Origin of the sequence: Desulfofustis glycolicus DSM 9705, from assembly GCF_900130015.1 — a bacterium.
In the GTDB taxonomy this organism is placed as follows: domain Bacteria; phylum Desulfobacterota; class Desulfobulbia; order Desulfobulbales; family Desulfocapsaceae; genus Desulfofustis; species Desulfofustis glycolicus.
On record NZ_FQXS01000029.1, the window covers coordinates 1 to 54,909 of the forward strand.

At 54.9% G+C, this 54,909-nt stretch carries 47 protein-coding genes, 1 tRNA gene and 2 pseudogenes; 36 read left to right on the forward strand and 14 right to left on the reverse strand.

The annotated features are described in order from the left end of the window. Together BUC26_RS22750 and BUC26_RS18280 are read right to left on the reverse strand one after the other, a co-directional pair. Positions 1-254: transposase family protein (locus BUC26_RS22750; RefSeq protein WP_143166070.1), on the reverse strand; the 254-nt coding region annotated here is incomplete at its 3' end. Positions 255-363: 109 nt separating this feature from the next. Beyond that, a complete protein-coding gene (locus BUC26_RS18280) occupies positions 364-1,248 on the reverse strand; it encodes a hypothetical protein (protein WP_073378386.1) in 885 nt (294 codons plus the stop codon). 568 nt (positions 1,249-1,816) lie between these two features. On the opposite strand from BUC26_RS18280, the gene BUC26_RS18285 reads away from it, so the two are divergent. The 6 genes from BUC26_RS18285 to BUC26_RS18310 all read left to right on the forward strand — a co-directional run bounded on the left by BUC26_RS18285 (position 1,817) and on the right by BUC26_RS18310 (position 13,405). Beyond that, positions 1,817-5,566: an AMP-binding protein gene (locus tag BUC26_RS18285; protein WP_073378387.1), complete on the forward strand. Its 3,750-nt coding sequence runs from the start codon at positions 1,817-1,819 to the stop codon at positions 5,564-5,566. 274 nt (positions 5,567-5,840) lie between these two features. Further along, on the forward strand, positions 5,841-6,770 hold the full coding sequence (locus BUC26_RS18290; RefSeq protein ID WP_073378389.1) for a class I SAM-dependent methyltransferase: 930 nt from the start codon (positions 5,841-5,843) through the stop codon (positions 6,768-6,770). Between the two features lie 42 nt (positions 6,771-6,812). Beyond that, entirely contained in the window at positions 6,813-7,811 is a 999-nt protein-coding gene (locus BUC26_RS18295) for an ABC transporter substrate-binding protein (protein WP_073378391.1), read from the forward strand. Between the two features lie 2 nt (positions 7,812-7,813). Continuing rightward, on the forward strand, positions 7,814-11,377 hold the full coding sequence (locus BUC26_RS18300; RefSeq protein WP_073378393.1) for an LpxL/LpxP family acyltransferase: 3,564 nt from the start codon (positions 7,814-7,816) through the stop codon (positions 11,375-11,377). 466 nt (positions 11,378-11,843) lie between these two features. Next, complete coding sequence (locus BUC26_RS18305) at positions 11,844-12,629, forward strand: ABC transporter ATP-binding protein (protein WP_073378459.1); 786 nt, start codon at positions 11,844-11,846, stop codon at positions 12,627-12,629. After that, positions 12,626-13,405 carry an ABC transporter permease gene (locus tag BUC26_RS18310; RefSeq protein ID WP_073378395.1) on the forward strand — a complete coding sequence of 260 codons (780 nt, stop codon included), beginning with the start codon at positions 12,626-12,628 and terminating at the stop codon, positions 13,403-13,405. The genes BUC26_RS18305 and BUC26_RS18310 overlap by 4 nt, the downstream gene beginning before the upstream one ends. A gap of 295 nt (positions 13,406-13,700) precedes the next feature. Here the strand turns inward: BUC26_RS18310 and BUC26_RS18315 are convergent, their stop codons facing one another. From BUC26_RS18315 to BUC26_RS18325, 3 genes are all read right to left on the reverse strand, one after another. Then, entirely contained in the window at positions 13,701-14,579 is an 879-nt protein-coding gene (locus tag BUC26_RS18315) for a DUF6625 family protein (protein ID WP_073378397.1), read from the reverse strand. 11 nt (positions 14,580-14,590) lie between these two features. Next, positions 14,591-15,151: a sulfotransferase family 2 domain-containing protein gene (locus BUC26_RS18320; protein ID WP_161949879.1), complete on the reverse strand. Its 561-nt coding sequence runs from the start codon at positions 15,149-15,151 to the stop codon at positions 14,591-14,593. 250 nt (positions 15,152-15,401) lie between these two features. Continuing rightward, positions 15,402-16,019: a sulfotransferase family protein gene (locus BUC26_RS18325; protein ID WP_073378399.1), complete on the reverse strand. Its 618-nt coding sequence runs from the start codon at positions 16,017-16,019 to the stop codon at positions 15,402-15,404. A gap of 336 nt (positions 16,020-16,355) precedes the next feature. Between BUC26_RS18325 and BUC26_RS18330 the strand changes: the two genes are divergently transcribed. The 9 genes from BUC26_RS18330 (at position 16,356) to galE (ending at position 28,122) form a co-directional block, all read left to right on the forward strand. Then, on the forward strand, positions 16,356-17,447 hold the full coding sequence (locus BUC26_RS18330) for a Gfo/Idh/MocA family protein (RefSeq protein ID WP_073378401.1): 1,092 nt from the start codon (positions 16,356-16,358) through the stop codon (positions 17,445-17,447). Positions 17,448-17,457: 10 nt separating this feature from the next. After that, a complete protein-coding gene (locus BUC26_RS18335) occupies positions 17,458-18,990 on the forward strand; it encodes an N-acetylneuraminate synthase family protein (protein ID WP_073378403.1) in 1,533 nt (510 codons plus the stop codon). After that, positions 18,971-19,651 (forward strand): HAD family hydrolase, encoded by a 681-nt coding sequence (locus BUC26_RS18340; RefSeq protein WP_073378405.1) that lies wholly within the window; start codon positions 18,971-18,973, stop codon positions 19,649-19,651. Before BUC26_RS18335 ends, BUC26_RS18340 begins: the two co-directional genes overlap by 20 nt. 65 nt (positions 19,652-19,716) lie before the next feature. Next, positions 19,717-20,400 (forward strand): acylneuraminate cytidylyltransferase family protein, encoded by a 684-nt coding sequence (locus BUC26_RS18345; RefSeq protein WP_161949880.1) that lies wholly within the window; start codon positions 19,717-19,719, stop codon positions 20,398-20,400. After that, on the forward strand, positions 20,397-21,872 hold the full coding sequence (locus BUC26_RS18350; protein ID WP_073378408.1) for a surface carbohydrate biosynthesis protein: 1,476 nt from the start codon (positions 20,397-20,399) through the stop codon (positions 21,870-21,872). Before BUC26_RS18345 ends, BUC26_RS18350 begins: the two co-directional genes overlap by 4 nt. A 31-nt stretch (positions 21,873-21,903) precedes the next feature. Continuing rightward, complete coding sequence (locus BUC26_RS18355; protein WP_161949882.1) at positions 21,904-22,830, forward strand: sulfotransferase family protein; 927 nt, start codon at positions 21,904-21,906, stop codon at positions 22,828-22,830. 58 nt (positions 22,831-22,888) lie between these two features. Further along, complete coding sequence (locus BUC26_RS18360) at positions 22,889-24,040, forward strand: glycosyltransferase (protein ID WP_073378412.1); 1,152 nt, start codon at positions 22,889-22,891, stop codon at positions 24,038-24,040. Between the two features lie 472 nt (positions 24,041-24,512). After that, positions 24,513-26,846 carry a hypothetical protein gene (locus BUC26_RS18365; protein ID WP_143166071.1) on the forward strand — a complete coding sequence of 778 codons (2,334 nt, stop codon included), beginning with the start codon at positions 24,513-24,515 and terminating at the stop codon, positions 26,844-26,846. 286 nt (positions 26,847-27,132) lie between these two features. Next, positions 27,133-28,122, forward strand: coding sequence for a UDP-glucose 4-epimerase GalE (galE, locus tag BUC26_RS18370; RefSeq protein WP_073378416.1), 990 nt, complete (start codon positions 27,133-27,135; stop codon positions 28,120-28,122). 125 nt (positions 28,123-28,247) lie between these two features. Here the strand turns inward: galE and BUC26_RS18375 are convergent, their stop codons facing one another. The 6 genes from BUC26_RS18375 to lptA all read right to left on the reverse strand — a co-directional run bounded on the left by BUC26_RS18375 (position 28,248) and on the right by lptA (position 34,755). Then, positions 28,248-28,958 carry a glycosyltransferase family 2 protein gene (locus BUC26_RS18375; protein WP_073378462.1) on the reverse strand — a complete coding sequence of 237 codons (711 nt, stop codon included), beginning with the start codon at positions 28,956-28,958 and terminating at the stop codon, positions 28,248-28,250. A gap of 198 nt (positions 28,959-29,156) precedes the next feature. Beyond that, positions 29,157-30,830 (reverse strand): IS1634 family transposase, encoded by a 1,674-nt coding sequence (locus tag BUC26_RS18380; protein ID WP_073378418.1) that lies wholly within the window; start codon positions 30,828-30,830, stop codon positions 29,157-29,159. Between the two features lie 200 nt (positions 30,831-31,030). Beyond that, complete coding sequence (locus BUC26_RS18385; protein WP_073378420.1) at positions 31,031-31,963, reverse strand: helix-turn-helix transcriptional regulator; 933 nt, start codon at positions 31,961-31,963, stop codon at positions 31,031-31,033. Between the two features lie 27 nt (positions 31,964-31,990). Next, on the reverse strand, positions 31,991-33,454 hold the full coding sequence (rpoN, locus tag BUC26_RS18390) for an RNA polymerase factor sigma-54 (RefSeq protein ID WP_073378421.1): 1,464 nt from the start codon (positions 33,452-33,454) through the stop codon (positions 31,991-31,993). A gap of 17 nt (positions 33,455-33,471) precedes the next feature. After that, on the reverse strand, positions 33,472-34,194 hold the full coding sequence (gene lptB / locus BUC26_RS18395; RefSeq protein WP_073378423.1) for an LPS export ABC transporter ATP-binding protein: 723 nt from the start codon (positions 34,192-34,194) through the stop codon (positions 33,472-33,474). A gap of 9 nt (positions 34,195-34,203) precedes the next feature. Further along, on the reverse strand, positions 34,204-34,755 hold the full coding sequence (gene lptA, locus BUC26_RS18400; protein ID WP_073378425.1) for a lipopolysaccharide transport periplasmic protein LptA: 552 nt from the start codon (positions 34,753-34,755) through the stop codon (positions 34,204-34,206). 288 nt (positions 34,756-35,043) lie between these two features. Between lptA and argB the strand changes: the two genes are divergently transcribed. The 14 genes from argB to pgsA all read left to right on the forward strand — a co-directional run bounded on the left by argB (position 35,044) and on the right by pgsA (position 47,571). Further along, a complete protein-coding gene (argB, locus tag BUC26_RS18405; protein WP_073378427.1) occupies positions 35,044-35,934 on the forward strand; it encodes an acetylglutamate kinase in 891 nt (296 codons plus the stop codon). Continuing rightward, positions 35,934-37,136 (forward strand): aspartate aminotransferase family protein, encoded by a 1,203-nt coding sequence (locus BUC26_RS18410; protein ID WP_073378428.1) that lies wholly within the window; start codon positions 35,934-35,936, stop codon positions 37,134-37,136. Before argB ends, BUC26_RS18410 begins: the two co-directional genes overlap by 1 nt. A 182-nt stretch (positions 37,137-37,318) precedes the next feature. Continuing rightward, positions 37,319-38,239, forward strand: coding sequence for an ornithine carbamoyltransferase (gene argF / locus BUC26_RS18415; RefSeq protein ID WP_073378430.1), 921 nt, complete (start codon positions 37,319-37,321; stop codon positions 38,237-38,239). 89 nt (positions 38,240-38,328) lie between these two features. Beyond that, positions 38,329-39,531, forward strand: a complete 1,203-nt coding sequence (locus tag BUC26_RS18420; RefSeq protein WP_073378432.1) for an argininosuccinate synthase — start codon at positions 38,329-38,331, stop codon at positions 39,529-39,531. Next, the gene (gene argH / locus BUC26_RS18425) at positions 39,528-40,925 is read left to right on the forward strand and encodes an argininosuccinate lyase (RefSeq protein ID WP_073378434.1); all 1,398 of its coding nucleotides are present in this window, start codon (positions 39,528-39,530) and stop codon (positions 40,923-40,925) included. Before BUC26_RS18420 ends, argH begins: the two co-directional genes overlap by 4 nt. Beyond that, a complete protein-coding gene (locus tag BUC26_RS18430) occupies positions 40,922-41,983 on the forward strand; it encodes a fibronectin type III domain-containing protein (protein WP_073378436.1) in 1,062 nt (353 codons plus the stop codon). Before argH ends, BUC26_RS18430 begins: the two co-directional genes overlap by 4 nt. A gap of 32 nt (positions 41,984-42,015) precedes the next feature. Continuing rightward, complete coding sequence (gene dapF, locus BUC26_RS18435; RefSeq protein ID WP_073378438.1) at positions 42,016-42,852, forward strand: diaminopimelate epimerase; 837 nt, start codon at positions 42,016-42,018, stop codon at positions 42,850-42,852. 50 nt (positions 42,853-42,902) lie between these two features. Then, a complete protein-coding gene (gene dapA, locus BUC26_RS18440) occupies positions 42,903-43,784 on the forward strand; it encodes a 4-hydroxy-tetrahydrodipicolinate synthase (protein ID WP_073378440.1) in 882 nt (293 codons plus the stop codon). A 28-nt stretch (positions 43,785-43,812) separates the two neighbouring features. Continuing rightward, positions 43,813-44,622 carry a 4-hydroxy-tetrahydrodipicolinate reductase gene (gene dapB / locus BUC26_RS18445; RefSeq protein WP_073378442.1) on the forward strand — a complete coding sequence of 270 codons (810 nt, stop codon included), beginning with the start codon at positions 43,813-43,815 and terminating at the stop codon, positions 44,620-44,622. A gap of 44 nt (positions 44,623-44,666) precedes the next feature. Continuing rightward, positions 44,667-45,233 (forward strand): 2-amino-4-hydroxy-6-hydroxymethyldihydropteridine diphosphokinase, encoded by a 567-nt coding sequence (gene folK / locus BUC26_RS18450; protein ID WP_073378444.1) that lies wholly within the window; start codon positions 44,667-44,669, stop codon positions 45,231-45,233. Between the two features lie 128 nt (positions 45,234-45,361). Further along, on the forward strand, positions 45,362-45,643 hold the full coding sequence (locus BUC26_RS18455; RefSeq protein ID WP_073378446.1) for a YHS domain-containing protein: 282 nt from the start codon (positions 45,362-45,364) through the stop codon (positions 45,641-45,643). Further along, positions 45,640-46,284 carry a fructose-6-phosphate aldolase gene (gene fsa, locus BUC26_RS18460; RefSeq protein WP_073378448.1) on the forward strand — a complete coding sequence of 215 codons (645 nt, stop codon included), beginning with the start codon at positions 45,640-45,642 and terminating at the stop codon, positions 46,282-46,284. The genes BUC26_RS18455 and fsa overlap by 4 nt, the downstream gene beginning before the upstream one ends. Continuing rightward, positions 46,281-47,000, forward strand: a complete 720-nt coding sequence (locus tag BUC26_RS18465; protein WP_073378450.1) for a lytic transglycosylase domain-containing protein — start codon at positions 46,281-46,283, stop codon at positions 46,998-47,000. Before fsa ends, BUC26_RS18465 begins: the two co-directional genes overlap by 4 nt. A 4-nt stretch (positions 47,001-47,004) precedes the next feature. Beyond that, positions 47,005-47,571, forward strand: coding sequence for a CDP-diacylglycerol--glycerol-3-phosphate 3-phosphatidyltransferase (gene pgsA, locus BUC26_RS18470; RefSeq protein WP_073378452.1), 567 nt, complete (start codon positions 47,005-47,007; stop codon positions 47,569-47,571). A 20-nt stretch (positions 47,572-47,591) separates the two neighbouring features. Here the strand turns inward: pgsA and BUC26_RS18475 are convergent, their stop codons facing one another. Further along, positions 47,592-48,392 carry a putative hydro-lyase gene (locus tag BUC26_RS18475; RefSeq protein ID WP_073378464.1) on the reverse strand — a complete coding sequence of 267 codons (801 nt, stop codon included), beginning with the start codon at positions 48,390-48,392 and terminating at the stop codon, positions 47,592-47,594. A gap of 120 nt (positions 48,393-48,512) precedes the next feature. Here BUC26_RS18475 and BUC26_RS18480 point away from each other — a divergent pair, with 120 nt between their 5' ends. The 7 genes from BUC26_RS18480 (at position 48,513) to BUC26_RS18510 (ending at position 54,015) form a co-directional block, all read left to right on the forward strand. Further along, complete coding sequence (locus tag BUC26_RS18480; RefSeq protein ID WP_073378453.1) at positions 48,513-49,196, forward strand: GntR family transcriptional regulator; 684 nt, start codon at positions 48,513-48,515, stop codon at positions 49,194-49,196. A gap of 17 nt (positions 49,197-49,213) precedes the next feature. Further along, complete coding sequence (locus BUC26_RS18485; protein ID WP_073378455.1) at positions 49,214-50,248, forward strand: TRAP transporter substrate-binding protein; 1,035 nt, start codon at positions 49,214-49,216, stop codon at positions 50,246-50,248. 178 nt (positions 50,249-50,426) lie between these two features. Further along, complete coding sequence (locus BUC26_RS18490) at positions 50,427-51,029, forward strand: TRAP transporter small permease subunit (protein ID WP_161949883.1); 603 nt, start codon at positions 50,427-50,429, stop codon at positions 51,027-51,029. A 2-nt stretch (positions 51,030-51,031) separates the two neighbouring features. Then, positions 51,032-52,315 carry a TRAP transporter large permease gene (locus BUC26_RS18495; protein WP_073378465.1) on the forward strand — a complete coding sequence of 428 codons (1,284 nt, stop codon included), beginning with the start codon at positions 51,032-51,034 and terminating at the stop codon, positions 52,313-52,315. A gap of 26 nt (positions 52,316-52,341) precedes the next feature. Next, entirely contained in the window at positions 52,342-53,022 is a 681-nt protein-coding gene (locus BUC26_RS18500) for a DUF2848 family protein (protein ID WP_073378458.1), read from the forward strand. A gap of 35 nt (positions 53,023-53,057) precedes the next feature. Further along, positions 53,058-53,855: a carbon-nitrogen hydrolase family protein gene (locus BUC26_RS18505; protein ID WP_084540761.1), complete on the forward strand. Its 798-nt coding sequence runs from the start codon at positions 53,058-53,060 to the stop codon at positions 53,853-53,855. Positions 53,856-53,928: 73 nt separating this feature from the next. Continuing rightward, positions 53,929-54,015, forward strand: a tRNA-Leu gene (locus tag BUC26_RS18510). A gap of 429 nt (positions 54,016-54,444) precedes the next feature. Here the strand turns inward: BUC26_RS18510 and BUC26_RS24445 are convergent. Together BUC26_RS24445 and BUC26_RS22760 are read right to left on the reverse strand one after the other, a co-directional pair. Further along, positions 54,445-54,612, reverse strand: a pseudogene (locus BUC26_RS24445) (type I restriction-modification system subunit M N-terminal domain-containing protein); the annotation flags it as partial. A gap of 128 nt (positions 54,613-54,740) precedes the next feature. Next, positions 54,741-54,909, reverse strand: a pseudogene (locus BUC26_RS22760) (integrase core domain-containing protein); the annotation flags it as partial.

A 54,909-nucleotide genomic window follows, 5' to 3' on the forward strand; every position in this document is an offset into this window, starting at 1 on the left:
CACTTGATTCGTGGCACGTCGGCAGTGATATAGCAATGGTGCTGGAAGAAGTTGAGATGCCGCCAGGTCATTTCCTTGAAGTCATGGGCCTTACACAGCTCTCCGCACTCAGGACAAGGGAAACTGCTTCCCCGTGGAGCGGACAGGGTGATCCGCAGTTCGTGGGGCGTGCACTCGGTGTTCAGAGATTGGCCGGTGATTTCCCAGGGTCTCTCTAATCCAAGTCCTAATGCTATGATATCGTTGCCATTCATACGTTTCTCCTCGCTATTTCGTGTGGATTTGATCTTATGATATCAAATCCACACGAAATGACGAGGAGCCAAATAATCTCACTTGCTAAGAGGAGCCCGTGTGTTTAGCTCATCGTAAACCGGGTACATACTGTTTTATCCTCATCTGCCAGTTTAGGACTTGGAACAAGCGTTTAACCCTCTTGTCTTCCGCCTTGCCGTTTCTTAGCCAGGCTATGTATGTATCGTAGTGAAGAAATAGCATCTTGGTCATGACGTCTCTCGCTAAACGGTTACGATTTCGTATCGGTTTGAGATTTGAAAGGTGCCTTTCGTCCCATAATTTGAATGAGTTCCGAGATCCAGCCCCATGGTGATAAATGGTGTCCCCGTAAATACCCCCGAGAAGACGATGGTAGTTATTCTTGTTACTGCGCCGCAATTTGAATATAGTTCTCTCGTCGGCTCTTGCTTGGTCAGTAAAGTGAGAGAGGGTATCGCTGGCATCAAATTCTCCATTTTGAATGGTATCGAAACGAAGATCCCGACTCTTAATATAGTCCACCGAAATGCATAACCCGCTCGGGTGTACATATGGTTTTATGCCCTTTTTCAGCTCATCTCTCCATACACCCGCGAGAACGGTTTTTTCGTTGAGCTGTGAGGTGATATAGGGGAGCCAACCGGTTTTGATGGGGAAACTATCATTGTCTAATGTAAAAACATAATCCTCGTTACCCAGTCCTTCTCTCAGGGCACATTGATATAACCGCTGTAATGGCTCTCGATGGAAGTGAGTAAGTTTTTGTGATTGCTCGTATTGTACAAGGGTAAGGTTGCGGTAGCCCTGCAAGCGTTTTGTCAGCTCAATATCGTGAGTGTTGTTGTTCCAAAGGAAAACATGATGACCTGCAGGATCCGTGTATTGAACGATTTTACTGAGACACATCTCAATCCACGTGCCGTACGGTGTATCACTTGGTCCATTTACTATGAGTATCGCTGTTTTCGACATCGTACCGTTGCTGCTCCTCTTGTGTTTGACTTGATCAATCCGGTTCAGAGTAGGTCCCTGGAACCGCTGGCGCCATCGGGTTGTCCTGTCTGACGTTTCTCTTCTCAAAAAAATTTGGAAAACACACAGCCATGTCCAATTTTCCCGGTGTCCACTCGCGGTTCTTGGCAATCCAGGAGAGCGTCCTGATTTCTCTGATTTTCTTTAAGGCTGCCTTCGCCGCGAATATCGGAGGCTGCTCGTGTCCTGGCCGATTTATAATTCATCACGTTCTAGGTTGAGAAATAATAAACATCTTACTATATCTTTGTTTTTCGTCCAGATCATTGGGAGTCACCCCTGCCTTGCCACCTTGACAGCTCCTGCAACAGGAGTCAAGCGACCACATACAGCTTCAAACGTGCGGTCAGTACATGATGACTTTATGCATGGATCGTTTTAAATATCAAAATATTGAGACTGGAAGGACAATCGCTTATCCTTCTCTAGCGTCCTGCCGGAAAAGGAAAGACGGACGAAGGATCAACAGCGATTCGTGCCTGATAGAGAAACAGATTCAGGTAGTGCCATGAACAACCAACCGAATGCCCAAGACCTCTGTCGAGCGCCTCTTGAAAAATTCGCAGCGGACAGCAAACTCCTGATTGGAAAGGTTGCTCAGGAGCGCCGAAATTGGAATACGACTGTCTCGGCTGATGCTGTACGCCACTTCGTCCTAGGAACGAGTGACGAGAATCCCCTCTGGTTTGACCCGGATCCTGCCGGGAGTGTCACCGGAATGACGGCTCAGGTCCCTCCCGCGTTTCCGTTGTCTGTGGGTTATCCAGTGCTCCATGGTGCTCCTGCAGAGCTTCCCCTGGAAGACTGGATCACTCGGATTTCGTGCCGCTGGCATCACCCGATGAAGTTGGGAGACAGGCTCAGAAGCGAGGCAAAGCTTCTGCGCGTTTCTCTTGTCGAGGATGTGCAAGGAGGGCTGCCCAAGTCACTTCTCGTAACCGGTACCGACTATTCCAACCAGCATGGTGAACGAGTCGCGTCAATGGAAGTGAATTTGTTCCGCACTTCCAGGTCTGGCGAATCGGACCGCATTCAAAGAGAATGTCATCGTTATGAGGACGGTGAACTTCTGTCGATTAAACATTCGGTAGAATCCGAATCTCGCCGCGGCGATCGGCTGTTTCAGGATCGTGACCTGGCTCCAGGTGCGAAACTTCCAGCCAAGGTCCGTGGCCCCCTCAATATCGGCGACTTGGTGGCCTGGAATGCCGCGGTGGGGCCTGCAGCGGCGTCAGGGTCTTGGGCCTGGCGGGATAGCTTGAAATCACCGGCCAGAAGTTTCGTACATCCGGTAACCGGGGCGCTTGTGAGTGCTAGCCTGCAGCATGAGGACACAATTTTGTGCCATCAGCGGGGAATGCCACTTCCCTTTGACAATGGGCTGATGAGGTTTGCCTGGATTCTTCCGTTGCTGACCGATTGGATGGGAGATCACGGCCGTTTGCAGTACGTTGCCATAGATATCATGCGTCCCAATCTTTATGGCGACACGACATGGTACGGAGGCTTTATCGTCGATTGTCAACAGGATGGTGCTGATTTTATCGTCAAGATATCGATTTTCGGGACGAATCAGCTCGGTGAGAAAACAGTACGGGGCGAGGCCTCTGTTCTGATACCTGAGAAGGCGAGAAAGTCGGGCGGCAGCAGTGAACGAGCCAGTTCTGATGGACGGCCGCAGCGGTCTGAGGAAGACGAGGTCAGTCTGCTCGATCGTATCCTGAACCATGCAGCTGAGTTTCCAGACAATAATGCAGTCTCTGATTGCTCGGGCACTACAGTTTCATATGGGAACCTTGTACGCCGCATTGCCGTGTTGGCTGATTGGCTGCAGGACAGTGGCATACGACCTGGAAGCCGGGTTGCGGTTGCCTGTTCCCGTACGGTGGAAGCGCTCATCTGGCCCTTGGCAATCCTGCGTGCAGGCGGGACGTGGATCGGCTGTGATCCGGAATGGCCCGAAAAGCGGCTCCAGGCGGTTTTTCAGGACGCTTCACCTGCGATGGTACTTGGTGACCAGGAATCCGCCCCGCATCTTCCGCAGGGGCCGTGGCAGGTAGTTTCTCTCGAATCCGTTTCGTTGTCAGCGGTGGAAGGATCCAAAGCAATGCCAGTCGTCTCCGGTACGGTACCTGCCTACATCTGCTATACATCCGGGTCGTCCGGGAGGCCGGCCGGCGCTGTTGTATCCCGCACCAGTTTTTCCCGTTATCTCGCGGACCTGGAATCTGTGTTCCCCATGACGGCCAAGGATGTTTTTGCGCACACCGCTTCCTTTGCCTTTTCGGCATCTGTGCGCCAGCTTTTTCTCCCCCTGATGCTTGGCGCGCACCTGGTGATAGCAGGATCGGAGCAGCGAAAGGATACAAAACAGATCATCGCGTGGATGAAACAACGCCGAATAACGGTTTGGGATACCGTCCCCAGTGTGTGGAAGACGGTCATCGACGTCCATCGCATTGGCAGCAACGCTGAGGGAATTCAGTCTCCTCCACCGGAGTTGCATTACATCCTATTGACCGGCGAACCCCTGCCCTGGCAGACGGTGCAGAGCTGGTGGCGGGAATGGGGCGGGAAGCAGCGCATTTACAATCTCTATTCACAGACCGAAACCGCAGGGACCGTGGCAGTGCTCGAGGTTGCTCCCGACCCGGAACAGAATGATCAGTTTGTTTCCATCGGTTACCCGTTTCCGGGGGTCAGTCTGCACCTTGTCGATGAAAAGCTTGAAGATGTCCCTGACGGAGATAGTGGCAGGATTCTCGTTTCCAGTGATCGACTGGCCGACGGGTACCTGAACGGGGATCGGGATAAATCCGGCTTTCTTCACGAGAAGGGTGCCGTTCGGCAACGGTTTTTGACGGGTGATCTGGCCTACCGGGATGGTCGGGGCACGATTTCCGTGGTCGGTCGGGAGGATCGCCGAATCAAGCGACGGGGGTTTCGGATAGATCTGGTTGAGATAGAAAATCAGCTCCTGGAGCATCCTCTTGTCAAGAGTGCCGCCGTGGTGGAAAACAGGCAGTCAGCCGGTGGGCGGCTGGTGGCCCATGTGGAGTCCGATTCCCTGACAGCTGATCAGGTAAAACTCTACGTACAACGGCACCTCCCGGATTACATGGTTCCAAACGGTTTCGTCCTTCATGACCGGTTGCCCCGAACGGCGAGTGACAAGATCGCCTATCAACAACTCCTCGACGTGGCTGAAACAGACGGTGATCAAACGGGGCAACCGGAAACGACCGTGGAAATCGCTCTGGCCCGGTTATGGAAAAAAGTGCTGAACATCGAAGAGGTGCACACGGGCGACAATTTTTTCGATCTTGGCGGGGACTCTCTGTTGGCAACGGTTCTGATGGCGGAGATGGAAAAAGAGTTTGGCGAGATCAAGGATTCGGGCATTGTGTATCAGTTTCCTTGTCTGCATGACATGGCCGGCTGCTTGGCATCAGGGGGCAAGATAAATGAAGCGATAAAAGTCAAGGAAGGGACCCTTCCGGCACTGTTCAGCTTTCCACTCCGCAGCGGCAACTCATTTTACCTTCGCCACCTGTTACCGTGCGTGCAGAGCCCTGCCGCCGTCCATTGCTTACAACCTGATATAGCTGATTTGCAGTCGAGCAAAGGTGACGATTTTAGCGAAGTGGCGCGTCGTTGTGTCGCGGCCATGCGCAGGATTCAGCCGACCGGGCCGTACCTCTTGCTCGGTTACTCGTTCGCCGGTTTGCTCGCTTTTGAGGCAGCCTGCTATCTGCACGACGAAGGCGAGCGTGTTGACGCCTTGATCATGATCGATACTGCCACCCCGGAACTTATCGAATTTCGCAAAACAGTCCGCTTCCGCTTACGCAAGCTTCTTAACTTATTGCGTTATCCCGGTCAGATGCAAATTCTCGGATTTGGCAACCGTCAAGTGCAGAAGCTATTGAAAAGACTTGGGAGACCGGTTCAGACCCCTAGCCGTTTCGAAGCGGTGCCGAGAATTCAGGGGAAATATAAAGATTTCTTTACCGCCGCCATTAATGAGCATAACTTCAGGCACGTGCCATTTGATATCGAACTGATTCAAGCGTCCAGATTCCGTCCTTTCGATATCGAGCCGACGGCTAACGGCTGGCCGGCATTATGTGAAAATGTTCAGGTCTATCCGGTCGACACGACCCATGGCGCTCTCTTGAAAATCGAAAATGCCGCGTCCACCGCCGGGATTGTGGACCGCGTGCTCATGGAGGCGGCACGCTCTGCCCATCTCAACTGAAGGAAGATGGCAGAAGGTGCTGGCCGTTTTCATTCATAATAAAAGGAGCGTTGAAAAATTGTCATTTTGGCCAATATCATCGTTGCCCAATCACATTGTATCCTCGGGATTTCATGTGTATGCCTGCGGTAAAATTTCCTTGCGCGACTCGATCTTGAACGAAATTCTGACTTGTTCAAGCTCCCCTGAAGTTTTGCTTCATGTCCAAAGCCAGGGGGACTGTATATCCTGAACGATGTTTCGTTAACTCGCCAACAGATTCTGCGGAGAAGATATGGTTGATATTACCGTCGGTAAAGAAGACATAGATCGAGTATTTTCCCCGTATGTCAAGAAAAGGCAACGTGCAACCAGCCCAGGTTCGATTGCGCTGTTGACAAAGCTGTATTGTCGCTGGCTGGTGAAGCGACTCCAGAAAGCAGTAGCCAGAAAGTTGTTGCAGCAGATGCGAACAACGGATCGGGTCCGAAGCGGTTACGAGGAAAAATGGAGTGCATTTGATTATTCGCTCTATACACCCGAAAGTCCCCGGTCGGAATTGATGGAATGGAGAGGTGTCCACTATTTTGCCAACCCGTACGTCAAGGGGCGGATCCAACTGCTGTATCTGGAACGGATAATCAGCGAGTTTCGACCGTGCACCGTGTTAGAGGTCGGCTGCGGGCGGGGGAGTATGATTGTCCCGCTGGGAAGGAGATTTCCGGAGGTGCGATTCTGTGGCCTGGAGCTGACCGCCGCCGGCGTAGGTGATGCCAGAAGACTCTGTTTTCAGCGTGAGTTGCCGAGGGAAATGAATGAGTATGTCCCGTTTCCCATTCCGTTTGCGGAGAATCCGCAGATGGGCTTTGTTCAGGCTTCAGGTGAGTGCATCCCCTTTCGCGATGGCAGTTTTGATCTTGTTTATACCAACCAGGCGCTCGAGCAGATGGATCACATCAAAGCGGACGTCTTGTCTGAAATTGCTAGGGTTGCCAGAAAAACAGCAGTTTTTTCCGAGCCGTTCCGCGACTGGAATGCGCGGGGCATCAGAAGAAACAGGGTCCTGGCCACGCAATATTTCTCGGCCTCGATTGCCGACTTGAAGTCGTACGGGTTAACGCCGATTTTTGTGACTGAAGACATGCCAAGCAAGGTCATTCTGCACACGGGTATTGTCGTTGCCGAGAAAAACGATGATGCCCTTATCAATAACCATAACTCTTGACGTGGGGTTGCAATGAAAACAGTATCTCGAAGCAGGATTTTAATGGCTATGTCAGTCATGCTAATCATGACTCTAGTAGATATTGAGAATAGCTCTGTATTCGCTGTAGAAAGGCAGCTCAAAACCCTTTCTGTGCGAGTATCCCCTTTTTTGTCGTGGGGCCCGTTCTACATTGCCAAGGAAGAGGGGTATTTCGAGAAACAAGGCCTCGACATCCGGTTCATTCAGTTCAACAACAACAGCGAATCGATGACGGCGCTGCTCACCGGGGATCTCGATGTGGATGCGATCCTGACGGTTGGGCTGCTCAACGTGATAGCGCGCGGGCAATCTGTAAAGATCGTTGCGAATAAGGGGTTTGCCGCTACGGATGAATGCCCGGCGGACGGATTTGTGGTGCGGAGTGGCTTGGTGGAGAAGATGCAGAATCCGGCTCCGGAGATGTTGCAAGATCTCAAGTTCCACGTCATGCCGACCTGGGTAGACAGATATTTTCTGGATCAGGTGCTCAGTAAGTGGGGGCTCGGCATTTCAAAAATAATGACGACACCAGTCACGAACTCTGCAGCACGGCTTGCTGCGCTCAACAGCGCTAATCTGGATGTGGCATTCTTCAGTGAACCGTGGATTACCCGCTTGCGGGAAAGCGGCGCCGGAGATTTATGGCTGCCGTTATCGGCTATTATTCCGAACTTCCCGATGGGAGTGATCACCTTCGGCCCGAATCTTTTGGAGAAAGACCAGAGCGGCGATCTGGGCGTTCGCTTCCTCCATGCCTATCTCCAGGGTATCGCCCAGTTCAAGGAGGGCAAGACGCCCCGCAATATCGAGATCCTGGCGGCAGCGACCAAGCTGGAGCCGGCGCTGCTGGCGCGGGTCTGCTGGCCGAGCTTTGCCGACAATGGACAGAGCGATGCAGAGTTGCTCAGTCGTTATTCGGAGTGGGCTACCGAACAGGGAATGGTGGATCGAGCCTTACGCCCGGAAGAGCTGTATGAGCCGCGTTTTATTGAGCAGGCTGCCACAGAACTCGGCAGATAACAATGAATCAGCACCTTTCGGCCGAACCGGGATCATCAGATTTCGGTGAGTTCGCCGTGGAGTACCAATTTTGGGTGGAGCACCAGAACGTGGAGCAGCTGCTGACTAGTGCCCGAAAGTTGATCCCCCCGGGGGCAACGGTACTCGACGCCGGTTGCGGGGAGGGGTTCCTGGCCGCCGGCCTGGCCACAGCTGCCGCCAGGGTCGTCGCTCTTGACCTGTCCCAGGAGATGCTGGCCCTGGCTCGTCGCAAGGCCGCGGCCGCCGGGGCGGCGAACGTCAGCTTCGTGCGTGGTGATATCGGCGTGCCGGCGCTGCGGGGTGAAGCGTTTGATCTGGTGGTCAGCAGCTTTGCCTTGCACCACACCGACGTGGAGCGGACCCTGCCGCTGCTGGCCGGGATGGTGAAACCGGGAGGGTGGCTGCTGGTGCAGGAGCCGACGTGTCCGGTCGCCGGAGCGGGCCGGGAAATGTGGTATCGCTGGCATGGCCTTGTAAAAGCGTTGAAAACCTGGCGTGAACATGGCTCGACTGCAGCCTGGCGGATCGGCAGGTTTCTTCAGAGCCGCGCCTTCATCGGCCATCAACTGGCCGACCGTCACTGGCCCGAGGAGCAGTGGCGAGTAGTGGTGCAGCGAATTATGCCGGACGGGTTGTATCGGCATGACAAGAAGCGTTCGCAGGTGGTGCTTCTCTGGCAATGTCCGGAGAAGAAAGAGATTTCTTCCGCTGAGCCTGAAGGAACACTTGGTAACACCCCGTTCATGACGCCTGGAGGCGTAACGAGGGTGAAACGGAGGTATACCGGTAGATGTCCGGATGACTATGAACCGTTCCCCCGCAAGGCATTGTCTGGTTCGGTAATCAGCCGATTCGAGTCGATCGTTGAACGCTTTGAAGGAAAAACCGCCCTGCGCACCAAAGCGCAGCAGATGAGCTATGGAGAGCTGAACGCGGTTGCCAATCAGGTCGCGACCCGGTTGTTGCAGAGCAGCCGAACTGCCGGAGCACCGGTTGTGGTGTTGATGGATCAGGATGACCCGTCGGTTCCGGCGATGCTGGGCGTGTTGAAAGCGGGCAAGGCATACGCCGTCCTCGATCCGAATGACACGCCGGAGCGGTTGCGGCTGGTCATGCAGCTGGTTGGTGCGGAAACCGTTCTGACTACTGGAATCCACTGGAAGAAGCTAGAGGGAGCCCTGGGGAGGCAGGCCGGGAATTGCCTGCTCTGGGAAGAACTGGCCGGGGGCATGATCGATAACCCCGGGGTGCAGCCAACGCCGGAACAACCGGCGGCTCTTTTCTTTACGTCCGGTTCGACAGGGCAGCCGAAAGGGGTGGTTCGCGACCATCAGCAGTTGCTGCACTCGACCTGGGTGAATACCAACAGCTATTACGTTGCTCCCAGCGACCGGCGAACGAGTCTCAATTTCCCCGGTTTTTCTGCTTCAGTGCCTAATGTCTATGACACTCTGCTCAATGGCGCGACTATTTGCTCGCTAAATCCGCGCCATGTCTCCCCTGCAGAATTGGTTTCCTGGTTGATCAGTGAACGCGTCACTATCGCCGCCCTGCCGGTCGGCTTGTGGCGAGAGATTCTTCACGCTGCTGTCCCAGAGACACCATGGCAAGACCTACGCTTGGTAACACTGGCGGGTCAATCGCTCTACGGTGACGATGTTCGTCATTTTCTCACATTTTTCGGACCGTCAGTTACGCTGCTGCACCGTTTGGCGATGACCGAGGCCGGAACAGTTGCCCAGGGCTTCATTGATGGACGCGTTGCCGTTTCAGACGGTCTGGTGCCCGTTGGCTACCCTGTTGAAGACAAGGAGATTGCCATTCTCGACGAGACCGGAACTGCGGTCGGAGTCGGTTCTGTCGGTCTGTTGGCTGTTGCCAGCATGTATCTCAGTGTGGGGTATTGGGGGGACGAGGCGCGAACTCAAGCCACCTTCCGTCCCGCAGCAGACGGTTCGGGCAAGCGCGTGTTTATTACCAGCGACCGCGCCTGTCTGCGGCCGGACGGATGCCTGGAGTATTACGGCCGGGAAGATTCGATTGTCAAAGTTCGCGGGTACCGGGTCGATATGGCGGCCATCGAGGTGATACTCAACAGTTGCTCACGGGTTCGGCAAGCTGCAGTTATAGCCAGGATGCGGCACCATGATGAGCCTTCGATCATTGCTTATCTCGTCGGTGACAGCGATCAGCGTCCTTCAGTCGAGGAACTACGCGCTCTGCTCCGTCGCTCACTGCCGCACTACATGGTTCCCGGACGGTTCAGCTGGTTGGAAGAAATGCCGCTGACAACAAGTGGCAAAATTGACCGTCAGGCACTCTCTCGCCGGGAAATGGCGCGTCCGGAACTGAGCACCGCCTACGTTCTACCCGGTGCTGAACTGGAGCGGCGGATTGCACGTATCTGGTCGGAACTGCTTGATATCGATCAGGTGGGAATGGATGACGATTTTTTCGAGTTGGGAGGCGATTCTCTGACGGCGATGCGCCTGATGCACGAAGTCGAACAAGTTCTCGGACATCAACTCCCCTCGGAGTTCCTGCATGTGCGTACCATTCGCGGCCTGCTCAATCTCGTGACCGAAAAGCCGGTTGAGCAGGGACCGTGCTATGCTGACGAAAAGACAACGGTTCGGGCTACGCCTCAGAGCAAACGAAAGAAGCCACTTCTCAAGGGGGTCCGTCGGATGGTCAAAACCGGGCCGGTCTGGGGGAAACGAGTGCTTCCCTTTCCCGTCGGAACCGTCCTCCAGCGTGTCCTAGTCAGTCAACTCTGGCTGCATCGCTCTCTCTTTTCTGGTCAGTTGAACATGGTGCTCAAGTGGCAGGAGGAGATAGGCGTACATCAGAAGAAACAGGCTTTGAAGCGCAGCCTCGTCGCCAATCTCTGGTCACCGTGGCGAAGCCGGGCGTTGATGACAGAACCGGCGTTCCGCCGGTGGGTGACTATCGCCGGGGAGGGGAAAAATCTTCTGGATTCGCCGGATCGATCGGGCGGGGTACTGCTGGTCGTTTCCCATGCCGGGTGGATGATTCCTCCTTTTCACCAGTATCTGGAACGCCGGGGCATCAAGACCGCCTCAGTTGTCAACGATCAGGCAATCGATGGTGAAGTTGACGATTTTCCGGTGCGGCAGATGATATCGAGGACAGAGCAACTGCAGCGGGCAGAACGGGTTTTGCAGCAAAACGGCGCCGTATTCATTGCCGGGGACGGTTTGCAGGGAAGGCGATCGGTGGATATTCCCTTTTTCGGCCGGTGGCGGCCGTTTCAGACCGGTCCGGCGTGGCTCGCGGTGACGAGCAGCGCCCATTTTGTCCCGGTGTTTGTACGATACGATGAGATTCGGAACGTTCAGATCGAAATAGCCAAGCCGTTGACCGCGCCGCCCGGCTCCGAACAGGAACAGGTGGAAGCGCTCAGTCGGGCGTATGGCCGGTTGTATGTTGAGCGGTGGCGGCAGAATTACACCTCGATTCGCTGGCATCATCTGAAATTCAATTATGAATTGCCCCGATCTTCCGGCGAAGCGCGCAGAGGGTGAACGTGATGTCGATTGCATTGGGATAATGAAACAAGATGGTTTTCCCACGGTTGATGCTTCTCCGGTGCGGGTGCAGTTACGACAAGGGCTGTCCGGCTCATCGGTGCGCCTCCCTGTCTGTAAGAGTCTGTCCGTCGGAAATGACTTGATGGTCAAGGTCCCTTCTGGGCATCAGTGGCGATGTGCGGCAAGAGGAGGAGGCGGCGTCAGCATGAACGATGTCCCCGACTGTTTTTCCCCTTGGTCCATTGAAGAAAGCAAGTGGTTGTATTTCCTAAGTAGATCAGTTAGGGTGACGCCATTTAGCGACAAGGGGGACGGCGGGTTCTGATCGTGAACCGTGCATTTCTCCCCGACAATTCGAGGCGTCGGCCAAGCGGCTTCTCGATGAGCGGGGGAAACAGGTGACGCATGTGGCAAACATGAGGTGACTATTGCTGGCTTCGGAGCTGTATATTTGAAATATATGAAGCAGTTGCACGTAATTGGCGTGTCAAAGCGCTATAGCTCGAAGCGGGGGTCGGTGAAGGCTCTGGCGTCGGTTTCCTGTTCCGTGCAACAGGGAGAGTTTGTCGCGCTGCTCGGTCCCAGCGGGTGCGGAAAATCCACATTGCTCCGGTTGGTTGCCGGCCTGTCGCAGCCGGATGATGGCCAGATCGAATTTCGAGAATGGGTGCAGATGCCGAAAGCCCGTCTGGTTTTCCAGGACAGCGCCCTTTTTCCGTGGATGTCGGTGTGGGAAAATGTGGCCTTTGGGCTGGAAATGGAAGCCATGCCGGTGGCGGAAAGACGGGAACGTGCCGTCGCTTTGCTCGCTACGATGGGGATGGCTGATTTTCACCAACACTACCCCCATGAACTGTCGGGTGGAATGCGCCAGCGGGTGGCCATTGCCAGAGCTTTTGCAACGGAGCCGGATATCCTGTTGATGGATGAGCCGCTCCGTGCCCTGGACGCCCAGATGCGCCTCGTGGTCCAGGAAGAGTTGTTGGCGCTGTGGAACCGGCAGAAACCGATGGTTCTCTACGTTACTCATGATATCGAAGAGGCGCTGTTGCTCGCCGACCGGGTTCTCGTGATGAGCGGCAAACCGGGGAAAATACGGGAAGAGGTGATTTCAGGATTCCACAGACCGCGGGATCTGACCGGTCGTGATCATAAAAATCTCGAGGAATTAAAGTGGCATATATGGAAACTGTTGGAGAGCGACGTTCGCGGACAATTACAGAGCGGAACGGCAAACACAGTTTGACCGGCACTAAACGTAATGCATTTTTTCATCCTGAACGCTGGGTGACGGTCGTTTTTTTCGGTTTCTGCCTTCTTGTTTGGGAGGTTGCCGCGCAGTCAACCTGGATTTCCACGCTCTTTTTCCCCGCCCCGTCGACGATTGTGAAAACACTGACAGCGATGACCGGGACCGGCCTGTTCTGGCTGACGTTGGGAACAACCCTCTACCGCCTGCTGCTGGGAGTCGTTGCTGGTGCGGGCGCAGGGCTTGTTGTCGGCTGGGGCATGGGGGCCAGCCGAAAAGCCAGAGCCGTGCTGGATCCGGTTGTAGCAGCTTTGCACCCCATGCCAAAATTAGCTATTTTCCCAATATTTCTCGTTATTCTGGGAATTGGCGAAGCATCGAAGATAGCACTGATTGCTCTTGCCGCTTTTTTTCCGATGCTGCTCAACACGCTGGCCGGAGTTCAGCATATCGAGCAGTGTTATTGGGAGGCCGCCAGCAACTATGGGGCCAGGGGTATGACACTGCTCCGTCGGGTGATCATGCCGGGCAGTCTCCCGATGGCGATGACCGGACTGCGTCTGGCGTTCAATAATGCGCTGGTGGTAACCATAGCGATCGAGATGCTCTCGGCGCAGGACGGCCTGGGTGCACAGATCTGGATGTCCTGGCAGACGTTGCGGACCGAGGAACTGTATGCCACCCTCATCGTTATCGGGGTAGTGGGGATGCTGAGCAATGCCGTATTGGGGCGGTTGGTCGTCTGGTTGTTGCCATGGCACACAAAAGCGTAAATTTTTTCTGGGAGGGTTTTTCCATGGGGCAGCGGCGTTCATGCACGTATCTGCAGGGGTTTCTGTTCCTGGTGGTCATCGGCTGGTGTTCTCTGGCTTCGACAGGTCCCTTGCGGGTGGCGGTTCTCCCTTATCTCTCGTTTGCCCCCTTGTACATTGGATTTAAAAGGGATTGAAATAAAGTATCTCTTTGTGCGTCTTGAGGGTATCTGCGGCGCTGACTGTTCAAAACGATAAAATGTTACCCAATTATCATTGGGTTAATAGGTGCGCTCCCGACAATCATGGCAGCCGCCTATTCAGCCGGGACCTGAGCATATCCTTGATTCACATGGTGAATCCCTGTGTGGTTTATATGAAACCGACTAGGGCTGTCGGTATAAGAAAAATTTGTTGATTTCATCGTGTTCTTCATCTTGTGGAAGTGGAGGTACATGAATTCCTCCCCGTAAAACCCGTACACTCTCCCGTTGTCCCATTTCATGGAAGAATCTTTCGCCGGGATTTGTCGTTGATAGCCGCCACTTGTGGTAAGAATACGGTCCCAGTACACTCTAGGGGAACGGGGAGGTCTTTTCCTGCCGAGGAAATAGAGTGCCTGCCTGATGTCACTCGAAGTGCTCAAAGCCTTGATCAGCCTGCTCATGTGCTTTTCATCGACGTTGAAATGCCGACCATTGCCGACAAGCCGGTTAAAGCCGAGGATCGAGCGGTACAGCGAATTGATCGGTGCACTATTGCGGTAGAGAGTAAAAGAACCAGAGAGTAGTTTGTAGCGTGACGTTATAATGTCGTAGGAATCGAGCATTGACGGAGTGATAAAGGAGGAAATATTTCCCCAGACGACATCGATGTCGCAATGCCCCCAAAAACGGTAGTCATGCAGAAGATCTTGAAAAACGATGCCGAACGCCGGGCGGAAATCACATACTTTGATTAGATTCGACTGCGTGAGGGGCGGTTGTATTTTGAGCTGCGTCGAAATGAGTTCCTTGAATTGGTCAAGGGTCATATGATGGAAGAAAACGTTGACCGGTCTTTCTGTGGGCTGCGGATTGTCCGAGAGAATATGCCAGTCGATTCCCGGGTTATCTCTGCATGAGAGTAGGAATGCCGGCATCCAGAACGGCAATGGCCCGAAATAGGGACTCAGCAGGGCGATAGTCGAACTCATGGCGCGGGGGGTTAGAGCGCTGGACGGTTCTTCACGTAAGAGCTGTCCCGCGCTATCAGTTGTTGTTCGGTCAGGGTTTGCAAGGGCTGATAACCGAACAATTCGATGTCCCTGCCGTAAAGCTCGCTGACAATCCTGCGCGATATTTCCGAGTACGCTTCTAGAAAGGACTCGTGCTCGGTGGAGGATGTTTTGTTTCTGTGCTCGAGCGGAATGGTCTGCCCATAGATGCGATTACTGATATATTTGAAATCTTGCGTTAAGTTTTCAAAAAAACCGAGATAATCAAGGTGCGGCTCGGTTTCACCGGGGAGGCAGATAAACTCGAATTGCGGCCGGAAGTGAATGTATCGGCGCACTTCCTTGCGGTGCAATCCATTGCTGACGAAATCGTTGAAATCGCGATAGGGAGTCAGGTGTTTCATCGCCCACTCTCTATTGTAACCCTGATATCCGCCTTGCAGTAAGAAATGGTAGGCTGAGAATACTTTATCCCAGGGGTTGCGGACAAATGAGAACTTGAAGAAAAGATCGAACTCCTCTTCGGTGAAAATTACCTGATAGTCTTTCAAACGATTGTGTCCTCCGCCGAGGTGGGAAAAAAGACTTGTGCAGACGGAAATCCCTGCCGCTTTTGGGATATGAATAAAAAGACATTTCAGGTCAAGAAAGGATCGATACGTGTACCTCCGGGATGTTTCAGTTCGTAAAACCTGGTATTTCCGGTTTTTACGGGGATGAAGAAGGGCAAAAAGATTTTTCCGCCAGGAGTAGGGAAGGGCCTGATAGGCGAGGTCTGACAGCATTTCTGGGTAATTCTCTTTAATACCGGAGCGCGCACAGGAGCCGGTTGATCAAAAGTCGATGTGTTTTTGGCGGTGCTTTTTTCACCGAAGCATTGACGTGGGGAAAAGGAACCGGCGGGATGTCCTTGTCAAGAAATCGACACAACCGTTCCCAGCCGTCCCCATTCTCCCAGCACACCTCCAGGAAATCGTCTGGCCGACCAGCGAAATACGTCCGGACCTCATCGTTGTGCCTGAGGTAGCAGGAAATGAATTCGTCCCGATGATATCTTGGGTAGTTGTGGCCATAGGCCAGTTTCCGGGCGTGCCTGAAAGGATGTGTTCGCATCGAGAATTTTTCCAGGCTGTTGAGCCAGGCAAATTCGTTTTTCCGGGTGGTAAGAATGAAATGGCTATCGGGAAACAGCCGATCAAGATCTTGGTATATCAACGGCCAAGGGAAATCCTCAAACATGTCATGGTCTTCGACAACTTTGATTGCTGGACCGAAGTCATTCTTCTTTTTGACGTCGAACAGGAGCTGGTAGGAGTAACCAAAGCGGCAGTAACCTAACAAATCACAGCAATCGCCAAGGGTGGTGGTTCCGGTTTTATTAAGTCCGATACCAAAAATCTTACGGTTTACGCGGTTCATCGTTGTATGTTGTGATGGTATATGCTTGCCTGACACTACAACCAAGGAGCGCGAAACACAAGGGAGAACGGAGAAGAAACGACTTTGTTTCCCGGCGAGGTTCCCATGGAAACAGTCGTCTAGATGCGTCACATGATGGCGGCGAAAAACTTTGAATAAGCGGAACATATGCACGGGATGCTCCAAAGATCAAAGACAGGCGGCTTTTATTGAGTTTTGGGCAAATAGATGATAAAAAGCCACACTTGGATAGAAATTCAGCATGTTATCGTGACACTCCTCTGCGAACTTATTTGGGGGGAGGTTTGTAATTTCTCAAAATAAGGAGCTTTTACTATGGTTTCCGTGAGAATATTCGGCGCCGGTTCAATCGGCAATCATCTTAGTTTCGCCTGTCGCCAGAAAGGGTGGCAGGTCGAGATGTGCGACCGAGACAAAACTGCGCTCGAGAGGACGCAAAAGGACATCTATCCGGGGCGTTACGGAAAATGGGACGCAGATATCCAGCTGCAATTGGTCGAGGACCTGGCAGACGAGTACAGAGATGTTGTCATTATCGGGACACCGCCGGAATACCATATACCGGTGGCCCTGGACCAGATCAGACGCATTTCGCCGAAGATCGTTTTGATCGAAAAACCGCTTTGTCCTCCAAGCCTTGATGGTGTTGGAGAACTGCTTGAAACGGCACGGGAGCACAAGTGTCTCGTACTGGTCGGCTACAATCATACATTGACGCGCAATACCCGGGTTGCGGAGCAATTGCTGGCCGACAGAGTTGTTGGAGAGATCGTTACGATTGATGCCGGTTTTCGTGAGTACTGGGGGGGCATTTTTGCCGCTCATCCCTGGCTTGACGGCCCAAAGGACAGTTACCTGGGATATCTCTCCAAGGGCGGGGGGGCAACTGGAGAACACTCGCATGCTATTAACATCTGGCAGCATTTCGCTCACATAACCGGAAACGGCCGTACCACCAAGGTCGCCGCCATGCATCAGATCATTCGGAGCGACGGTGTCGAGTACGATCAACTCGGGCAGATGATCGTGGAGACGGAATCGGGACTGATTGGCAACATCGTTCAGGACGTGGTTACCGAGCCACCGGAAAAGAAGGTTAAAATTATCGGTAAATCAGGGTATATCGAATGGCAGGTGAATGCAACTTCAGATTGTGATGCCGTGCGGTACAAGACGGGTGACATACCGGTGCAGGAGCAGCTTTTCAAAAAGACACGGCCTGATGACTTTGCCGGTGAAATCGACCATCTTGCGGACTTGCTGGCTGATCCTGACCAGGATTCGCCGATTTCGCTGACCCGGGGCCTGGAGACAATGCTGATCATTGAGGCGGCCTATAAGTCGAGCAAAGAAAGCCGGTTCGTCACTGTCGACTATTCCCGTTTTCCGTTCGCTTTTTTTTCCTGAGAGGGTAAGGATGAAACCGTTTACATTCGAAAACTTGTTTGTTCTTGACCTGGCAAATAATCACCAGGGCGAAATTGAACACGGGCTGGCTGTCATTGAAAAGCATGGCGAAGTAGTCAGAAAGTGCGAAGTGCGTGCCGGTCTTAAATTTCAGTTCCGGCAATTGGATACCTTTATTCATCCGGATTTCAAGGAAAGAAAGGATATCAAACATATCCCCCGGTTCATGGAAACAGCCTTGCCTGTCGATGCCTATGGGGAGTTGGTCGATGCCGTGCATAGGCAGGGGATGGTCAGTATTTGCACCCCATTCGATGAGGAGTCGGTTGATATCATTCTTGAGATGGGCATTGAAGTTATCAAGGTGGCCAGTTGTTCGGCTTCGGATTGGCCGTTGCTCAAGAAAATAGCACAGACCAATCGGCCGGTCATTATTTCCACGGCAGGGTTGTCTATGAGCAAGATCGATCGTTTGGTGAGCTACTTCGAATACGAGAAAGCGCACTTCGCTCTGATGCATTGTGTTGCTCTTTACCCGACACCTCCGGAAAAAACCGAACTGAATCAAATAGATTTGCTGAAAAATCGGTTCCCCGCTCTCACTGTCGGCTTTTCGACACATGAACACCCCGATAATACTATAAATATCGGGATAGCATATGGAAAAGGAGCGAGAATTTTCGAGCGTCATGTCGGCTTTGAGACGGGTAGGCATAAACTGAACAAGTATTCGTCCACACCTGAACAAATCGAGCAATGGATCACAGCCTGGAAGCAGGCAGTGGCCACGTGCGGAGGCGATTATCGGGCGCCGGCAGACCCTGACGAAACAGCTTCGCTGAGATCGCTGATGCGCGGTGTCTATGCAAAGAAGAAGATTTCTGCCGGAGAGGCGATTGAGCAAAGTCATGTGTTCTTCTCGATGCCCCTTCAGGACGATCAGCTGGCAAGCGGTGACTTCGTTCCCGGCATTGTTGCCAATCGCGACTACGCAGCAGGCACTCCCCTGGACGGCTCCATGGCAAATCTCGAGCCAAGCAGGAAAGACAGGATCTTCCAGATAATGTTGCAGGTGAAAGGGATTCTCAATCAGGCGCGTATCTTCATCGGTAAGGAGAGTGCCATTGAAATCTCGCATCATTATGGACTGGAGCATTTCCGTGAATTCGGAGCGGTCATCATCACCTGTATCAACCGCAGTTACTGCAAAAAGCTCATTGTCATGCTGCCCCGCCAGAAACATCCCTATCATTTTCACGAGAAGAAGGAAGAAACGTTTCAGCTTCTCTGGGGGGATGTGGAGATCGAACTGGCCGGGAACAGGACCAAGCTGGAACAGGGCGACATATTTACCGTTCTGGGAAGAGAGTGGCACAAGTTCCATACCCTGGACGGTTGCGTGTTCGAGGAGGTTTCGACGACTCATTTCGATAACGATTCCTTCTACGAAGACGAACGAATAGCCAGGCTGCCGCGGGAACAGAGGAAGACCCAGCTGGACAATTGGGAGTCGGCGACCCGAGATGTTATTCGTTCGAGATAAAAACTGCGTGACCGGGGTCGAGGAGAATGCCTCCGGAGAAGTCAACGTCATCATATTCGATTTCGACGGGACACTTGTTCAGTCGAACCGGATAAAGCTGCAGGCCTGGTATGATCTCTTTGCTGGAGATGACACCAAGCGTGCACTGTTGCCAGGAGTCCTAGAACGTCATGGGGAGGCTTCGCGCTACGCCATCATTAGGAAGTTTTTTGAACGCGCCGGAGATGAGCAGCTCAGCGAGGATCAACTGTCTGAGGTCATAGCCGATTACGCCCGGCGGTACAATAAGTTGGTCCTGGAAGGTGTTAAAACGTGTCCCGAAATGCCGAGCGCCTCAGATGTCCTTGATGAGTTGTTCACCAAAGTGCCGCTCTACTGCAGCTCGCATACGCCGGAGACAGAGTTGCTGGACATCCTGCATTTCCGTGGCTGGAGTCGGTATTTCAAAGGGATATTCGGGTACCCCCGGGTTAAAAGCGAAACGGTAAAATATATCGTCGCTACCGAACAGGTATTTCCCGATGAGGTGCTTGTTGTCGGGGACGGGCTATCAGACCGGGAAGCCGCCGAAACTACGGGGGCCCGCTTCTTCTCGATATCTGGCTGCAGTGATGTGCGGAGTCTGTTGCAATGCTGCCATTTCGAAAGATCGGCCATATAATCAACCAGGAGACAAAGGGGTAAAATTTCCCGTCAGCTATGTTGTTACAACATAAAGTTCTTGCAGTGGTCCCCGCACGAGGTGGCAGTAAAGGCATCAAGCTCAAAAATCTTCGCGAAGTCGGTGGGGTGCCGCTGGTCGCTATTGTTGGCCGGCTGCTCAACGGTCTGCCGGAAATTGACCGGGCTGTTGTTTCAACCGATCATGAGCTTATCAGGGATGTTGCCGTGGCATCGGGGCTTGAAGCTCCATTCCTGAGACCGGAAAATCTTTCCGGCGACAGGATCGGAGATCTTGAAGTGCTCACCCATGCATTGCTCGCCGCGGAGGACGATGATGGGCAGCACTATGACGTGGTCGTAATGGTGCAGCCGACCTGTCCGCTGCGCAAAAAAGGGCACATTCTGGACCCGGTCGAGAAGCTGATCCGGGGGGGCTATGATGCTGTCTGGACCGTCAGCCCGACAGATTCCAAGGCCCATCCATTGAAGCAACTCGTTTACCGGGACGATCGATTGGACTATTACGATCATCGCGGTGCATCGATCATCGCCCGGCAACAGCTGGAACCATTGTACCATCGCAATGGCGCTGCGTATGCGATAAGTCGTACATGCCTGCTGGAGAAGAAATCGATCAAAGGGGGGAATACTTCGGCTATTGTCATTGAAGAGTTTTTGCCCAACATCGATACGGAACTTGACCTGCAATTCGCCGATTTCTACCTGAACAGATTGCCGAAACCGTGACACCTCCATTCTCCTCGTTGAGATCACTTCATCCTCTCCATTGGCTCATCATTCCCATCGAAACAAAAGTCAGGGAGTTTGACGCGAAGCTCCTGCTCAGCTGTGCTGCAGCCGAGGCGGGTTACGGGGTCATCCTCGGACATCAGCACGTGATTCAACGCACGTGGAGGAAGATGCCCCGAAGCACCGTTTTCGACAAAAGCGTCGTAAAGGCAAACGAGAAAAAATTCAGGGCATATAAACGGCAGGGAAACGGGGTAATCGCCTGGTGTGAGGAAGGCCTGCTGCTGGCAGACGAGCAGGACTATGCGAACAGAAAGCTCAATCCGGCAACCTTGGAACACGTTGACCTGTTCTGCTCCTGGGGCGCCAATCAGACACGGGTTGTCCTTGGCAACGTTCCAGAAGTAGAGAATAAATTGCAGGCCGTCGGCAATCCGAGAATGGATTTGCTGCGGCCGGAAGTCCGCGGCTATTTTTCCCGGGGAGCGGCAGAGATCAAAAATGCCTTTGGTCCGTTTTTGCTCATTAACACTAATTTCGCTGCTTACAACAACATCCGCGGGGCCGAGACATCACTTGAAATTCAGAAACGCAGTGGCAAGATTCGTTCTCCGCAAGGAGAAAAACTCTTTCGTGAATTTGTAGGATTCAAGGAGAGAATGTATCATGCGTTCACCTCCCTGGTGGAAACACTTGCCAGAAATTTCCCTGATTACACGATTGTTGTCCGCCCCCACCCTGCCGAAAATCATGAGGTATGGCGAAAAACGGTTTCATCTTGGCCGAATGTCAGGATCGTTCACGAAGGAAACGTGATCAATTGGCTGCTTGCGGCGGAAGTAACCATCCAGAATGGGTGTACGACAGGGATTGAATCGTTCTTGTTGGACCGGCCGACTGTCTCCTATCAACCCTTTGCCTCGACGATTTATGAGAATTATCTGCCCGATGTTTTGGGTATAGCGGCCAGAAACGAAAAAGGTCTCGTTGATCTGGTGAAAACTATCTGTTGCGGAACGCTTGGTGAGAGCGAGCAGGAACAGGCGGAAAAGCGGGAATTGGCCGGACACTTTATACAGAACGTCGATGGGGAGTTGTGCGTCGATCGAATTGTTGCACAACTCCCGTCTTTCAGGAGGAAAAAAGATCAGATAATCGGCAACAGGTTCCTCCAGGCTGCACGGCAGGTGAGAAACTGGCAGACGACATGTCGATATCTGGCCCGTTCCGTTAAGGACCGGTTTGTTGATGGGCGGAGTATGAACCTGAAAAAGGGGGGGCGGGAAAGTCTGGCGAACGTGCAGAAGAAGGTTGTCAAGCAGGTTTTCCCGGGACTTACCTGGGATGAAGTCAACACTGGTGTTCAAACTTTTCAACAGGTCATGCAACGGTTTGACGGCATCGAGGTATTTCCGTACGCACGGAATTGTTTCGTCATTGCACCACCCCATTCACGTGACAACGGGTAATGGCATGGATGGGGGCGAGAGCAAGCCGTGCATGGTCTTTTTGTTGTATATGAACCGGTCCGGTTCGACGCTGCTTGCCCATCTGTTGGATCAATATCGGGATATTGGCGTGACGCCGGAAGCTGATATTCCTGATGGGCTTCTCCTCTCCACGGCGGACATCCGCGAAGAGATCGATATTTTATCGTATCTCGATAAACTCTATCGAAACCGGAAATTCAGTGCCTGGAACGTCGACCGGGATCGACTCGAGAGAGCGTTACGGGGCATGATCCCCCCGTACGGCTTCGAGCATATCCTTCTAGAAATCCTGAGCCTCTATTTTTCCTCTTCTCACGCCAGGGTATATATTTACAAGCGGGGGCATTATATCAACCATGTGCCGGAATTGCGCCGACTGTTCCCCGGCTGCAGATTCCTCTTTATAGAACGCGATCCCAGGGCGATTTTCGAATCCCAGAAGAGAAGCGTCGACAGCGTGAGCGGTCGGGTAATGGCGGTCAACGCAGTGGAACGGGCGATTAAATACGTACGGACCATGAAGTTGGTTGAGAGATACTCGTCTGACGGAGACTTTTTTTCTCTGCGTTTCGAAGACCTGGTTTCCGACCCCGATCGCGCCATCTGTCCGGTTCTTGATTTTCTCGGCGTGGATAACAGGGAAACCGTGCGATCACGCTATTTTCAAAAAATTCCCGAGAGTCAGCATCATTTGCACCGGGGTATCCTGGCAAAGCCCGCCCTCAAGAAGATCGACGAATGGCAGAAGGTATTGCGCCACGAGGAAATCGACGCGATGCAATGGATAGCGGGCCGGACCATTCGATCGCGAGGTTATGAATTGTTCCCGACCAGTACGGGGTGCCTGAGATCAGGGTTCTTTTTGCTATGGGCAGTGGGTCATCTGCTGTTTCGTCATGCACCGGCCGAGGTGCTTCGGCGGACAATAAAGCGATGAGACTCGGGGTCCATTCGCTCCTTAATCGTATCAGCAGTGCTCATCGGTCTCTTTGTCTATGAAACAGGATGGTGCCAGATTACAGCATGCGAGGCCGTCGAGGATATTCCCTCCCGGTGGTCATGATACCACCATCAGGGTCGCGATCATAGCCGATGGGATGCCATCCGGGGGGACTGAACGACAAATCGTCGCTCTGCTGAAGGGATTGCGCCAGTCCTGCAGATCAATCGAAACCCTGTTCGGTGTCCTGGTGAAAGGCGGTGCCCGCGAACATGAGGCAATGCTCTGGGCAAACGAGGTTTTACCGATACGGCAGCAGCATCAGTTAGATATCACTCTTGCATGGTCGGTCGTCAGGCTTGTCAGACGCTATCGGGTTGATGTCGTGCACACGTTCGGGAGTATTGCAGATCTTGCGGGATGTGCGGCCTCCAGGATGGCTGGTGCAAAGTTTGTCAACGGGTCGATACGGTCGGCACGGAGAAAGCTTTCAAAGCGCGACCGTCTCAGCAAATTGACGATGCCTTTTGCAGACCTGATCGTGGCCAATTCGAGGGCCGGTCTGCGGGCTTTCGGGATGGACAAGCTGGGTACGGCACGGGTGATTTATAACGGTATGGACCTGGCGTCACTTTCTGGTGTGGGCAAGATTGATTTTCCAGCCCCCTTTATTTGCATGGTAGGGAATTTTACCGCAAAAAAAGACCAGAAGGCACTTATTGAAGCATTTCCCCTGGTGCTGAAACAGCATCCGGATTATCGCCTCGTTCTCATTGGGAGGGGAGATCGAGAGACTCACTGCCGGCAGGTGATCGACCGGTTGGGTTTGATTGATCGAGTCGTTATCGTCAACGATTGTGATGAGCCAGCTCCATGGATCGAGGGTGCGACCGTCTGTGTCCTCTTGAGTCCGGATGGAGAGGGGCTCTCCAATGTTATCATGGAGTATTGCGCTCACGGAAAACCGGTTGTAGCCACCGATCTTGGCGGCAACGATGAAATAATTGAAGATGGAGCATCGGGAGTGCTGCTGCAGTCACATGATTCCGATACAGTCGGTTCAGCACTGTTGGCTCTTTTAAACGATAAAGAGAAAATGGAGCGAATCGGCCGACGAGCCGGAGAGATTATACAGGAGCGCTTTCATCTCCAACGGATGATCGATGACTATGTGGAACTTTATTTTTACGTGGTAAAGAAAAAGTAAGACCAAGTGCAATGATAGGCAGTCCCCATGATCAGTCGGATGAACCATTATTATCGTCCGCATCAAACCCTAGAGGTGGACCCAAGGATTAGGATCACGAGCTAAGTTATAGTAAGAAGTTCATAGCTTCTCAACCCAAGATCATGAGGAATTATGAAACGGCAACGACGAAAACACACACCGGAATTCAAAGCCAGGATTGCTTTGAAGGCGATCAAAGTGATTAAGACGATCAGCCAGATTGCCAAAAGAAGAAGGACCAACTTGTTCAGCAAACCCTATAATTCTTTGCGGGTTGGTTGGGCGGTTATATTGTGAGAAAATCGTTGATCTTTCCTGAAAAGTCCTCTGGAGAATGGGTAAAATGATCTGTCGATTATACAAGTGTCGGACCATTTTTTCTATTCTTTATTTGACTGGAGTCGTACTAACATCATTGTGGTTTTTCTTCGGTTCAAGATCGCTCGACACTTTGATCCAGATTGAATATGGTATGCCACTGCCTCAGAAAGGGGTCGGGCAGTTGTTTTGGAGTGATGGTAGTGACGGCTATCGTGAAGATTTGTCTGTCCGTTTTCCATTGACTACCGAGCAAGCTTATTATGCGGTTCAGATACCCGCACTTATCAAGCTAGATTCTGTTCGATTGGATCCAATTGACGGTGACGAAATTGTTTTTATAAATAGCATTACAATACAAGAGAAATCCTCATCACCACAGCGATTCACTACAACGGATCAGCTTTTGAAAGTTTTGCTACCGTTTAATGGAACGATTAAAATAGGTCTTGCTGATCACGGTTTGTACCTGTTGCCATTGACAAATGATCCGCAACTACTTGTAAATCTCGCTGTCCTTGATAAAAATCCTTTGCTACCAAGTTCTTTGTTAGCAAAGTTGGTTATTACCTGCAGTCTTGGGGTGATAAGCTTGCTTTTTGTGACCATTGTTTTCAAATATATTTTTCACGCTCAAAAAGGAACTACATTCTCACGTTTTATCCTAGTGGTCGAGGTGATCTGCAGCATTCTGGTGACGATTTTCGTTCTCACTTACTTAGGAACGTGGATCGCGAAGATGTCGACAAGTTCTTTGTGGACTGATGAGATCTATACCATTGAAAAGTTTTCCTCACAAGAACCGGTATCTTCTTTGACGGATTACCATGCCGCCAACAACCATATTCTCTTCAACGTCTTTAACTCATTACTCCCGGGAAGTGCCTCGTTTGATCCATTTAGAGCGCGTATATTGTCTTTTCTTGCAGTAATATCATCCACCATCCTGTCCTTGGGTTTTTTTTTCCGGCGACAGTGGTTTGCCGCAGGGGCGCTAACGCTTGTTGCTTTAACTAACTCATGGCCTCATCTGGTTTTGATGCTTGAGGCTAGAGGATACGGGCTAGTAGTTTTTTGGGGTGTGGTACTTTCTTATTCTGTGGTTTCGTATCTTTCAAAGGGAGGAATACCTGCTCTCTCTGGGGCAGTCGCAGCTGGTGTGCTTGGGACCATGACAATTCCGACTTTTGGCTTTTTTGCAATGCCTCTTCTTGTCTTGTTGGCTCTAAAAAGGCGTTGCAAGCTTGTCATTCTTGCTATCTTAGCTGGCTTCGGCTTTGTTGCGGCACTTTATCTTCCTCTTTTGCCTCAGCTACTTGAAATTAAAGAAGGTTATTCAGATAAGTGGGGAGCAGAGTATTCTTCTGTGAAAGCGGTAGTATCAACTTTAACGGACTATCTTTTTCCTGAAGCTTCGATGACGGTTATCCTTCTTGTTCTAATGAGTATTGCGATTATTGCATTTTTCCCTTGGTGGAAGCTGAACGGGCTTGAAACGGTCGAAAATTGGAAACCAATTTCCTATTCCATTATAATATTTTTCGCAATATGCCTAATTCTGGAAACACCCGCTGTGAGAACTACCGCCTTCATAGTTTTACCTATCACTATCATGTTACTATCGGTTTTTAGTGTCATTGTAAATCTAAATATCTGGATAAGGTTCGGATGGGTTGTTGCTTTTACGGTACTAAGCATAATGATTTGTTATGATTATGTTTATAAACATGAGATCTTGAATACTTATTACAGGCCAAAAGAAAACTGGAAAGGAACTGCTGATTTGATTCAAAATGTATTTTCTTCGGAAGATATCGTGATATTTAATAATTTTCGCACTAAATATTTACAAAAATATCTGCCTGATGATTATTTATTTGTTGAAGAATTTTCGTTACAAGATTATCAACTTGGTGCCTTGGTTGTTGTAGATAGTAATCCATGGAGCCCTGATCGTTTCGCAACTTCAGAATATTTCGAAGATAGCCTTTATTTCCGTGTTCCACAGGATCGGAGGGAATATCAGACCCTATTGTATCGAGTACCGAATCTTTCCAAGTTTACTATTCTTAATGTTTTCGTCGATAATGGAAGCATAGGATGTGCTGGTAGTATTGGCCTTGATGAATTAAATAGATGTCGTAACTATATAGACAAACAGTGGGTAGAAATTGTTTTTCGCCAAAATGAACCAGTATATTCATTTAACTTAACAACAATTGGTATGACTGCTGATAGCATAACTGAAGTTAGCGTGGCACAAGAGAAAGGAGGGTGGCAGGAACTTCCAGCGAAAAGCATAGTTTCTTATTTCCAAGAAGGGCGTCCTTGGGCAAGGCACCATAATAATGCTTCTTTAATATCTATATCACTAAATGGTATTAAGAATATCTCCCGTTTGAGATTTGCTATCAAGCCGATAGATGTCGAACAGACTTCGCATATTTCTTCTATGTGGTTTCAATAAAATCGCTTTTCGAAGAAATGAACCTGTGTAGTAGCCAAAAGGTAAATTTTGCTGTGTAGAATTAAAATGGCGCTGACATGTAGAGTATTTTAATTTTCTTGGTGTCAAACGAATAAGATTCGTTGCTTGCTTGATGGCCTATCCTCTGCTTTTAATCGGAAAGAGCTGGATAGACGCTTTTTAAATCAGAAAAAATCTACAATCATGAGCTGAAGTTTTTAAAAAAAATCTCGGCTACCAGTCAATCTTGCCATACCAATATCTGTTTTTAAGGATAAATTAGACCATGAAATCAACCATTCTAGTTACCGGTGGGGCGGGGTATATCGGGAGTCACACATGCAAGGCGTTGCGAGATAGTGATTGTTTGCCGGTCGCCTATGACAATTTGGTATATGGGCACAGAGAAGCTGCCCAATGGGGTCCGCTGGAATACGGGGACATCCTCGACCACGCCAGGCTGGACCAGGTGTTTCGTTTGTATCAGCCTGAGGCAGTGATCCATTTCGCAGCCTATGCCTATGTCGGTGAGTCGGTAGTTGATCCGGGCAAATACTATCAGAATAATGTGGCGGGAACGATCAATCTCTTGGAATCGATGCGCCGGCATGGGTGCCGGATGATTATTTTCTCAAGCACATGTGCTTCGTTCGGTTTGCCCAAGATGATACCGATTGGTGAAACAGCGGAGCAGAATCCCATCAACCCCTATGGTAGAAGCAAACTGATGATCGAACAGATCCTCAAGGATTACGACGGCGCCTATGGCATCAGGCATATCGCACTTCGCTATTTTAACGCTGCCGGTGCTGATCCGGAAGGTGTAGTTGGAGAGGATCATGAGCCGGAAACCCATCTCATTCCCCTTGTCATCGATGCGGCCTTGGGGCGGCGGGAATGTATTGAAATATTCGGGACGGATTATCCCACTCCGGATGGTACGGCCATTCGCGATTATGTCCATGTGACTGATCTTGCCGATGCTCATGTGCGGGCCGTGGATAAATTGCGACGAGACGGTTCCAGCGACCAGTTCAACCTCGGCACGGGAACTGGAACATCAGTCAGACAGATTATCCAGAGTGTTGAAACCATAAGCAGGTGTACGGTACCTGTACGCGAAGGACATAGGCGGCCGGGTGATCCACCGGAACTCGTAGCCGATCCACGTAAGGCGCTGCAGTTCCTCGATTGGCGGCCCCGCTTTTCAGAGCTGGAGACGATTGTTGGGACGGCGTTTCGCTGGCATGAGGGCGGCGGCTTCCGAGGTGCTTGATGAGCGTGATTGGTTACGGTTCATGCATTATTTTCTCAGGACTATGAAACTCTAAACTTCAGTATACTATTAATATAAATTTCTAAATCCGAACTGGTCCGTCATAAGTAAAATTACTTGGACGCCTACAAACCATACTTTATAATGCAGCGAAGAGCGCTTAAACCGTCTCGCCAGCTGATCTTTTTTCCCTCCTGATACGTACGCCCGCTGTATGAAATTCCAACCTCGTAAATCCTGCAATTAAGTTTGGCTATTTTTGCGGTTACTTCCGGTTCAAAACCGAACCTATCTTCTTCAATCTTGATCTGATCGAGAATATTCTTCCGAAAAACTTTATAGCAGGTCTCCATGTCCGTTAGGTTTAAATTAGTAAACATATTGGAAAGTAAGGTCAGAAATTTATTGCCAAGCATATGCCAGAAATATAACACACGATGGGCACCAGATCCGACAAACCTAGAACCAAAAACGACATCTGCCTTCAGGTTTAAGATCGGTTCTAGCAACTTTGGATACTCAGTAGGGTCGTACTCTAGATCGGCATCCTGTATCAGTACAATGTCGCCAGTTGCGACTTCAAAGCCAGAACGAAGAGCGGCCCCTTTTCCCAAATTGACCTTGTGGTATACTTTCAACAAGTTGGAATCTAGCAGTTCAGACTCTATCAGTTCTCTAGTGCCATCCGTTGAACAATCATCAACAAGTATTATCTCTTTTTTTAAGGAAATGTTAACTGCCTGAACTTGTTTAACAAGCATTAGCAGGGTTTCCCTCTCATTGAACACAGGGATAACTATTGAGACTTTGGAAAATTTTGTTGTATCAGTATCCATAACTTTTATTTTAATTGCTGTAAAAGGCACTATGCCTGTGCCAACTTGTTTTAGGAGGCCTATCATAAGGTGCACATTCCGGAACTATCCAGCATTGGTCTCCTTTCTTTGGACGAACACCATAATCTGGGTCTTTTTCGACTTCTATCGTATGTTCCAAGTATAGGGCAGTCGAAGTTGACTCTCAACACGCAGGAATTATTTCGCTTTTCTCCTATCGGGCAGCTTTTTCCTGCTGGCTGCACGGCCGCCATTTCGCGGCAGAGCGCTTGGCGGCGTGATCGCCAGCGCCGAGAACAACCGGGTCAGACTCGGCCTCGGTTTCGGTACACTGAGCAGGCCGCCGGTCTGCCGGCCGTCGATCTCATGTTCCATCGCGCATAAAGTTGACAATTTTTTCAGCCCCTCCTCAACCGTCACATCCAGATCCCGCCAGGCCGCCGCCAGCTTCCGGCGGACCAAATACGCCAGCATGACCACAAAGATATGACCTCTTGTACGCGATTCCTTGCGCACATAGATTGGCCGAACTTCCAGGTGGCCGGTTGTGCAGGTCCGAAACGCGTGCTCAACCTGAATCAGGTCCTTGTAGCGATCATGCACGGTTTTCGTCGGGGCATGTTCGGCAGGAAGATCGGTTCTTAGAACATAACAATCATCCAGTTCCTGTACTTCGGCCAAATAGGCTTCGTCAATCTCTACGGTGATCGTGCGATTCGTACAGGTAGTTTTCAGGAAATCACCGACCTTCAGTTTGCTCTCTTTATCCCATACCTTCTGTGTGACCTTGTAGAAATCAGCTCGCGAGTGCTCGGCCAGATAGCGGTTTTGTTCAGCGGCCAACGCCTGGACGGCAGAAATTTTCCGGGCGCGTGACGCTGCCACCTCAGCAGCTCGAATCGGGTTGCGCCGCAGGATGTAGCGCACTCCATTCTGTTCCACCTCACACTGTTCGCTATCGAACAGGCCCAGCTGCAAAGCACCGCTTTTCAGCATGGCCCGGATCTGCGGCTTGGTGATTGCCGTGATGTAGTAAAAACCGGCTTCTTTCAGCCCCTCGATTTGGACGCTTTTGATCATCCCCCGATCGCCGACCATGGTCACCCGCTGGCAACCGAATTCCCGGGCGGTCTTCTCGATCTGGGCGCCAAAGGTTTTGAGGTCGGTGGTGTTGCCCTTAAAGACACGGACCGACACCGGGGTGCTGTCATCACCGCACAGCAGGCCGACCACAATCTGTTTCTTACCCCGCTTATTGTCCCGGTTGTAGCCCCAGTCACCGAGTTCATTCTGGTCGCCTTCCAGGTAACTGGAGGTGACATCATAAAGAAACAGGGTGGGCGCTTGATCTCCGAAGGTTTTCTTGAACAGTTTCTGTTCTATGTTGTCCTGCTGCTCGCAGAGCCAGTCCAGGGCCTGGTAAAGATCATCTTCGGTAAACGAATCAACGCCGAGCAACTCGCACACCGCGTGTTCATCGGCAAGGCGCACGGCACTCAGCCGTGATCCTTGCTCGATCAGTCGGGCCATGATCAGCCACAGGCAAAGCTGGCCATGTCGCGACGAGCCGATAATTTTATCAAGTCCCAGCTCCCGGCAGAGGTGGAGCAAAACCCACACGGCGCCAACCGAGCGACCCTGTTTTTGTTTGACACTGCCGCCCAACAGGTGTTCCAATTCGTCCGGACTGTCTTTGTGTTTCAGGGCAAGATCGATGGTTTTGATCACCGCTTCGGGGTATTTGGTCAGGTTGAGCAGGGTTCGTTTCTTGACCTTGGAGCCCGTTTCTCCGCGCTCACGGTATGATTCGCGGAGCAGGATCTGGGTGTAGACCTTACCGCCTTGCCTGGATTTGACTCGCTCGATATACATGATGGCTACTTAATACCATATATGCATATCAATATAATATATGAACATTGATGGCTACGATATCGAAACGGAAATCTTCTAATTTGAACGGAAAATCAAGATTTTGCTACAATTTCAGTATGGAACATCCGTTTCAATCTGTCGGGTTGGCTGTTGAGGTCGAATATGGGCGCGGTATCGCTAAAACTGGAAGTGTCGGGCTAGCTCCGGTAGCTGTCGGTGAGTTTGGCGATTTCCGTTTCGACGCGGTGCCGTAACTCGAGCGGGCCGAGGACTTTGGCTTGGGCGCCGTATTGCAGGACCTTCATCATGATTTCACGGTTGTCGCTTACCGGCAGTCTCATAATGATGCCGTCGGTGGAGGATTCGATCTCTTGCTCACGATGCCAATACTGATTTTTAACGAGTTCCGCGGCCTCGCCGGTGAAGAGGATTTCAGCCCGGTACCGAAGGGGTCCTTTGAAGATACCGAAGGAACGGTCCAGATCTTTGTCCGCCGTGCTGGCTGAGTGCACTGCCCTGGCGCCGACTGCGGCCTTTTTGATCCGGGCCAGATGGAAGATCCTGGTCTCTTCGCGCAAGGTGCACCAGGCGGCCAGATACCAGCGGCCCTGGTAATTGATCAGTTTCAGCGGTTCAACGATACGCTCGGTTTGTTTGTGTTTCAGCGTAGAGTAAGTCAGTTCCAGTCGGCGCCGCTTAACGATGGCTTCAATAATGGTGTCGAAGACTTCCGGGGTCGGATACTCCACCTCGATCCATTCGCAGTGGATACTATCAGTAATCGGGGTGCCGCCGGTAGCGACCATCGAGGTCAGCCGCTTTTCCAGCTGGCGGATTTCAGGTAACTCGCCCAGTCCGGTTTCGGTTGCAAGTTTGTTGAGCATGCCGAGAAGGAAGACGATCCGAGCGCTATTCTCGAACGGCAGGTTGAAGGCGGCATCGCTGTAGTAAAACCCGTTTTTCCGCTGGTCGTAGGTCAGCGGGGCCAGCAGGCGGTCGCGCAGGTAGGCGATGTCGCGGCGTGCAGTGGGCTGGGAGATCTCGAATTCCCGCATCAGAGTGCGGGCATTGGGGTAGCGGTTGCGGGTCAGTTCGTTGTGGAAGAAATAGATCCGTTCGAGAAGGCTCATTATTGCTGGAGATCGGCGCCGATTGGATCAATTGGTCTGCCGGCGGTGCTTGACCGGCGGGATTTTCATCTGCTCACGGTACTTGGCCACGGTGCGCCGGGCCAGTTGGATATTCCGGTCGGCGAGCAGTTCGGCGATGGCGCTGTCGGAGAGCGGCTTGGTCTTGTCTTCTTCCTGGATCATTTGACGGATGCGGGTCTTGATCGACTCGGCGGCCAGCGCGTCGCCGCCTTCGCGGGGGATGGCGGTGGAGAAGAAGTACTTGAGTTCGATGATGCCCTGCGGGGTGTGGGCGTACTTGTTGGAGGTGACCCGGCTGATGGTCGACTCGTGCATGCCGATGTCTTCAGCGACGTCGCGCAGGATCAGCGGCTTGAGAGCGGCCGGTCCGTTATCGAAGAAGTCATGCTGGAAACGCAGGATCGACTCCATGACCCGGTAGATGGTGCGCTGCCGCTGGTGGATGGAGCGGATGAACCACTCGGCGCTCTTTACCTTGTCGGCGATATAGGTTTTTGATTCCTTGGTGGTCGTCGGCGTGGTGGCTTGCAGCAGGTCCTGGTAGTAGCTCGATACTTTGAGTTTCGGCAGGTCGTCGTCGTTGAGTTTGATGACATACTCGCCGTCGATTTTTTCCACGTAGACATCGGGGACGATGTAATTGGTGGCCTCCTCGGCATAGGGCAGACCGGGAAAGGGGGTCAGGTTGGCGGTGATGAAGTTGATCGCCTCGACGATTTCCGATTTTTTTCGGCCGGTCAGCCGGGAGAGCATCTTGTAGTTGCGGGTTTCCAGCAGGTTGAGATGATCGGTGACGATCTGGGCGGCCAGCGATTTACCCATGTTGATTCGTTCGAGCTGCAGTTTCAGCGACTCGCTGACGTTTCGTGCGGCGATGCCGGGCGGGTCGAGTTCCTGTACCACTTCCAGCAGGTAGTCCGCCTCGTCGAAGGTGCAGTTGGTGTTTTCAATGATATCTTCGAGGGTGGTTTCCAGGAAGCCGTAACGATTGAGGTTGCCGACGATATACAGGGCGATCTCCCATTCCCGCTCGTCCAGTTCGCTGTGGGCCAGCTGCCACTGCAGATAGGCGGAGAGTCCCGGCTTTTCGGAGATGAAGTCGAACTGACTGGGGGCGTCCGCCGGCGGGGTCTCTTTGGAAAAGGAGAAATTCGAATCGAAATTGTTGGCGTATTCTTCCCAATTGGTGTCGGGCAGGGCATCGGAGGCGGCTAACAGGGGGGTGAAGTCGGTTTCCGGTGCGTTGGTCCGGTCCGGTTCCGCGGTGGTGCTCAGGCTATATGACGGCTCGTCCTGGCCGTCTTCCGCCGACGTTTCGATTTCCAGGGCCGGGTTCTGCTCAATTTCCGCCTGCAGGGCGGTGGACAGGTCGAGGCGGTTGAGCTGCAGGAGCTTGATGGCCTGGCGCAACTGGGGCGTCATCACCAGTTTCTGGGCCAGTTTCAGTTGCTGTCTGAGTTCAAGTGCCATGGATGGTGACCGATCGATTACATGGTGAAGTTTTCGCCGAGATACATCTTCCTGGCCACTTCGCTCTCGATGATATCGTTGGCGACGCCGCTGGTCAGGATCGAGCCGTTGTTGACGATGTAGGCGAAATCGCAGACCTGAAGGGTCTCCCGGACGTTATGATCGGAGATCAACACGCCGAGACCGCGCACCTTCAGGGTGCGGATGATTTTCTGCAACTCGCCGACGGCCAGCGGGTCGATGCCGGCGAACGGCTCATCGAGCAGGATGAAGCGCGGCCTGGTGGCCAGGGCCCGCATGATCTCCACCCGCCGCCGCTCCCCGCCGGACAGGGCGTGGCCCTTGTTGGTGCGCAGGTACTCGATTTTCAGCTCGGCCAGCAATTCGTTGATGCGGTTGTTGATCTCGTTGGTGGTCAACCCGAGCGGTTCGAGTACGATGCGGATGTTCTCCTCGACGGTCAGCTTTTTAAAGACCGACGGCTCTTGGGCCAGATAGGTGATGCCCTTCAGGGCCCGGCGATGGATCGGCAGGTTGGTGATCACTTCGCCATCGAGCAGAACGTTGCCGTTGTTGGGTTTGATGAAGCCGGCGATCGAGTAGAAGGTGGTGGTCTTGCCAGCGCCATTGGGACCGAGCAGGCCGACCACCGCGCCGGTGTTGACCTGCAGGCTCACCCCGTCGACAACGGTGCGAGGGCCGTAGCGCTTGACCAGATTTTTCGTTTCCAGCAGGGACATGATGGGCCTTTAATTCTGCCTGATGGTCATCTTGACCCGGCCGCCTTTCTCTTCGGTCTTCTTGTCGCCACCACCGGCGGTGACTGCCGTGCCACCGACCACTTCCGAGCGCCCTTCATCCATGTAATAGATGATCTTCTCACCGGTGACCATGTTCTGACCCTGCCAGGCCTTGGCGTTGCCGGTCAGGATGACCTGGCGGGAGTTGGAGAGATAGGTCATGTTTTCCGACGTGCCGAGCCAGTCCTCACGGGTGATCTCGACGTTGCCGACGCAGACCAGTTTTTCGATGCGCTGGGTGGTGTCGGGGGTTTTCTTCTCTTCAGGCGTCTCGGGGTCGTCGTAATAGACGGTCATCTTGTCCGAGCGAATGCGCAGGTCGCCCTGCTTGGCGTCGACATTACCGGTGAAGAGCACGGTGTTGGTCTCGGCGGTGGAGGACATCTGGTCCGCCTCGACATAGATCGGGTTGTCGACGGCAAACGATGGAGCGACGCCCACGGAGAAGAGACAGAAAAATGTAACAAAAAACAAAAATGTTGCAATATTAAGTCGATACATAGTGTTCACTAGGGTTGACTGGATCCGGAAGCCGGTCAGGATGCAAATTGCGAGCCTGTTATACCCTACCATGGGGAGAAAGGAAAGCAAAGCGGTAAAAATGGACTCGAAAGAGTGCTTTACTAAGTGTCGGCAAGTCATTAAGATAGCGCGACGGCTCCCGTAAAAAAGAGGGCGCCGGGGGAATTCAAATGTTTCAAGGTGGCCATAAGACTGTTTCGAATATGCTCTGCAACTTGCATGGTTCATGACAGCCGAAAACGGTCTGCCCTTACCCGGTGTGATTTTATGAAAGCAAGTATTGAACGGGCCAAGATCCTGATCGAGTCTCTGCCATACATCCAGCAGTTCCGCCATAAAACGGTGGTTATCAAGTACGGCGGCCACGCGATGGTCGACGAGAACCTGCAGCGCCAGTTTGCCCTTGACGTGATTCTGCTCAACCATATCGGGGTCAACGTGGTCATCGTCCATGGCGGCGGCCCGCAGATCAATCGGCTGCTCGACCGGCTCGAGATCACGCCGAGCTATGTCCAGGGCATGCGGGTCACCGACGGCGAGACAATGAATGTCGTCGAGATGGTGCTGGTCGGTCGGGTGAACAAGGACATCGTCGGCCTGATTAACCACAGCGGCGGCAAGGCGGTCGGTCTGTCCGGCCGAGACGGTGATCTGGTCTGCGCCCGCAAGCTGCAGATCAGCGTCGGTGCCGATGCGGATGCCCTGGCCGAGGCGCCGCCGGAAATCATCGATCTGGGCCGGGTTGGAGAGGTGACCAAAATCAACGCCGAGGTGTTGACCACGCTCAAGCGTGAGGACTTCATCCCGGTCATCGCCCCGGTCGGCGTCGGCGAAGACGGCCAGGCCTTGAACATCAACGCCGATCTGGTTGCAGGCGCCATCGCCGGCGCCCTGCAGGCGGAAAAACTGATTCTGCTCACCGATGTCGAGGGCGTGAAAGACAAGGGCGGCGCGCTGTTGCGCACCTTGCGCGCGCAGGATCTGGATCTGTTGATCGGCGACGGCACCATAGCCGGTGGCATGATCCCGAAGGTCAATTGCTGCCGTGACGCGCTCCGCCAGGGCGTCCATAAGACCTATATCGTCGATGGCCGGCTGGAGCACGCCATTTTACTGGAAATGTTCACCCATGAGGGTGTAGGAACGGAGATTTACTGATGAGTACAGCCAATGAGTTATTGAAGCAGCGGGCCGACCGAGTTTTTTGCCCCACCTATGCCCGCTACCCGGCGGCGATGGTTTCCGGCAGCGGCTGCCGGCTCACCGACGCCGACGGTCGGACGTATCTGGATTTTCTTTCCGGCATCGCCGTCTGCGGGCTCGGCCACTGCTACCCGCTGGTCACCGAGGCGATCTGTCGCCAGGCCGGCAAACTGGTCCATGTCTCCAACCTCTATTACACCGAGCCGCAGACCGAGCTTGCCGAACTGCTTGTCGCCGCCAGTTTTGCCGACAAGGTGTTTCTCGCCAACAGCGGGGCCGAAGCTAACGAGGCGGCGATCAAGTTGGCCCGTATTGCCTCCGCCCCGGAGCGCTACGAGATCATCTCCCTGGCCGGCTCTTTTCACGGCCGGACGCTGGCCACCGTAGCGGCTACCGGACAGCCCAAGTTCCATGCCGGCTTCGAGCCGTTGCCCGCCGGTTTCGTCCACGTGCCGTTCGACGATATCGGCGCCATCGAGGCCGCAATCAACGAGCGGACCTGCGCCGTGCTTTGTGAGCCGCTGCAGGGCGAGGGCGGGGTGCGGCCGCTGAGTCGGGACTACCTGCAGGCCATCCGGCAGCTGTGCGACGACCGTGGCCTGCACCTGATTTTCGATGAAGTTCAGACCGGCATGGGCCGCACCGGCACCCTGTTCGCCTACGAGCAGCTCGGCATCACTCCGGATATCATGAGTGTTGCCAAGGCGCTCGGCAACGGTCTGCCGATCGGCGCGATGCTCACCACCGACCGGCTTGCCGCGTCGCTGACACCGGGCACCCATGCCTCGACCTTTGGCGGCAACCCGGTTGCCGCGGCCGCCGCGGTGGCCGTATTGCAGACCATGCAGGGTGACGGCTTTCTCCCGGAAGTCCGGGCCAAGGGCGATTATTTCCGGCAGCAACTGGCCGGCCTAGTCGAGCGTTTTCCCGGGATCTGCGCCGGCGTCCGTGGTCTCGGGCTGATCTGCGGACTGGTCTTGACCGAGGCCGGCACGGCCCGGGGCGGGGCCATTGTCAACGCCATGTTCGACAAAGGATTCCTGATGAATTTCGCCGGCAACGTAGCGCTGCGCTTCGTCCCGCCGCTGATCGTCGAGCGGGCCGATATCGACTTGCTCATCGAAGCACTGGCCGAGGTCCTTGCCGACCAAGCCTGACCGGGGCAGCAGCCGACGGGGACGGCCCGGCGGTGTTGGGGAATTTCTTTGCAAAGCACCTGTTTTTTGGTAAGGATAAAAGTTTTCCCCGAACCGGCAGCTGCGGTGCGGGGGCAACAAAAACCAATGCGGGCCCAGCCCGGCCCCTCCCGATTTCGGGAGCAGGTGAGCAGGTGACGGACATGACGAAACATTTTTTGTCGCTGCAGGATTTTACTTCCACTGAACTGACCGGCCTGGTCGACCGTGCCCTTGAGCTGAAACAACAGCGACGCGACGGCGTGACGCACAACCGGCTGGCCGGCCGGATCATCGGCCTGGTCTTCGAAAAACCATCGACCCGCACCCGGGTCTCTTTCGAGTCGGCAATGTACGGTCTCGGCGGCCAGGTCATCTTCCTGTCCGCCCGGGATACCCAGTTGGCCCGTTCCGAACCGCTCAAGGACATGGCCCGGGTCATGTCCCGCTACGTCGACGGCATGGTGGTGCGGACCTTTGGCCAGGATGTGGTCGAAGAGCTGGCCCGGTTCGCCACGGTGCCGGTCATCAACGCTTTGACCGATCTGCACCACCCCTGCCAGGTTCTCAGCGATATCATGACCGTTGTCGAGCAGAAGGGCGCCATCGAGCAGCTCAAGATTGCCTGGGTCGGCGACGGCAATAACATGGCCAATTCCTGGATCCAGGCGGCGGCCCGGTTCGGCTTCGAACTGGCGCTGGCCTGCCCGGAGGGTTATGAGCCGAATCAGGAGATCCTCGGTACAGCCCGCAGCCAGGCAAGCAAACCGATTACCGTAGTGCGCGATCCGGCCCAGGCGGTTCAGGACGCCGAGGTGATCAACGTCGATGTCTGGGCCTCGATGGGCCAGGAAGAGGAGCAGCAGGAGCGGCTCCGCACCTTCTCTGCTTACCAGCTCAACGATGCCCTGCTGGCCCTGGCGCCGAAGACGGTTATAGTGCTGCACTGTCTGCCCGCCCACCGCGGCGAAGAGATCACCAACGAGGTGCTGGAAGCGTATCACGAGGTGATTTTCGATCAGGCGGAAAACAAGATGCACATGCACAAGGCGATCCTTGAAACTTTGCTTAACCCACAGGCGTGAAGTCTTACGGTGAAGCGTGTCGTGATTGTTGGAAATCGCCCGGTGCGCCGGTGCAGGAGCAGAACCTCCCCCATAAAGGAAGAGAAACGATGGATGTAAATAAAATTGTCCTGGCCTATTCGGGCGGGCTCGATACCTCGGTGATCCTCAAATGGCTGGCCCAGGAATACGGTTGCCCGGTTATCGCCTATTGCGCCGATATCGGTCAAGAAGAGGACTGGCAGGCGGTCAGGGCCAAGGGGATGGCGACCGGCGCCGAAAAAGTGATCGTCGCCGATCTCAAGGACGAGTTCGTCAGCGACTACATCTTTCCGGCCTTTCGCGCCAACGCCATCTACGAGGGATCGTACCTGCTCGGCACCTCGCTGGCCCGGCCGATCATCGCCAAGGAACAGGTCCGCATTGCCGCCGTCGAAGGCGCCGACGCAGTCAGCCACGGCGCCACCGGCAAAGGCAACGACCAGGTGCGTTTCGAGCTCGGCTATATCGGTCTCGCCCCGAAGCTGAAGATCATCGCTCCGTGGCGCACCTGGAACCTCAATTCGCGCAAAAAGCTGGTGGAGTTCGCCGAGCAGCATGGCATCCCGGTGCCGGTGACCAAGGAAAAGCCCTACAGCTCGGACGAGAACCTGCTGCATATCAGCTATGAGGGCGGTATCCTCGAAGACCCGTGGGCGGAGCCGGACCCGGCGATGTTCAAAATGACGGTGGCGCCCGAGGCGGCACCGGATCAACCGACCTATCTGGAGATTGAATTTGCCGGTGGCGACCCGGTGGCCCTTGACGGCGATCGGCTCTCTCCGCTGGCACTGTTCTCGCGCCTGAACAAACTCGGCGGCGCCAACGGCATCGGCCGGCTGGACCTGGTGGAGAACCGCTTCGTCGGCATGAAATCGCGCGGCGTCTACGAGACCCCCGGCGGCACCATCCTGCGGACGGCACATCGCGACCTGGAGACCATCACGCTGGATCGCGAGGTGATGAAGATCAGGGATTCGCTGATTCCCCGCTATGCCGAACTGGTCTACAACGGCTTCTGGTTCTCGCCGGAGCGCGAACTGTTGCAGACGACGATGGATGCCACCCAGCAGACGGTGAACGGTACGGTGCGGCTGAAATTGTACAAGGGTAACTGTATTCCGGTTGGCCGGAAGTCCGAGCAATCCCTGTATCAGGAGAGTTTTGCCACATTTGAAGAGGACTCCGTCTACGATCAGGCGGATGCCACCGGCTTTATCCGTCTCAACGGCCTGCGCCTGAGAATCCAGGCACTGCAGCAGAAGAAACGATGACAACACCAGCAAGCGGTTCTGAAAAACTTTGGGGCGGCCGGTTCGCCGCGGCGACCGCCGAATCGGTGGAGAAGTTCACCGCGTCGATCCACTATGATGCCCGGCTCTATCGCTACGATATATCCGGCAGCAAGGCGCACGCGACGATGCTCGCCGAAAACGGCCTGCTCAGCCGTGACGAGCTGAGCGCGATCATCGACGGGCTGAGCGGTATCGAGGTCGACATCGCTGCCGGCAGCTTTGCCTTCCGCCGGGAGCTTGAAGATATTCACATGAATATCGAAAAAGCGCTGGCCGAACGGATCGGCCCGGCCGGGGCGAAGCTACACTCGGCGAGGAGCCGCAACGACCAGATCGCACTCGATCTGCGCCTCTACCTGCGTGACGAGTGCGACCGGCTCGGCGAGCTGCTGACCGCGCTGCGCCGGGCCTTCGTGATTCAGGCGCGTACCTATCTCGGCGCGGTGATGCCCGGCTATACCCACCTGCAGCGGGCTCAGCCGGTGCTGATCTCCCACCACCTCCTCGCCTATTACGAGATGTTCGGGCGCGATGCGGACCGGTTGCAGGACTGTCGCCGGCGCATCAATGTCTGCCCGCTCGGCAGCGCCGCGCTGGCCGGTACCGGCCTGCCCATCGACCGCGAGCGGGTCGCCGAGCTGCTCGGGTTTGATGACGTCACCGCCAACTCCATGGACACTGCCGGTGACCGGGATTTCGCTATCGAGTTCGTCTCCTGCTGCGCCTTGATCCAACTGCACCTGTCCCGGCTCTCCGAAGAACTGGTGCTCTGGGCCGGCAGCGAGTTCAATTTCGTCAATCTGCCGGACCGCTTCTGCACCGGTTCGTCGATCATGCCGCAGAAAAAAAACCCGGATATTCCCGAGTTGATCCGGGGCAAGAGCGGCCGGGTGGTTGGCAGCCTGATGTCGCTTCTGACGCTGATCAAAGGGCTGCCGCTGACCTACAATCGCGATCTGCAGGAAGACAAGGAGCCGGTGTTCGATGCCGTCGACACCGTCTCCGCATCGCTGGCAATCATGGCCGAGCTGCTTGCCAACCTGAGTTTCAACACCGAGACGATGCGGGCAGCAACCGCCACCGGCTTCATGACCGCCACCGATCTTGCCGATTATCTCGTCGTGAAAGATGTACCATTCCGGGAAGCGCATGGTATAGTTGGCAGAATCGTCGGGTATTGCTTGGAAAAGAAGTGCGAACTGGATGCACTGAGCCTTGATGAATTACGCAGTTTCTCGCCGGCGATTGACAAAGATGTCTTCGAGGTTTTAAGCGTGGACGGTTCGGTGGAGAGCCGGATCTCAACGGGAGGCACGAGTTCGCAGCGGGTCACGGAAGCACTCGGTGCCGCGGAAAAACACATGGGGATATGATGATGAAAAGCGGATATTGCGCACGACGTGCAGGCACGATTTTTCTTCTGGTTACGGTCCTCGTCGCCGGAGGGTGCGGGTTCAAGACCGATCCGGTCCCGCCGGCCAGTATCGTTCCGGTGCCCATCGATGATTTGCGCTATAACATTGACGACAAAGGGGTCGAGTTGAACTGGACCTATCCGGTCAAGACCGTCAGGGGCACCGATCTGGTCGATATCTCCGCCTTTGACGTGTACCGGGCGGTAGTCGCCCTCGACGAGGTATGTGATACGTGTCCGATACCGTTTGGCGAGCCGCTCGAGGTCCCCGGCGGCGAAACCATCGAGGCCAAAAAGCCGAGGACGGCCGTCTACCAGACCTCTCTGCTGCGTCCCGGCCATAAATATTTCTTCAAGGTCCGTTCCCGCAACAGTTGGTGGGCCGCCAGCGGTGATTCGAACATCGTCTCCTTCGTCTGGGCACTACCGCCTGTCGCCCCTTCCGGATTGAACGCCGAAGTCGCCGATTCGCGCGTTACGTTGAACTGGCAACCGGTGACGTCGCTGGTCGACGGCAGCGCTGTTGAAGGCGATATCAGCTATCAGCTCTTTCGCAGCGATGAAGGCAAGGAGTTCGAGCCGCTCGGTGAGGCGTTGGCGACAACGAGGTTCAGCGACAGCAGGGTGAGCAACGGCCGCACTTATTTCTATCGGGTGCAGAGCCTGCTCGATTATCAGGGCCATGAGGTCACCGGCGGTGTCAGCGAGGCGATCAGCGCCGCCCCGGTCGACCAGACTCCGCCGCCGCCACCGGTCGGTGTGGCCGCCGTGCAGACCGACGATGGGGTCAAGATTGTCTGGGAGCCGGCCGACGAGGACGTGGCCGGCTATCGCGTCTACCGCCGTATGGCCGAACAGCGCCAGCCGGAATTGATCGGCGAGGTTGCCGCGCCTTATTCACTCTACGTTGATGCGCAGCCGCCGGCCACCGCGCGTTCGTACTACTCGATAACCGCGCTGGATCAGGCGACACCGCCCAACGAATCGGATTTTTCGCGCGAGGCAACCACCAGATAGCAGGCGGCAACGAGCGGCCGGCAACCAGTGATATGAACCTGGATTTTCCGATAGCAATCACCAAAATGAGCGGTGCCGGCAACGATTTTATCGTTATCGATCACCGGGAGCCGCTCATTCCGGAGCAGCGACAGGCGGAGTTCGCCCAGCTGGTCTGCCGCCGGCGTTTTTCGGCTGGTGCGGATGGCTTGATCCTGATCGAAAACGACGATGAGCTGGATTTTCGCTGGCGCTTCTATAACAACGACGGATCAATCGCCGAGATGTGCGGCAATGGCGCCCGCTGCGCGGCGCGCTTTGCCTACCGGGCCGGCATTGCCGGGTCGAGCATGCGCTTTGGTACGGTGGCCGGAGTCATCGAGGCGGAGATTATCGGTGAGCAGGAGCACGTCAGCGTCCGAATGACCGAGCCGGAGGGATATCGAAACCATATCTTCATTACCCTGGATGGCGTCCGGCACGAGGTGTTCTTTATCAATACCGGGGTGCCGCACGCGGTCGTCTTTGTCGAAACCGATCAGGTACCGGTCAGAGAGTGGGGGCGGCAGCTCCGCTATCACGACCAGTTTGCCCCGGCCGGCACCAACGCCAATTTCGTCCGGGTCGAAGAGGACGGCAGCCTGCTCGTGCGCACCTATGAACGGGGCGTTGAGGATGAGACCATGGCCTGCGGCACCGGTGTGGTTGCCGCTGCCATCATTGCCGTGCAGCAGGGGTTGAGCGAGTCGCCGGTTGACGTTACCACCACCGGTGGCGAGCAGCTGCTCGTTCAGTTTTCGTTGCAGCAGAACCGGGCGACTGAGGTGTTCCTGCAGGGAGCGGCCCGGTTGATTTATCAGGCGGAATTATCCGCAGAAGCGCTGCTCTAGGCTCTTGCCGGATTGCGCGAAACGTGAAGTAAAAACCAACAGGAGGAGCCATGGAACGCTTTCATGGCGCGATTACCGCACTGGTAACGCCATTCATCGATGGCCGGCTCGACGAGCAAGGCCTGGTTGATCTGATCGAATTCCAGATCGAAAACGGTATTCACGGCATCGTTCCGTGTGGGACGACCGGTGAATCGGCGACCCTTGACTTCGACGAACACAAACAGGTCATCGATCTGACGGTGAAAACGGTGGCCGGCCGGGTGCCGGTGATCGCCGGCACCGGGGCGAACAGCACGTCCGAAGCGATTGAGCTGACCGAGAGTGCCAAGAAGAGCGGCGCCGATGCTGCGTTGTCCGTCGTGCCGTACTACAACAAGCCGAATCAGGAAGGGTTGTACCTCCATTTCAAGGCCATTGCCGAGGCCGTCGACATTCCGATCATACTCTACAACGTCCCCGGTCGGACGGTCATTCACGTGCTGCCGGAAACGGTAGCCCGCCTGGCGGAGATACCAAACATCGTCGGCATCAAGGAAGCGTGTGCCGATCTCGGCCAGATCAGTGATGTGATCCGTTTCTGCCCGCCCGAATTCGTGCTGCTTTCCGGCGATGACTTCTCAGCCATGCCGACCATCTTCACCGGCGGGAAAGGGGTCATCTCCGTTGTTGCCAACGTCGATCCCGGCGGCATGGCGCGCATGGTCGAAGCTGCCCTGGGCGGCGATGCAGTTGCCGCCCGCTCCGAGCATTACCGGCTTTTCCCGTTGATGCGGCTGATGTTCAAATCGACGAGTCCGGGCCCGGCCAAAAAAGCGCTGGAGCTGCTCGGTCGTATGAAAGACAGTGCGCCGCGCCTGCCGATGACCGGGCCGGACGCGGCCACCATCGAAGCGCTGCAGGCCGAGCTGCGTCGGCTCGGTATGCTTTAGAGCGCCGAAACGGCAGGAGAAGACAGCAATGATGAGAGTGATCGTGGCCGGTGCCGCCGGACGCATGGGCCGGCGCGTTGGCGTCATGGTTGACCGACACCCGGATCTGGTCTACGGCGGTGCATTCGAGGTGCCGGGCAGTCCGGCGGTCGGCAGCGATGCCGGGGAGCTGGCAGGCCTTGGTCGCAACGGTGTGCTGATCGGCGCCGGCTTCGAGTCGGTGATCGAAGATGGCGACGTGATTATCGACTTCACCTTTCACGAGGCCACCATGTCCTTTGCCCGGCTGGCCGCCGACCACCACAAGGCGATGGTCATCGGTACCACCGGCCTGTCCGGCGACCAGCTGGCCGAGCTGGCCGAGCTGAGCGCCCACTTTCCCTGCGTCCAAGCCCCCAATATGTCGGTCTGCGTCAACGTCCTGTTCAAGCTGGTCAAGAAGACGGCGGCCATCCTCGGCAATGATTTCGATATAGAGATCCTCGAGGCCCACCATAACAAGAAGAAAGATGCGCCGAGCGGCACCGCGCTCAAACTCGGCGAACTCGCCGCCGAAGGGGTCGGCCGGCGGCTGGCCGATGTCGGCGTCTACGAACGCTCCGGCATCATCGGTGAGCGAACATCGCAGGAGATCGGCATCCAGTCGATCCGGGCCGCCGATATCGTCGGCGAGCATACCGTCTTTTTCGCCGGTCCCGGTGAGCGGCTGGAATTGACGCACCGTGCTCAGACCCGGGACCATTTTGCCCGCGGAGCCACCATTGCGGCAGCCTGGCTGGCCGGCAAACCGAACGGCCTCTATTCGATGTTCGACGTTCTCGACCTGCAGGATCTTTAAGGCGCTGGCGGCTGGAGAGCGGTAGTAAGAACCAGCGGAGAGTCATGGGTACGCAACAGGATGGTACGGCGTGCGAAAACGTCTTCATCGGGCTCGGATCGAATCTCGGCGACAGCCGGCAGACTCTGATCAAGGCCTGGAATCTGCTCGGAGAGCAGCCGGACGTGACGCTTGGCGAGTTGTCCGCCCCCTATCTCTCTTCCCCGGTCGGCATGAGCAGCAGTCATTGGTTCACTAATGCTGTCGGCCGGGTCGTTGCCCGTTGTTCACCGTTTCGCCTGCTCGAAATCCTGCAGCATGTCGAAACTGCCTTCGGCCGGGTGCGCGAAAAAGAGTCGAAAGGCTACCAGGATCGACTGATTGATCTGGACTTGATCTATTTCGGAGACGTGGTCTGCGACGAACCGCGCCTGACCCTGCCGCACCCGCAGCGGACCGATCGATTGTTCGTGCTGGCGCCGCTTGCCGACATCGCCCCCGGTTTTCCCGACCCCGAACTGGCTGCGGGCTCTACGGTGAGTCAATTGCTCGATGATCTGCGGCGCAGAATCGCTGCCGGTCGGGTCACCGCGCAGGAGCTGCTTAAAGGATCCTGGTCGGCGGGCAGTTGAGACGACGGACAAGACAGGAGTTGACCCCGGCACGGAAGATTTAGACTTTTATTGCCGGTTGACTATAATGGAAGTACCGTGGTCGCAGTTGATCATGAACGTTACGAAACAACGGACAAGGAGGTCTTTTGGGACCGCTGAGAATTCTGATCCTGGCTGGGCTGCTTTATATCGGCTATCGATTGATCATGCGAAGCCTTGGTAAAGGAAGCGGCACGAAGGACGCAAAGAAGCGTGCGTCGGCCGAGAAACCTGAAATGATCACCGATGTCCTGGTCGAGGACCCTGTCTGTCATAAACTGGTACCGAAGCAGCAGGCCATCCAGCTGGAGGTAAAGGGCGAGACGCATTACTTCTGCAGCAGGGAATGCTCTGAACACTTTCTGTCCGAAAAAGGAGAAGAATTATGAAATTTTTTATCGATACCGCCAATCTGGATGAGATTAAAAAAGGCGTGGCAATGGGTATGGTTGATGGCGTTACCACCAACCCGTCGTTGGTGGCCAAGGAAGGAAGGCCGTTCCACGAGATTCTCAAAGAGATCTGTGCCGTCGTCGATGGCCCGGTCAGCGCCGAAGTGGTCAGCCTCGAAGCCGATGGGATGCTGCGTGAGGCCCGGGAACTGGCGGCGATGAGCGACAAAATCGTCGTCAAGATCCCGATGATCGTCGAGGGGATGAAAGCCGTCAAGCAGCTGACGGCCGAAGGGATCAATACCAATGTGACCCTGGTCTTTTCTCCGGCTCAGGCGCTGCTGGCGGCAAAGGCGGGGGCGACGTATGTCAGCCCGTTTATCGGACGGCTCGATGATATCAGTCAACCCGGAATGGATCTGATCAACGATATCATGACCATCTATCGGAACTACGGCTTCCAGAGCGAAGTCATCGTCGCCAGCGTCAGGCACCCGATGCATGTCGTCGAAGCTGCACTGATCGGTGCCGATATCGCCACTATTCCGTTCAAGGTGATCGCCCAACTGGCCAAGCATCCGTTGACCGATATCGGTATGGAGCAGTTCCTGTCGGATTGGGAAAAACGCGCCCAATGAGCCCGAGGCTCCAAACCAGGGACCGGCACAGCAAGCGGTTGTGCCGGTTGTTGACTTTGTTGCTGATCGGTATCGTCATGACGGGCAGACCCGGCCTGGCGAGCGACGGCATTTTTGTCTGCCCGGACGGCAAAGGCAACAAGCACTTCACGAACACGCCAGACTCTTCGCAGTGCAGAACCTTTCGCGCCGGCAAACAGGTTACGTTCAGCCATTTTACGAAGAAGGGCTCCTCGCTGTCAGCCCGCTGGGGTGCGGCGAAAAAAACGTTTGCCTATGACCGGGAGATCAATCAGTGTGCCGCCCGTTACCGTCTTGATCCGAACCTGGTCAAGGCGGTTATCCGGGCCGAATCGGATTTCAACCGGCACGCGGTGTCGCGTCGCGGGGCGCAGGGGTTGATGCAGCTGATGCCGGCAACGGCTCGTGAGTTGCGCGTTGCCGATCCGTTCAATGCCCGGCAGAACATCGACGGGGGCACGCGTTATCTGCGCACCCTGCTCGATATGTTCGACGGCAACGTGACCCTGGCGCTGGCCGCCTATAACGCCGGTCCCACGCTGGTCAAGAAAGTCCGTAAGGTACCGTCGATTCCGGAAACCGTCCTCTATGTCAAACGGGTCCTCTCTTATTATGAAGGCTACGGTGAAAGACGTATCGCCGACGTCTTCGATCGTGCGCAGATCAATGTTCGTGGTTTGGTAACGGTTCAATAACCCGATGAAATACTTGCTGACCCTGCCGAATATACTGACCGGTTTCCGGTTTGCGCTGATACCGGTGCTGATGGTGCTCTTTATGATCCACCAGGGCACCGGTGTGGAAATGGCGGCTTTTCTCGTCTTTGTGCTGGCCGCACTGACCGATTTTGCCGATGGCTACCTGGCCCGCAGGTACAAGGCCGAGACGGTGCTCGGCAAACTGATGGACCCGTTGGCCGACAAAGCGCTGGTTACCACGGCGCTGATCATGCTCATCCCGCTCGGCAAGATTCCGGCCGCCGTCAGCCTGGTTATTATCTGCCGCGAAATCATCGTTACCGGGTTTCGCGGCCTGGCCGCCACCAGCGGTAAAGTTGTGGCAGCCGGCATGCTCGGCAAGATCAAGAGTAACCTGCAGTATTTCGGTCTCGGGTTTCTGATCTTTCCGCTCGGTGTCTTGCCCGTGCCGTACCAGCATGAAATCGGCAGGATCCTGATCTACGGCTCATTGGTGATGGCCGTCTGGTCCGCTATCGACTACTTCTACAAACTCCGCGCCGTTTTCGTGGAAACTCCCGCCCGCTAGGCGACTGCCCGTACCTCCTTTTATACCTCGCTGAAATCGCCCTGACGGTCCTGGAACTCTTCGTCGCGATAATCAGAGACGAACATGTAGCCGGGGGCGTGGGTAATGGCCAGTTCGGGGGCGACATTCATCAAAGCCGCCTGCGGGGTCACCCCGCACGCCCAGAAGACGGGCACTTCGCCATCGCGAACAGGAACAGGATCGCCAAAATCGGGTCGCGACAGATCGCCGATGCCGATTGCAGCCGGATTGCCGTGATGGACTGGTGCGCCGTGGACGGCCGGATAACGGCCGGTAATTCGGTAGGCCTTTTCGACCAGTGCAGCGGGGATCGGGCGCATGCTGACCACTAATTGACCGGTAAACGGACCGGCCGGGCGGCAGGCGATGTTAGTCAGGTACATCGGTACATTGCAGCCGCATTCAATATGACGAACCGGCACGTTCTCTTTGAGCAGCGCGTTTTCAAACGTGAAGCTGCAGCCGATCAGAAAACTGACGAAATCGTCCTGCCAGAGATCGGTCACGTCACTGCGCAGTTCAACTTCTGTGGCTCGAAAGACCTTGTAGCCAGGCAGATCGGTGCGCAGATCACTACCCGGCGCGAGCTTTTTCGCCTCATAGCCACCCCCCTTGACCACCTCGAGCAGCGGGCACGGTTTCGGATTCTGCCGGCAGAACTGGTGAAAATCGTCCGCGTAACGGCTCGGCAGGATGACCAGGTTGAGCTGGGTGTAGCCGACACAGCAGCCGCTGGTCGGTTGGCGCCACAAGCCGCGGCGAACTTCATTTCTGAATTGTACCGGCGTCAGCGTCTGCATCCGTTCCGGGATAGCCGCAGTGCCGGGAGATACCGGCGATGGTTGGTTCATTGCCTCGCTCCTGTGAAATGAGATCATCGTTGTATTGACACCTGGTATACTACATGATATATCACAAGTATGCCAAACAAATCGATGCGCCAGGTTGCCTATGACTGGCTGAAAAAGCAGATCATCACGCTCGATTTTCCGATGGGTAGCTGCCTGGTGGAAAACACGCTCTGCCGGGACCTCGGGATGGGCCGGACGCCGATCCGGGAAGCGCTCCAGCAGCTGGCAGCGGAAGGGTTGGTGACGATACTGCCGAGAAAGGGCATTTTCGTCAGCAATATCAATTTCACCGATTTCGAGAACCTGATCGAGGTCAGGATCATGCTCGAGACCCATGTCGTTCGGCGACTGGCCCGCAACCGTATGCTCGTAGGCGGTGTCGACCCCGACAGGCTGGAGCAGATTCGGGCGCTGTTCGACAATGTCGCCGAGCTGGTCGAAGCCGGTGATATCGACGCGTTGCTGGTTATCGAACGCAAGTTTCATCAAGGCTTGGTCGCGCTGCTCAACAACCCGTTACTCGACGATCTGGCCGAACATATCTTCGACCTGGTGACCCGCACCTGGTATCTGTCCTTTAAAAACAGGACGAAACAGGATCTGGCCGAGACCCTGCAGGAGAATCTCGATGTGTTCGAGAAGGTCTGTCAGGGAGACGCCCAGGCCGCGGAAGACGCCATCGTGGAACACGTGATGAATTTCCGCAGCAAGGTCTTTCATCAGCCGAACGTGCATTACTACCACCACCCTTAAAAGACGGAGGTCCACCCATGAAAAAAGTTGCCATGTTCACCCTGTGTTCCGGCCTGCTCCTGACCATTGCCTCGGGGGCGATCGCCAAAGACCTTCGGGTCGTCGGCAGTTGGAACAGTTTGACGATGTTCAAGAATTTCGAGCAGCCGTTCTGGACGGAAAAGGTGCCGGCGGCGATGCCCGATGTGACGGTCGAGATGACTTCCCTCGGCCAGGTCAACCTCAACGGTCCCGCCGTCCTGCGCCAGATGGATATGGGTGTATTTGATGTGGTACATACTGTCGCCGATTACGTGGTAGCCGATTCCCCGGTCCTGGCCGGGCTCGATATGCCTGCCCTGGCCCCGGAGATCGAGCAGGCGCGCTCTGTGGTCGATGCCTATCGTCCGGTCGTCGCCGAGACGCTGGCCCGGGACTTTAACGCCAAGTTGCTGGCCATCGCCCCATACCCGGCCCAGGTCATTTTTTGCAAGGGAGCGGTCGCCGGGCTCGATGACTTGAAAGGAAAGAAGATCAGGGCGAGTGGCTGGACCACGTCGGAATTCGTCACCGCGCTCGGCGCCACCGGCGTTACCATGTCCTTCAGCGAAGTCCCCCAGTCCTTGCAGCGCGGTGTCGTCGACTGCGCCATTACCGGCAGCCTATCGGGATATTCGGCCGGATGGGGAGAAGTGGCCGATCATATCTATCCGCTGCCGGTCGGCGGCTGGGATTACGTGATCACTTCGATGAGCATGAAAACCTGGGAGAGTTTTTCCGAGGCCGAGCAACAGCAATTGCAGGAGATGATCACCGACGAGCTGGAAACGCCGGCCTGGCAGGTAACTGCCGAGGAGACGATAGCCGGGGTGGATTGCCTGACGGGCAAGCAGTGCGCCCACGGTGAGCCCAACAATTTGACCCTGGTGCCGATCTCGGACAACGACCTGCAGCGGGCCCAGGAAGTTCTGGTGGAAAACGTCCTGCCGGCTTGGGCCGCCAAGGTCTCCCCGGCCGATGTCGCGCAATGGAACGAAACTGCCGGCAAGCAGGCCAATATCCAGATCAAGTAGCCTCTCAGGCCGTCGGCGGGCGGGGGATCGTATCGGACCCTGCCCACCGATCAGGCCCACTGATGTAGGTAACCGCTGTGTCCGCCGTCGAGCCGGGTCTTCCTGCCGATGACCGGTTCGCAGAACCACCAGTTGATTCAGGATCCGCCATCAGCTGTAGATGGCCGGGATTGAGCGTATGGGCAAACTCCTCTCTCTTACCGAAATCGTCAATCGGGTCGGCGTCTGGGTCGGCGGTTTGCTGATGTTTTTTACCTCTGCGATGATTGCCGTAGAGGTGGTGCTCCGTAAGGTTTTCGCCATCTCCATGGGCGGAGCTGATGAAATCTCCAGCTACGTGCTGGCCATCAGTTGCAGTTGGGCCTTTGGTTTTGCCTTGCTGCGCAAGGCACATATCCGCATCGATATTTTTTACGCGAAAATGGGGCAGCGTCTGCAATCGCTGCTTGACCTGCTGTCGCTGCTGACCTTTCTTGTCTACCAGATACCGCTTGTCTACTTTGCCTGGCTGGTGGTGAAGACCTCGATCATCAGGAATTCGGCGGCCAACACGCCGCTGCATACCCCGTTGTGGATTCCGCAAGGACTCTGGTTTCTTGGACTTGTCTGCTTTCTGTTGACCACGGTAGTGCTGCTCGTGTCCTCTGTCGCCCGGCTGGCCCGTGGCGATCTGGAGGGCGCCCGCGCCCTGACCGGACCGAATACCATCGAGGACGAGATCAAGGAGGAAGGTGCGTCCCTGCCTGAAGCGAAGACACCATCCGATGGGGGCTTCCGATGATGATCATTGGTGTCGTTCTTGCCGTCCTGTTGCTATTTCTGTTGCTCAGCATCCCGGTTGCCGCGGCCCTGGCGGCTCTCGGCCTGAGCATGGGCAGCGTGTATTCCCCGTTTCCGCTCTACAAGGCCCTCGGGGAGATCTCCTGGTCCGCGGGCACCGATTTTTTACTTCTGGCCATTCCACTATTCGTACTGCTCGGTGAGATCCTGCTCCGGGCCGGTATCGCCGAGCGCACCTATCGAGCGCTTTTTTACTGGCTTTCCTGGCTGCCCGGCGGTTTGATGCATGCCAACGTCGCCACTTCGGCACTGTTTGCCGCCACGTCCGGCTCCTCGGTGGCGACCGCGGCGACGATTACCACGGTGGCGCTGCCCCAGGCGCGCAAGTTCGGCTATGCGGAAAGCCTGTTTGCCGGTTCAATTGCGGCCGGCGGGACGTTGGGGATTCTTATTCCGCCGTCGATCAACCTGATCGTCTACGGTTTTCTGACCAATACGTCGATCCCGCGCCTCTTCCTGGCCGGCATCGTCCCCGGCATTACGCTGACGATCCTGTTCATGATCGGCATCGTCGTCATCTGCCTGATCAATCCGAAACTCTCCGGACAGAAGGTGAACTCGTCCTGGTCGCAGCGTCTCGGCAGCCTCAAAGACCTGATTCCGGTGCTGTTGATCTTTGTCGTGGTGATCGGCTCCATCTATGCCGGTTTTGCAACGCCGACCGAATCGGCAGCCCTCGGCGTACTCGCGGCGCTGGCTCTGGCGGCGGCCCACCGACGCCTGAGCCTGGTCATGCTGCGCGACGTGGTGGAAGGGACGATGCGTACCACGGCGATGATCATGCTCATCCTGTTTGCCGCCTATTTTCTCAACTTCGTCCTCGCCTCGATCGGTCTGACCCAGATGCTCACCGATTTTGTCAACAATCTGGGCATGAGCCCGATGGCGACCATGTTGGTCATCGTAGCTCTCTACATGGTGCTCGGCTTTTTCATCGAGACCCTGTCGCTGATGGTCATCACCATTCCGATCGTGGCGCCGGTGGTGGTCGGTCTCGGCTTCGATCCGGTCTGGTTCGGGGTTTTGCTCATTCTGCTCATTGAAATGGCCCTGATTACCCCGCCGGTGGGGCTCAATCTCTATGTGGTACAGGGAATCCGCCAGAGTGGTTCGATCAGTGAAGTAATGATCGGCAGCATTCCCTTTGTCGGTTTGATCCTCCTGATGATCTTCCTGCTGCTGCTCTACCCTGACCTGGCCTTGATTTTGGCCCGCTACGTTCAGTAATCTTTCGTCATTCTCGGAGGACTATCATGCAGACGATCAGCTTCACGTTTCCCGACAGCTCGCAGGAGTTGGTCATCGATCGGCTTGTTGTCGCCGGCTGGGTCGGTAAAGACAGGGCCGCCCTGCAAAAGCATATCGATGAACTGGCCGCCCTCGGCGTCACCCCGCCGGGGCGCACGCCGACCTATATGAACCTGAGCCCATCCTTGCTGACCAGCAGACCGGAGATCAGCGTCGTCGGGCCGAACTCCTCCGGGGAGGTCGAGGCGGTTGTCGTTGTCGCCCGGGACGGACAGCGCTACCTGACGGTCGGCAGCGATCACACCGATCGCCAGTTCGAGCAATACGGCATCCCGGAATCGAAACAGATGTGTGCCAAACCGATGGCCGACGCAGCCTGGCCGCTGGACGAGGTGCAAGACCACCTGGCCGAGGTGACGCTCCGTTCCTGGATTACCGAGGGTGGCCGGCGACGGCTCTACCAGGAAGGGACCCTGGCGGCCAATCGCGATATTTTCGAACTGCTTGCCGAAATGCCGTCAGAGTGCGTGGACGACGGGTGCTCATTCTGTATGTTTTGCGGTACGTTTGCTGCCATTGGCGGCTTGAGCTACGGCGAGCGGTTTGAAATCGAGATGGCCGATCCGCTGCTCAAACGACGCATCGCCCATACGTACGATATTCGCGTGTTGCCTCAGTTCATTTAGGCGAGCTGGCCAGACACCGGGGAGGAACCCAGCCTATGACCGTGAAACTCATCCTTGCGCAAACTGCTGGTTCGGTTTCGGTCCGTGAAAATATTGAAACGGCCCGCCGTCTCATCGGTCAGGCGGCGCAGGCCGGTGGTGACCTGATCGTGTTTCCGGAGATGTTCATGGCGCTGCCGCAATCGGGGCAACCACTCGGCTCTGTGGCCGAGCCGATTGATGGTCCGTTTGCCACGGCGCTGAGTGAGTTGGCGCGGGCGCACCGGATCGCAGTAGCCAGCGGCTTTTGGGAGAAGGCCGACCAGGAGCCGGACAAGGCGGTCAACGCAGCTGTCGTCTTTGACGATCATGGTGATCTGCTGGCCAGCTATCGCAAGATCCATCTCTTCAATGCGCTCAGCGTCCGGGAATCAGACACGATGATCGGCGGGCGGACTCCGCCCCCGATTTTTTCCGTGGGCTCGCTACAGGTCGGCCTGGCGATCTGCTACGATCTGCGTTTTCCTGAACTGTTCCGCTATCTGGCGGGTCACGGCGCCGACCTGGTGATCGTCCCGTCCGCCTGGTATGCCGGCCCGATGAAAGAAGAACACTGGCTTACCTTGCTGCAGGCGAGGGCCATCGAAAACACCTGTTATATGGCCGGGGTCAATCTCTGCGGCACCTCGTTCGCGGCCCGCTCGGCGATTTTCGATCCGTACGGGGTAACGCTCGCCACCGCCGGAGAAGGTGAAACCCTGCTGACCGGTTCGGTGAGCAGCAAACGGGTGCGAGAAATCAGGGAGAAGCTGCCGACGCTCAGTCACGTCCAGTCTCATTTGTTCCAGGACTGAACAGCGAGTACGAGAACGACAACGCTTTCTGCTTGACTGCAAAACGGAATCTGAGCTATAAACATCATCTCATGCCGGAGTGGTGAAACTGGTAGACGCACGGGACTCAAAATCCCGCGGGAGCAATCCCATGTCGGTTCGATTCCGACCTCCGGCACCAAGTTCAGCCCGGAGAGCCAAGAATAATTGGTTCTCCGGGCTTTTCCGTCTCTGTTGGGAAAACAGCATCGCTTTATTATACTTTCCCGCTATTTTATGCGTCTGCCTTCTGTGTCAATGAGAGTGAGACACCTACCCCTTGAACAATTAGTGTAGGGTATCGTCTAAAGCGGTCTCGTTTTCGCTGGTGGCAAGCTGCAGGATCTTCACATACTCCTTCCCAGCCTTGCCAAGCGTATGGCGTTCACACAGCGAGTCGTACGCCATCCGGAAGCGGACTTGTCGGGAACAGATCGCTTCGATAGCGATAGTTGGCGAAGGCGCCGGGCTTGCGAATCAGCCAGTCGATCAATATGGCGGTACTGAATGCGGTGCGTATAGGATCCCCGTAGGGATCGATGACCTCGCGGGGGGTGAAATGTTCCCCGGCTTCTTCCATCACCGCATCCTTGCTTGGTTCGAGAAGGCAGTCGAGGCGGCGCAGGACGAACATCGGCAGAATGACATCGCGATACTTGCCACGCACATAGATATCGCGCAGGCAATTGAAGTGGACCCCTGAGTCAAGACAGAAATCCACTGGGTTTAAGCTAGACATTCAACGTCACGTGCAGCGGGTCGGCGCTGCCCCGGTTTAGCTTCTGCCGATACTTCTGGTGCTGACTCCGCGATTGATGGAACCCCTGTGGAGCGTAGCGGAACAGGGGTTCCATCAATCGCGCGTGGGTATTTATTCACAATCACTGCTCCACCGCCCATCGCGGTCTTATATACGACATCAGGTGTCTTTTGCCCCAACGACTGATGAGGGCGTTCGCCGTTATAAAAGCTGAAATACTCGGCCAGGCCGACCGTCAAGTCGATCATCGTGGCATAGCCCTTCAGATACACGTCC

Excerpts from the sequence above, each read along its gene's own strand:
- BUC26_RS18485 (WP_073378455.1), top strand. The coding sequence starts at position 49,214 with ATGAAAAAAGTTGCCATGTTCACCCTGTGTTCCGGCCTGCTCCTGACC.
- BUC26_RS18505 (WP_084540761.1), top strand. The coding sequence starts at position 53,058 with ATGACCGTGAAACTCATCCTTGCGCAAACTGCTGGTTCGGTTTCGGTC.
- BUC26_RS18355 (WP_161949882.1), top strand. The coding sequence starts at position 21,904 with ATGGTCTTTTTGTTGTATATGAACCGGTCCGGTTCGACGCTGCTTGCC.
- galE (WP_073378416.1), top strand. The coding sequence starts at position 27,133 with ATGAAATCAACCATTCTAGTTACCGGTGGGGCGGGGTATATCGGGAGT.
- BUC26_RS18285 (WP_073378387.1), top strand. The coding sequence starts at position 1,817 with ATGAACAACCAACCGAATGCCCAAGACCTCTGTCGAGCGCCTCTTGAA.
- BUC26_RS18280 (WP_073378386.1), bottom strand. The coding sequence starts at position 1,248 with ATGTCGAAAACAGCGATACTCATAGTAAATGGACCAAGTGATACACCG.
- fsa (WP_073378448.1), top strand. The coding sequence starts at position 45,640 with ATGAAATTTTTTATCGATACCGCCAATCTGGATGAGATTAAAAAAGGC.
- BUC26_RS18340 (WP_073378405.1), top strand. The coding sequence starts at position 18,971 with ATGTTATTCGTTCGAGATAAAAACTGCGTGACCGGGGTCGAGGAGAAT.
- argB (WP_073378427.1), top strand. The coding sequence starts at position 35,044 with ATGAAAGCAAGTATTGAACGGGCCAAGATCCTGATCGAGTCTCTGCCA.
- dapF (WP_073378438.1), top strand. The coding sequence starts at position 42,016 with ATGAACCTGGATTTTCCGATAGCAATCACCAAAATGAGCGGTGCCGGC.
- BUC26_RS18475 (WP_073378464.1), bottom strand. The coding sequence starts at position 48,392 with ATGCAGACGCTGACGCCGGTACAATTCAGAAATGAAGTTCGCCGCGGC.
- lptB (WP_073378423.1), bottom strand. The coding sequence starts at position 34,194 with ATGTCCCTGCTGGAAACGAAAAATCTGGTCAAGCGCTACGGCCCTCGC.
- argF (WP_073378430.1), top strand. The coding sequence starts at position 37,319 with ATGACGAAACATTTTTTGTCGCTGCAGGATTTTACTTCCACTGAACTG.
- BUC26_RS18465 (WP_073378450.1), top strand. The coding sequence starts at position 46,281 with ATGAGCCCGAGGCTCCAAACCAGGGACCGGCACAGCAAGCGGTTGTGC.
- BUC26_RS18385 (WP_073378420.1), bottom strand. The coding sequence starts at position 31,963 with ATGAGCCTTCTCGAACGGATCTATTTCTTCCACAACGAACTGACCCGC.
- BUC26_RS18295 (WP_073378391.1), top strand. The coding sequence starts at position 6,813 with ATGGCTATGTCAGTCATGCTAATCATGACTCTAGTAGATATTGAGAAT.
- BUC26_RS18325 (WP_073378399.1), bottom strand. The coding sequence starts at position 16,019 with ATGAACCGCGTAAACCGTAAGATTTTTGGTATCGGACTTAATAAAACC.
- dapB (WP_073378442.1), top strand. The coding sequence starts at position 43,813 with ATGATGAGAGTGATCGTGGCCGGTGCCGCCGGACGCATGGGCCGGCGC.
- BUC26_RS18360 (WP_073378412.1), top strand. The coding sequence starts at position 22,889 with ATGAAACAGGATGGTGCCAGATTACAGCATGCGAGGCCGTCGAGGATA.
- BUC26_RS18375 (WP_073378462.1), bottom strand. The coding sequence starts at position 28,958 with ATGGATACTGATACAACAAAATTTTCCAAAGTCTCAATAGTTATCCCT.
- dapA (WP_073378440.1), top strand. The coding sequence starts at position 42,903 with ATGGAACGCTTTCATGGCGCGATTACCGCACTGGTAACGCCATTCATC.
- lptA (WP_073378425.1), bottom strand. The coding sequence starts at position 34,755 with ATGTATCGACTTAATATTGCAACATTTTTGTTTTTTGTTACATTTTTC.
- BUC26_RS18290 (WP_073378389.1), top strand. The coding sequence starts at position 5,841 with ATGGTTGATATTACCGTCGGTAAAGAAGACATAGATCGAGTATTTTCC.
- BUC26_RS18330 (WP_073378401.1), top strand. The coding sequence starts at position 16,356 with ATGGTTTCCGTGAGAATATTCGGCGCCGGTTCAATCGGCAATCATCTT.
- BUC26_RS18300 (WP_073378393.1), top strand. The coding sequence starts at position 7,814 with ATGAATCAGCACCTTTCGGCCGAACCGGGATCATCAGATTTCGGTGAG.
- BUC26_RS18315 (WP_073378397.1), bottom strand. The coding sequence starts at position 14,579 with ATGAGTTCGACTATCGCCCTGCTGAGTCCCTATTTCGGGCCATTGCCG.
- BUC26_RS18490 (WP_161949883.1), top strand. The coding sequence starts at position 50,427 with ATGGGCAAACTCCTCTCTCTTACCGAAATCGTCAATCGGGTCGGCGTC.
- BUC26_RS18500 (WP_073378458.1), top strand. The coding sequence starts at position 52,342 with ATGCAGACGATCAGCTTCACGTTTCCCGACAGCTCGCAGGAGTTGGTC.
- BUC26_RS18480 (WP_073378453.1), top strand. The coding sequence starts at position 48,513 with ATGCCAAACAAATCGATGCGCCAGGTTGCCTATGACTGGCTGAAAAAG.
- BUC26_RS18430 (WP_073378436.1), top strand. The coding sequence starts at position 40,922 with ATGATGATGAAAAGCGGATATTGCGCACGACGTGCAGGCACGATTTTT.
- argH (WP_073378434.1), top strand. The coding sequence starts at position 39,528 with ATGACAACACCAGCAAGCGGTTCTGAAAAACTTTGGGGCGGCCGGTTC.
- BUC26_RS18410 (WP_073378428.1), top strand. The coding sequence starts at position 35,934 with ATGAGTACAGCCAATGAGTTATTGAAGCAGCGGGCCGACCGAGTTTTT.
- pgsA (WP_073378452.1), top strand. The coding sequence starts at position 47,005 with ATGAAATACTTGCTGACCCTGCCGAATATACTGACCGGTTTCCGGTTT.
- folK (WP_073378444.1), top strand. The coding sequence starts at position 44,667 with ATGGGTACGCAACAGGATGGTACGGCGTGCGAAAACGTCTTCATCGGG.
- BUC26_RS18380 (WP_073378418.1), bottom strand. The coding sequence starts at position 30,830 with ATGTATATCGAGCGAGTCAAATCCAGGCAAGGCGGTAAGGTCTACACC.
- BUC26_RS18420 (WP_073378432.1), top strand. The coding sequence starts at position 38,329 with ATGGATGTAAATAAAATTGTCCTGGCCTATTCGGGCGGGCTCGATACC.
- rpoN (WP_073378421.1), bottom strand. The coding sequence starts at position 33,454 with ATGGCACTTGAACTCAGACAGCAACTGAAACTGGCCCAGAAACTGGTG.
- BUC26_RS18335 (WP_073378403.1), top strand. The coding sequence starts at position 17,458 with ATGAAACCGTTTACATTCGAAAACTTGTTTGTTCTTGACCTGGCAAAT.
- BUC26_RS18305 (WP_073378459.1), top strand. The coding sequence starts at position 11,844 with ATGAAGCAGTTGCACGTAATTGGCGTGTCAAAGCGCTATAGCTCGAAG.